Source organism: Ruegeria sp. Alg231-54, assembly GCF_900143525.1.
Classification (GTDB): domain Bacteria; phylum Pseudomonadota; class Alphaproteobacteria; order Rhodobacterales; family Rhodobacteraceae; genus Ruegeria.
The window spans coordinates 1-57,671 of record NZ_FREZ01000011.1 but is presented as its reverse complement, the minus strand read 5'-3'; the positions used below and the strand labels follow the sequence as shown (position 1 = coordinate 57,671).

The 57,671-nt window shown below is 53.0% G+C and carries 47 protein-coding genes and 6 pseudogenes (1 of these 53 running past the window's edge); 35 read left to right on the top strand and 18 right to left on the bottom strand.

Annotated elements, in window-relative coordinates:
- Window positions 1-293, bottom strand: partial view of an IS1182 family transposase gene (locus tag DHN12_RS17990; RefSeq protein WP_108861434.1) — the start only. The gene continues 1,078 nt to the left of window position 1, outside the view; only the first 293 of its 1,371 coding nucleotides appear in the window; the start codon lies at window positions 291-293; its stop codon lies off the left edge, out of view.
- 768 nt (window positions 294-1,061) lie between these two features.
- Here DHN12_RS17990 and DHN12_RS17985 point away from each other — a divergent pair.
- Complete coding sequence (locus tag DHN12_RS17985) at window positions 1,062-1,769, top strand: IS6 family transposase (protein ID WP_108861433.1); 708 nt, start codon at window positions 1,062-1,064, stop codon at window positions 1,767-1,769.
- A gap of 62 nt (window positions 1,770-1,831) precedes the next feature.
- Here DHN12_RS17985 and DHN12_RS17980 read toward each other — a convergent pair whose 3' ends face one another.
- Window positions 1,832-2,452 (bottom strand): hypothetical protein, encoded by a 621-nt coding sequence (locus DHN12_RS17980; protein ID WP_108861492.1) that lies wholly within the window; start codon window positions 2,450-2,452, stop codon window positions 1,832-1,834.
- Between the two features lie 125 nt (window positions 2,453-2,577).
- On the opposite strand from DHN12_RS17980, the gene DHN12_RS17975 reads away from it, so the two are divergent.
- The 4 genes and pseudogenes from DHN12_RS17975 to DHN12_RS17960 all read left to right on the top strand — a co-directional run.
- Entirely contained in the window at window positions 2,578-2,811 is a 234-nt protein-coding gene (locus DHN12_RS17975) for a hypothetical protein (protein WP_108861432.1), read from the top strand.
- A gap of 255 nt (window positions 2,812-3,066) precedes the next feature.
- Complete coding sequence (locus DHN12_RS17970; RefSeq protein ID WP_058271332.1) at window positions 3,067-3,774, top strand: IS6 family transposase; 708 nt, start codon at window positions 3,067-3,069, stop codon at window positions 3,772-3,774.
- A gap of 54 nt (window positions 3,775-3,828) precedes the next feature.
- Window positions 3,829-4,365, top strand: a pseudogene (locus DHN12_RS17965) (IS6 family transposase); the annotation flags it as partial.
- Between the two features lie 83 nt (window positions 4,366-4,448).
- Window positions 4,449-4,670 (top strand): annotated as a pseudogene (locus DHN12_RS17960) (DDE-type integrase/transposase/recombinase); the annotation flags it as partial.
- Between the two features lie 82 nt (window positions 4,671-4,752).
- On the opposite strand, the gene DHN12_RS17955 reads toward DHN12_RS17960, so the two are convergent.
- The 8 genes and pseudogenes from DHN12_RS17955 to DHN12_RS17925 all read right to left on the bottom strand — a co-directional run bounded on the left by DHN12_RS17955 (window position 4,753) and on the right by DHN12_RS17925 (window position 18,390).
- Entirely contained in the window at window positions 4,753-8,577 is a 3,825-nt protein-coding gene (locus DHN12_RS17955; RefSeq protein ID WP_159090062.1) for a non-ribosomal peptide synthetase, read from the bottom strand.
- Between the two features lies 1 nt (window position 8,578).
- The gene (locus DHN12_RS17950) at window positions 8,579-12,685 is read right to left on the bottom strand and encodes a non-ribosomal peptide synthetase (RefSeq protein ID WP_159090061.1); all 4,107 of its coding nucleotides are present in this window, start codon (window positions 12,683-12,685) and stop codon (window positions 8,579-8,581) included.
- 10 nt (window positions 12,686-12,695) lie between these two features.
- A complete protein-coding gene (locus DHN12_RS17945; RefSeq protein WP_058271309.1) occupies window positions 12,696-12,950 on the bottom strand; it encodes an acyl carrier protein in 255 nt (84 codons plus the stop codon).
- Complete coding sequence (locus DHN12_RS17940) at window positions 12,940-14,457, bottom strand: amino acid adenylation domain-containing protein (RefSeq protein WP_108861429.1); 1,518 nt, start codon at window positions 14,455-14,457, stop codon at window positions 12,940-12,942. Before DHN12_RS17940 ends, DHN12_RS17945 begins: the two co-directional genes overlap by 11 nt.
- On the bottom strand, window positions 14,454-15,749 hold the full coding sequence (locus DHN12_RS17935) for a HupE/UreJ family protein (RefSeq protein ID WP_159090059.1): 1,296 nt from the start codon (window positions 15,747-15,749) through the stop codon (window positions 14,454-14,456). The genes DHN12_RS17940 and DHN12_RS17935 overlap by 4 nt, the downstream gene beginning before the upstream one ends.
- On the bottom strand, window positions 15,712-16,539 hold the full coding sequence (locus DHN12_RS17930; RefSeq protein ID WP_234416683.1) for an acyl-CoA dehydrogenase family protein: 828 nt from the start codon (window positions 16,537-16,539) through the stop codon (window positions 15,712-15,714). Before DHN12_RS17930 ends, DHN12_RS17935 begins: the two co-directional genes overlap by 38 nt.
- Window positions 16,540-16,767, bottom strand: a pseudogene (locus DHN12_RS25240) (hypothetical protein); the annotation flags it as partial.
- Window positions 16,768-17,058: 291 nt separating this feature from the next.
- Window positions 17,059-18,390: a glycosyltransferase gene (locus tag DHN12_RS17925; RefSeq protein WP_108861426.1), complete on the bottom strand. Its 1,332-nt coding sequence runs from the start codon at window positions 18,388-18,390 to the stop codon at window positions 17,059-17,061.
- Between the two features lie 195 nt (window positions 18,391-18,585).
- Here DHN12_RS17925 and DHN12_RS17920 point away from each other — a divergent pair, with 195 nt between their 5' ends.
- Window positions 18,586-19,293: an IS6 family transposase gene (locus tag DHN12_RS17920; protein ID WP_108861425.1), complete on the top strand. Its 708-nt coding sequence runs from the start codon at window positions 18,586-18,588 to the stop codon at window positions 19,291-19,293.
- A gap of 63 nt (window positions 19,294-19,356) precedes the next feature.
- Here the strand turns inward: DHN12_RS17920 and DHN12_RS17915 are convergent, their stop codons facing one another.
- Entirely contained in the window at window positions 19,357-20,217 is an 861-nt protein-coding gene (locus DHN12_RS17915; protein WP_108861424.1) for a helix-turn-helix transcriptional regulator, read from the bottom strand.
- Window positions 20,218-20,745: 528 nt separating this feature from the next.
- On the opposite strand from DHN12_RS17915, the gene DHN12_RS17910 reads away from it, so the two are divergent.
- The 10 genes from DHN12_RS17910 (at window position 20,746) to DHN12_RS17865 (ending at window position 30,194) form a co-directional block, all read left to right on the top strand.
- A complete protein-coding gene (locus DHN12_RS17910; RefSeq protein WP_108861423.1) occupies window positions 20,746-20,922 on the top strand; it encodes a Flp family type IVb pilin in 177 nt (58 codons plus the stop codon).
- 145 nt (window positions 20,923-21,067) lie between these two features.
- Window positions 21,068-22,027 carry a Flp pilus assembly protein CpaB gene (gene cpaB / locus DHN12_RS17905; RefSeq protein ID WP_108861422.1) on the top strand — a complete coding sequence of 320 codons (960 nt, stop codon included), beginning with the start codon at window positions 21,068-21,070 and terminating at the stop codon, window positions 22,025-22,027.
- Between the two features lie 9 nt (window positions 22,028-22,036).
- On the top strand, window positions 22,037-23,575 hold the full coding sequence (locus DHN12_RS17900; protein ID WP_108861421.1) for a pilus assembly protein TadG-related protein: 1,539 nt from the start codon (window positions 22,037-22,039) through the stop codon (window positions 23,573-23,575).
- A 14-nt stretch (window positions 23,576-23,589) separates the two neighbouring features.
- On the top strand, window positions 23,590-24,087 hold the full coding sequence (locus DHN12_RS17895; RefSeq protein ID WP_108861420.1) for a TadE/TadG family type IV pilus assembly protein: 498 nt from the start codon (window positions 23,590-23,592) through the stop codon (window positions 24,085-24,087).
- The gene (locus DHN12_RS17890) at window positions 24,084-24,740 is read left to right on the top strand and encodes a TadE/TadG family type IV pilus assembly protein (protein WP_108861419.1); all 657 of its coding nucleotides are present in this window, start codon (window positions 24,084-24,086) and stop codon (window positions 24,738-24,740) included. Before DHN12_RS17895 ends, DHN12_RS17890 begins: the two co-directional genes overlap by 4 nt.
- 38 nt (window positions 24,741-24,778) lie before the next feature.
- Window positions 24,779-25,966, top strand: coding sequence for an AAA family ATPase (locus tag DHN12_RS17885; RefSeq protein WP_234416691.1), 1,188 nt, complete (start codon window positions 24,779-24,781; stop codon window positions 25,964-25,966).
- A 12-nt stretch (window positions 25,967-25,978) separates the two neighbouring features.
- Entirely contained in the window at window positions 25,979-27,370 is a 1,392-nt protein-coding gene (locus DHN12_RS17880; RefSeq protein ID WP_108861417.1) for a CpaF family protein, read from the top strand.
- Complete coding sequence (locus tag DHN12_RS17875) at window positions 27,367-28,335, top strand: type II secretion system F family protein (RefSeq protein WP_108861416.1); 969 nt, start codon at window positions 27,367-27,369, stop codon at window positions 28,333-28,335. The genes DHN12_RS17880 and DHN12_RS17875 overlap by 4 nt, the downstream gene beginning before the upstream one ends.
- A 14-nt stretch (window positions 28,336-28,349) precedes the next feature.
- Window positions 28,350-29,336, top strand: a complete 987-nt coding sequence (locus DHN12_RS17870) for a type II secretion system F family protein (RefSeq protein WP_108861415.1) — start codon at window positions 28,350-28,352, stop codon at window positions 29,334-29,336.
- Between the two features lie 150 nt (window positions 29,337-29,486).
- Window positions 29,487-30,194, top strand: coding sequence for an IS6 family transposase (locus DHN12_RS17865; protein WP_108861414.1), 708 nt, complete (start codon window positions 29,487-29,489; stop codon window positions 30,192-30,194).
- A 60-nt stretch (window positions 30,195-30,254) separates the two neighbouring features.
- Here DHN12_RS17865 and DHN12_RS17860 read toward each other — a convergent pair whose 3' ends face one another.
- Entirely contained in the window at window positions 30,255-32,117 is a 1,863-nt protein-coding gene (locus DHN12_RS17860) for an AMP-binding protein (protein WP_108861413.1), read from the bottom strand.
- A gap of 687 nt (window positions 32,118-32,804) precedes the next feature.
- Between DHN12_RS17860 and DHN12_RS17855 the strand changes: the two genes are divergently transcribed.
- The 7 genes from DHN12_RS17855 to DHN12_RS17825 are packed head-to-tail and all read left to right on the top strand — an operon-like array spanning window position 32,805 to window position 40,282.
- Window positions 32,805-33,926, top strand: a complete 1,122-nt coding sequence (locus DHN12_RS17855) for an SRPBCC family protein (protein ID WP_108861412.1) — start codon at window positions 32,805-32,807, stop codon at window positions 33,924-33,926.
- Complete coding sequence (betC, locus tag DHN12_RS17850) at window positions 33,923-35,449, top strand: choline-sulfatase (protein WP_199913541.1); 1,527 nt, start codon at window positions 33,923-33,925, stop codon at window positions 35,447-35,449. Before DHN12_RS17855 ends, betC begins: the two co-directional genes overlap by 4 nt.
- A 5-nt stretch (window positions 35,450-35,454) precedes the next feature.
- Window positions 35,455-36,249, top strand: coding sequence for an SDR family NAD(P)-dependent oxidoreductase (locus tag DHN12_RS17845; RefSeq protein ID WP_108861410.1), 795 nt, complete (start codon window positions 35,455-35,457; stop codon window positions 36,247-36,249).
- Window positions 36,249-37,181, top strand: coding sequence for a 3-keto-5-aminohexanoate cleavage protein (locus DHN12_RS17840; protein WP_108861409.1), 933 nt, complete (start codon window positions 36,249-36,251; stop codon window positions 37,179-37,181). Before DHN12_RS17845 ends, DHN12_RS17840 begins: the two co-directional genes overlap by 1 nt.
- A gap of 10 nt (window positions 37,182-37,191) precedes the next feature.
- Entirely contained in the window at window positions 37,192-38,610 is a 1,419-nt protein-coding gene (locus tag DHN12_RS17835) for an aminobutyraldehyde dehydrogenase (RefSeq protein ID WP_108861408.1), read from the top strand.
- Window positions 38,610-39,350, top strand: a complete 741-nt coding sequence (locus DHN12_RS17830; protein WP_108861407.1) for an SDR family NAD(P)-dependent oxidoreductase — start codon at window positions 38,610-38,612, stop codon at window positions 39,348-39,350. Before DHN12_RS17835 ends, DHN12_RS17830 begins: the two co-directional genes overlap by 1 nt.
- Window positions 39,350-40,282 (top strand): 3-hydroxyacyl-CoA dehydrogenase NAD-binding domain-containing protein, encoded by a 933-nt coding sequence (locus DHN12_RS17825; protein WP_108861491.1) that lies wholly within the window; start codon window positions 39,350-39,352, stop codon window positions 40,280-40,282. The genes DHN12_RS17830 and DHN12_RS17825 overlap by 1 nt, the downstream gene beginning before the upstream one ends.
- Here the strand turns inward: DHN12_RS17825 and DHN12_RS17820 are convergent.
- Window positions 40,260-41,291, bottom strand: coding sequence for a GlxA family transcriptional regulator (locus DHN12_RS17820; protein ID WP_108861406.1), 1,032 nt, complete (start codon window positions 41,289-41,291; stop codon window positions 40,260-40,262). The two genes, DHN12_RS17825 and DHN12_RS17820, sit on opposite strands and share 23 nt — an antisense overlap.
- Window positions 41,292-41,412: 121 nt before the next feature.
- On the opposite strand from DHN12_RS17820, the pseudogene DHN12_RS17815 reads away from it, so the two are divergent.
- The 4 genes and pseudogenes from DHN12_RS17815 (at window position 41,413) to DHN12_RS17800 (ending at window position 43,999) form a co-directional block, all read left to right on the top strand.
- Window positions 41,413-42,120: pseudogene (locus tag DHN12_RS17815) on the top strand (IS6 family transposase).
- A 104-nt stretch (window positions 42,121-42,224) separates the two neighbouring features.
- Window positions 42,225-42,552 (top strand): annotated as a pseudogene (locus tag DHN12_RS17810) (DDE-type integrase/transposase/recombinase); the annotation flags it as partial.
- Between the two features lie 135 nt (window positions 42,553-42,687).
- On the top strand, window positions 42,688-43,065 hold the full coding sequence (locus DHN12_RS17805; protein ID WP_159090056.1) for a nuclear transport factor 2 family protein: 378 nt from the start codon (window positions 42,688-42,690) through the stop codon (window positions 43,063-43,065).
- Between the two features lie 88 nt (window positions 43,066-43,153).
- On the top strand, window positions 43,154-43,999 hold the full coding sequence (locus DHN12_RS17800) for a universal stress protein (protein ID WP_108861404.1): 846 nt from the start codon (window positions 43,154-43,156) through the stop codon (window positions 43,997-43,999).
- A gap of 95 nt (window positions 44,000-44,094) precedes the next feature.
- Here DHN12_RS17800 and DHN12_RS17795 read toward each other — a convergent pair whose 3' ends face one another.
- A complete protein-coding gene (locus tag DHN12_RS17795; protein WP_108861403.1) occupies window positions 44,095-44,640 on the bottom strand; it encodes a flavodoxin domain-containing protein in 546 nt (181 codons plus the stop codon).
- A 338-nt stretch (window positions 44,641-44,978) separates the two neighbouring features.
- Complete coding sequence (locus DHN12_RS17790) at window positions 44,979-46,163, bottom strand: ferredoxin reductase family protein (protein WP_159090055.1); 1,185 nt, start codon at window positions 46,161-46,163, stop codon at window positions 44,979-44,981.
- A 401-nt stretch (window positions 46,164-46,564) separates the two neighbouring features.
- On the opposite strand from DHN12_RS17790, the gene DHN12_RS17785 reads away from it, so the two are divergent.
- Both DHN12_RS17785 and DHN12_RS17780 read left to right on the top strand, forming a co-directional pair.
- Entirely contained in the window at window positions 46,565-47,068 is a 504-nt protein-coding gene (locus DHN12_RS17785; RefSeq protein ID WP_108861401.1) for an Hsp20/alpha crystallin family protein, read from the top strand.
- Window positions 47,069-47,286: 218 nt separating this feature from the next.
- Window positions 47,287-48,879 (top strand): trypsin-like peptidase domain-containing protein, encoded by a 1,593-nt coding sequence (locus DHN12_RS17780; protein ID WP_108861400.1) that lies wholly within the window; start codon window positions 47,287-47,289, stop codon window positions 48,877-48,879.
- Here DHN12_RS17780 and DHN12_RS17775 read toward each other — a convergent pair whose 3' ends face one another.
- Together DHN12_RS17775 and DHN12_RS17770 are read right to left on the bottom strand one after the other, a co-directional pair.
- A complete protein-coding gene (locus DHN12_RS17775) occupies window positions 48,880-50,496 on the bottom strand; it encodes a hypothetical protein (protein WP_108861399.1) in 1,617 nt (538 codons plus the stop codon).
- A 43-nt stretch (window positions 50,497-50,539) separates the two neighbouring features.
- Window positions 50,540-51,760 (bottom strand): APC family permease, encoded by a 1,221-nt coding sequence (locus tag DHN12_RS17770; RefSeq protein ID WP_058274668.1) that lies wholly within the window; start codon window positions 51,758-51,760, stop codon window positions 50,540-50,542.
- Between the two features lie 437 nt (window positions 51,761-52,197).
- Here DHN12_RS17770 and DHN12_RS24870 point away from each other — a divergent pair.
- Both DHN12_RS24870 and DHN12_RS17760 read left to right on the top strand, forming a co-directional pair.
- Window positions 52,198-53,228, top strand: a pseudogene (locus DHN12_RS24870) (Na/Pi cotransporter family protein).
- Window positions 53,229-53,784: 556 nt separating this feature from the next.
- Window positions 53,785-54,369, top strand: coding sequence for a c-type cytochrome (locus DHN12_RS17760; RefSeq protein WP_234416682.1), 585 nt, complete (start codon window positions 53,785-53,787; stop codon window positions 54,367-54,369).
- A gap of 15 nt (window positions 54,370-54,384) precedes the next feature.
- Here DHN12_RS17760 and DHN12_RS17755 read toward each other — a convergent pair whose 3' ends face one another.
- Window positions 54,385-55,542 carry a cation:proton antiporter gene (locus tag DHN12_RS17755; protein ID WP_108861396.1) on the bottom strand — a complete coding sequence of 386 codons (1,158 nt, stop codon included), beginning with the start codon at window positions 55,540-55,542 and terminating at the stop codon, window positions 54,385-54,387.
- A 199-nt stretch (window positions 55,543-55,741) separates the two neighbouring features.
- Here DHN12_RS17755 and DHN12_RS17750 point away from each other — a divergent pair, with 199 nt between their 5' ends.
- The 4 genes from DHN12_RS17750 to DHN12_RS17735 all read left to right on the top strand — a co-directional run.
- The gene (locus tag DHN12_RS17750) at window positions 55,742-56,191 is read left to right on the top strand and encodes a phasin family protein (protein WP_108861395.1); all 450 of its coding nucleotides are present in this window, start codon (window positions 55,742-55,744) and stop codon (window positions 56,189-56,191) included.
- Window positions 56,192-56,248: 57 nt separating this feature from the next.
- Complete coding sequence (locus DHN12_RS17745) at window positions 56,249-56,656, top strand: universal stress protein (protein ID WP_108861394.1); 408 nt, start codon at window positions 56,249-56,251, stop codon at window positions 56,654-56,656.
- A gap of 62 nt (window positions 56,657-56,718) precedes the next feature.
- Complete coding sequence (locus DHN12_RS17740) at window positions 56,719-57,090, top strand: sodium/glutamate symporter (protein ID WP_306418412.1); 372 nt, start codon at window positions 56,719-56,721, stop codon at window positions 57,088-57,090.
- Window positions 57,091-57,367: 277 nt separating this feature from the next.
- Window positions 57,368-57,671, top strand: a 304-nt coding sequence (locus DHN12_RS17735; RefSeq protein ID WP_199913540.1) for a transposase, incomplete at its 3' end; no start/stop codon positions are given.

Genomic DNA, 57,671 nt, shown 5'->3' with positions numbered 1-57,671 from the left:
GCCAGGTCCAGCTTGCAAAACCAGCGGTAGGCCAGATTGACATGTATCTCTTCGCAAAGCCGCCGCTCGGAGCGGATGCCCATGCAGTATCCCAACAGCAGCATGCGGATCATCAGTTCGGGATCAATCGACGGACGACCATGTGAGCTGTAATACGGCGCAAGCATTGGGCGCACTTCGGTCAGATCAAGGAAGCGATCAATCCCACGCATCAGGTGATCCTGCGGCACAAACTCTTCGATTGAGAACTCATAAAACAACGCACCTTGCGCCACCTGCCTCGGTCCCATCATCGCCGTGCCCTCCCACTCTCAAAACAAGTGAATCAGGACACCAGCAACCAATCAACAGACTTTTTCAACAGTATCTCCGCACAGCAGACGGTCACGAGTAATTTGCAAATGACCGCATCGAGCCCAAAGCCGACGACGAAAAGATGGCCGATCCGTATTGGGTTTCTATTGCGTTTCCCAATCAGCACCTACTCAATTTCGAAGCTGGTACCGCGGATTAAGCTTGGTCGAGTGCAACTATACTTTCGGATACCAAACCTATTCCGATGAACGCCTAGTGCATACCGTCATTCTGTGGTGATTTCGCCCTGCACAGTCCCATAATTGTGCTGCCACCTCCGACTACCCATCCCCCTGTCGGAGGGATGTTTGCCAGCTTCGCAATGCAAGTTTGTGAGTGAGTCCGCATTGCGAAGCTGGCCTTTTTTAGCCTCAACAAAAAAGGCCCCGCACAATGGCGAGGCCGTAACTCGTTACCCCCTCACAAATCACTATTGGATTGGGTTAAGCTCAATACGGCAAGGACCGACGCTTGGATTAAAAGTTCCCCGCGTCACCCGAATCTGGGATGATTGGCAACGCGGGGATAGTCTGGTCATGAGACAGCCCAGGCTATATGTCTGCTCGGGCCTTTTAGCCCGCGCAGGAACAGAGCTGACGTAAAGACATTCTGCAAAACGTCTTGTGATTTTTCGCCAAAACTCACTACACGGTCTTGTCAGAAGAACTTTGCTTGAGCGGGGCAGGGGTGTTGCGTAGCTTTTGTCCATGACCAGACCTGCCTCTTTCAAGTACTTCAAAACCAGTTCCGAGATTATCCGCTTGGCGGTGATGCTGTACATCCGTTTCCCGCTCTCGCTTAGGAATGTCGAAGATCTGCTGCACGAACGCGGGATCGATGCCAGTCATGAAACTGTCCGATATTGGTGGAACAGGTTTGGCCCGATGTTCGCTGCTGAGATCAGACTGAAGCGTGTTCAGCAGCTCCGCCCATTCTCTAAATGGAAGTGGCACGTGGACGAGGTTTTCGTGAAGGTGAATGGCAAGCGACACTACCTCTGGCGGGCCGTCGATCATGAGGGCGAAGTGCTGGAAGCAATCGTTACCAAACGTCGAAACAAGCAAGCGGCATTGAAATTCCTCAGGAAATTGATGAAGCGAAACGGCAAAGCGGAAACTGTCGTCACGGATCGCTTTGCCTCATACAGAGCCGCGCTCAGAGAACTGGACGCGCTTGAAAAACAACAGACGGTCAGGTGGCTCAACAACCGCGCTGAGAATTCGCACCTGCCGTTTCGACGACGCGAACGCGCGATGCAGCGTTTTAGGCGCATGCGAAGTTTGCAGAAGTTCGCCGCCGTCCACTTCTCTGTCTACAACCACTTCAACCAGGAGCGATCTCTCACCAGCCGAGACACCTTCAAGCTGACACGCACCGCCGCTCTTGCCGAGTGGCGCGAACTTGGTGCGGCTTAAAGGGCAGTTCTATTGGCCTAGCTGAGACTGGTTCGAATTTGTCTGACAGCGCCCCTGACATGCTAACGCAATGCCCGTCGGCTCTTGAGCGGTTCCTTGGCCACTGCAGCGCGTTGCAGAAAGAGCAGCTCGCCCAACATCTCGCGGACCGCTGCTTTTGAAGGGGTAGGTTCCAGAAAGTCAAACAGACGCAACAAGTTTGCCGGGTGTTTTAAGACCAATGCTGCCAAACGCTCTTTCGCGGTATCGACTTCATAGGCTGCAATCATTTGCGCCGCGGCTTGCGTTGGGGTTAGCAGAGCATAATCTTGTGGCCGCATGGATGTTTCTCGCAGCGCGTCAAACGGCGATGCACCAAGCGCCCGGAATTTCGGCATATGAATGCGTATGTCAGCAGCGCAGTTCTCAATCACCGAACCGGATCGCTGAAAATATTCGAAAGGGGCGAGTTTTTTCAATGCGCGCCTTCGCATCGGGGCGGACAACATATCAAGATCTGCACGATCGTAGTGCAAATCGTCAAAGACGGAGATCAACCGCAGTCCCGCGTCGGCTACCATCAAGTAGGGATCGGCGTTCAGTACCGCGACCATGTCGGCAGAGTTTGCATGCTGCTTTGCGGCATCATAACGTACAGCCGCGTAAGTCTTCCGATCAAAAAGACGTTTAAGTTGATCTATCATAAAGTCGAATCCTTCATTCGCTTCGACGCGACGATCCTTCACTAGTCGTCGCAGGCAAACAGATAGGCTTTACGAGGTGCAAAAAAAACCTAACTGCTGAGTAGGAATGCTCAGGTAAAGCTATCATGCTTCAAGACAAGAAATCAGAAACCGATGCCGAGCGGCGAAAGGCGCTGCTGCGGCGCTTGTTATTTGACCTGAGCCGGTCCAATCCCGAACTCTACTATCAGTCGACGAGCCAGATTTCTCGGTTGCTGAAGGATCATATTTCTGATGGCAAATCGCTAAACGGAGAAGAACGCAAACTTATGGAACCGCTCACCTGCCGCGACCTCGAAGTCCTCCTTAGTCTACATTAGCGACAGAAGCCCCAGTCTTTCATTTTGACGCGCAAATAATCACAAACGCGGAAAAACAGTCGGTCGCTCATCTTACGGCATCAGTCAAGTTGAGCGCGAAACCGCCTTGCGGCGACGCAGCGAGGCGCACCCTATCTCAATTTTGAGAGGAGACATTGCGACTTCTGCGATGATCTTGTCCCTTTAGTTACTTGGCTTGGTCTTGTCAGAAGAACTTTGCTTGAGCGGGGCAGGGCAGTTGCGTAGCTTTTGCCCATGACCAGACCTGCCTCATTCAAATACTTTAAAACCAGTCCCGAGATCATCCGCCTTGCGGTGATGCTGTACATCCGTTTCCCGCTCTCGCTTCGGAATGTCGAAGATCTGCTGCACGAGAGAGGCATCGACGTGAGCCACGAAACTATCCGATATTGGTGGAACAGGTTTGGCCCGATGTTTGCTGCTGAGATCAGACGGAAGCGTGTTCAGCAGCTGCGCGCATTCTCCAAATGGAAGTGGCACGTGGACGAGGTTTTCGTGAAGGTGAATGGCAAGCGGCACTATCTTTGGCGGGCTGTTGATCATGAAGGCGAGGTGCTGGAAGCCGTTGTCACCAAACGCCGAAACAAGGCTGCAGCACTGAAATTCCTCAAGAAGTTAATGAAGCGACACGGCAAAGCGGAAACCGTCGTGACGGATCGCTTCGCCTCATACAGAGCCGCGCTCAAAGAACTGGATGCACTCGAAAAACAAAGGACGGGCAGGTGGCTCAACAACCGCGTCGAGAACTCGCACCTGCCTTTCCGACGAAGAGAACGGGCCATGCTGCGTTTCAGGCGTATGCGAAGTTTACAGAAATTCGCCTCCATCCATTCTTCCGTTTACAACCACTTCAACCAGGAAAGATCGTTAGCCAGTCGAGACACCTTCAAGCTGACCCGCGCCGCCGCTCTTAGCGAGTGGCGTCAACTTTGTTCCGGATAAGTTCGCGATTTCCGCGGCAAACTGAGCCTAGTTCGAATTAGTCTGACAGCACCTGGCCCGATATTCGCGGCAGAGATCCGCAGAAACAGGGTCAATCGGATGCGATCTTATTCGAACTGGCAGTGGCATCTGGACGAGGTCTTCGTGAAGATCAATGGCGAGACGCACTACCTATGGCGGGCTGTGGATCACGAAGGCGAGGTGCTGGAAAGTTATGTGACCAAGCGCCGAGATCGCAAAGCCGCGTTGAAATTCCTCAGGAAAGCAATGAAACGCTATGGGAGCCCACATGTCGTCGTGACGGACAAACTTCGATCCTACGGTGCTGCCATGAAAATCATAGGCAATGCACAGAAGCAGGAAACCGGCCGCTGGCGGAACAATCGAAGCGAGAATTCGCACCAGCCGTTTCGACGACGAGAACGGGTGATGCTGCGGTTTCGGCAGATGAAAAGCCTGCAGAAATTCTCCGATGTTCACTCTTCGGTTCACAACCACTTTAATCTGGAACGCCACCTCTACAACCGCGATAATTTCAAGCGCAACCGCGCCGTTGCTCTCACTGAGTGGCGTCAACTCGGCGCGGCATAAGGACAGTGTCATTGTCCTTGTAGAGACTGGTTCGAATTGGTCTGACACCACCACTGGGTGCACTCGAAAAACAAAGGACGGGCAGGTGGCTCAACAACCGCGTCGAGAACTCGCACCTGCCTTTCCGACGAAGAGAACGTGCGATGCAGCGTTTCAGGCGCATGCGAAGTTTACAGAAATTCGCCTCCATCCATTCTTCCGTCTACAACCACTTCAACCAGGAACGATCGCTCACCAGCCGGGACACCTTCAAGCTGACCCGCACCGCCGCTCTTGCCGAGTGGCGTCAACTTTGTTCCGGATAGGTTCGCAGTTTCCGCGGCAAACTGAGACTGGTTCGAATTAGTCTGACAGCACCAGTTTAAATGTGGGATCAGAGTTTAGAGGTTATCGAATCCTGCGGTCTACGCATTCCGAAATCACAGAAGCGATAGTTGCAAAAACGTCTGGTCGGCTCATTAGCTCCACATGCTTCATGTCTAGGCTGTAAAGGCTTTTGTCCCGCAAGTGCGTATCCAAAACGTCGCCGCCAGTCAGAGAGGGGTTGCCGCGTGACAAAAACACGTGTGCCGGGGGATCAAAGCGAGGCACGCGAAAATTACTGATCGCCAATTCGTGGGCAATTTCGACACCCCTGATCCTCGCTTCTTCAGCTTCAGGTTGCTCAGCTAGAATGCGCTTGATTTCAGGAACGACGCGCCGTGCTTTAAAGCGGCGTTTCCAGCCTTTGATGATGTAGCGCAGTCTTTTGTACGAGCGAAAGTACAAGGGCTGTAACTCCGGTTCTGCCCCGACCATTTTGAACGGAGGGTCCAAAAGGATCATACCAAGGGTTTTTTCCTGCCCCAATTGTCTTGCCATTTCCATGGCAATCGGACATCCGGCGGAATACCCGCACAGAACAAATGGACCGGTCTTATTGGTCTGTTTAAGATGAAAAATAGCTTCGGATGCAAGGTCGCTGACAGACCGGTCAAACGGGACGGGAGTACCTTCTGTCCGATGGCTTGGAATATGCACAACGGAATGGTCTGGACCCAAGCTTCGGGCCATATACCGGCTGAACTTGACAGAGCAATGCGCAATTAAGACTGTTGTTTTGCTCGTTCCTTGGCTGGAAATCTGAATAGCGCTTTCGCTCCCAGAGAACATCTCGCCCGCGCGCCTCTCGGATACCCTTTTGGCCAATTCAGCAACTGTTGGGCAACTAAAAAGATCGGTTGGTTCAAAGTGAATTCCTTGCTCGCAACCCCTAGCATAGGCCGAAAGTGTCGCCAAACTGTCGCCCCCCAAATCAAAGAAATTGCCGTTTCTCGTCTGACATCGCGTATTCAGCGTTTCGGAAAAAATTGCGGCTATTTGCTCCTCGAGCTCTGTCTTCGGGGGTGCGCCAACGTGGGATTGCAGGTGCTCGGTGACCATAGCCTTAAGTGCGTTTTGATCCAACTTTCCGTTCGGAAGAATAGGAAACACTTCAACACCAACAACCGAACTTGGATGGAAAGGTTCTGGAAGACTGGCCTCAATGTGACGCGCGGTGGCCTCACAAATCGGGTCGCTGGGTCCGCATTCTATCGCCAAGATAATACTATTGGAGCCCGAAAGCGCCAATGAAACGGCAGCTATACGGCGTTGTTCAGTAACAACTTGAGCAGCAGCCTCAATTTCCGAAAGCTCGACTCGATGTCCGCGTATTTTGATTTGTTTGTCCCGGCGGCCCAAGAACGTGATGCATCCCGAGGCGTCAGCAACCCCAAGATCGCCTGTTCTATACGCCCGGATGCCTTCACCCCCAAATTCAAAGAACCGATTTTTTGTGTATTCCGAATCGTGTAGATAGCTGTTTGCGACTGTGTGGCCAGCAACAATGATTTCACCGGTTATCCCCGGTTCAGCGGGGCAATCATCGTTATCGAAGACGCCCACCCAGGTTCCGGGAATTGCCTTCCCAATTGGAACAATCGGGCCTTCTTCAAAAGCCGTAGCATCAAACGAAGTGCACCAAACCGTACCCTCCGTCGGCCCATACTCATTCATCAATACGCAATTGGGCAGCAACTCTTTTAATTCGTGAGGCAGGCTGTCGTAGAGTGCTTCTCCAGCGGCGATTAGAACCCGTAGGCTTTGCAAATCACTTTGTGGTACGGACATCAGAAGCGCGCGAGCCAAGCTCGGTAGGCACAGAGTATGGGTCACATTGTGTCGGGAGATTAATTCTCCTAACTGGTTCGGACTTTGCTCGGCGCGTTTCTCGGCGACGACCAAATGCCCGCCAGTGCAAAGGGTCCAGTAAATTCCGGCAACAGAGCTGTCAAACGCCAAAGAGGACAGCAGTAGGTAGACTTCAGGCGCAGCACCGTAAACCTCATCTCGCGCGACCGTTGATACGGCCAGCGCTGAGTGAGAGATCTCAACACCTTTGGGTTTGTTTTCTGACCCGGACGTGAACATGACATAGGCACGCGCACCGAGCTTAACATCGTCCGGGTGGATCGCCTGATCGAGCACGTCAACTAGAACCGGATGAGCAGATTTGGTGGGCAGGTTATTTTGCGACGTTCGTGACGTCACAATGAAACGGGGCTTGACCGTTTCCATCATCTGCGAGAGACGAATTTCCGGATAATTCAGATCCAGCGGAACATATGCTGCACCTGACATCATCACGCCCAAAAAGGCTGCAAATGCATCCACGCCACGCGGCAAAGCTACAGGGACTATATCGTCTTCAGTCACACCAGCTTTGAGCAGTGAAAAGGCTAGTTGCCGCGCGCGTTTCGACAGTTCGGAATAAGTTACCGTTTTGTGGTTGTCAGATATTGCGACCGCATTTGGCGAAGCGTCAGCGTGTTGCAGGAAGCGATGAATGACAGTTTCAGCTTTTGGCGCGGGTAAGATGTAAACCGGGTTAGCACCGTCTTTCATCAGGTTTCTTATTGGCGTTGTAGGATCATTGGCAATTGCAAACAAGACGCGTTTGTAGCTTTCAAGGCACGACCGAATGGCTTCGGCGGAAATACGTTCTGGGTCGAAATAGATTTCAACATCCAAATCTTTCTGCGGCGTCACAAGAAGCGATAAGGGATAATTGCTGAACTGCGCTGTCTTAAGACCAGTGATCTCAATGTCGTCAAAGACGAAATCTTGTTTCTGAACGCCTTCATTCACAAACAGCGTATCGAAAACGGGGGTTCCACTTGCGAACGGGGCGCAGCTTTGTACGTCTGCGAGCGAGGCGTGCTCATGTTTTAGTCGTTTCAACTCTGTGCTAGTGTGGTCTTGTAGGAGCTCGCCCACTGATTGGGACGGATCGATTTTGAAACGTACTGGCAGTGTGCTTATGAATGCACCAACGGCTTGAGAAATATTGGGGATTTCAGGTGGACGTCCTGCAGTCGTGGTACCAAACACGATGTCGTTTTGCCCGAGATACCTGCGCAAGACCAATGCCCAAGCCACAGACAAAACCGTATTTGGTGTGACCTTCAATTCTGCCGAAGCCCGATTTACGCTCTCCATCAAGTCGCTGCCTAATCGCTCGGCGTACGAGACCTGGGTCGGAGACTGATTTCGGCTGTCCAGTTCAGGAAGCAAGCAGGGCGCTTCCAAGCCCACAAAGTAATCGGTCCAAAACGCAGTGTCCGTCAGTGGACCCTGTTTTTTGAGCCAGGTCAGATAGGTTTTGAAACTTGGCGCAATCGAACCGGCAGGGCTTTTTCCATGGTAAAGGTCGAAGAGATCTCTAATCGAAACGCCGGTCGACCACCCATCACTGATAAGGTGATGAATTGTCCACACAAACCGCCAGCAGTCTTGCGCTTCCTTGATCATTGTAACTGCCATCAAGGGGGGGCTCTTCAAATCAAACTGCCGTAGCTGCTCTAGTTTCAGAAGGTCGTCGAAACGCTGTTCCAAACCTGAATGCTCAGTCCAATCCAATTCGGTCCACGGCAAGCTAACCTGTTCCTGGATGACCTGAACGGGTTGCTTCACACCCTTCCAAACGAAACCGGTTCGGAATACGTCGCGCGCTTTTACAAGAGACTCCATCGCAACTTTCAGCTGCACTGGGTCCAGAGGGCCCCGCAACGTGCAACTGACTACAGCTACATATTGTCCGTGTAGCTGCGCCTCGTCATCGACATGAAACAATATCCCGCGCTGGGCGGAAGACAGCGGAAGAATGTCGGCTACACCTTGCGGATATCCCATGTCAGCCCAGCGCCTCCGAGATGCTTGAAAGATCATCATCGTCCAGATCGAGCAGAGCTTCTTCCGGGCCTTCCCCAATGCTGACTGACGACAAATTGTCTGCATGTGCAGCAAGTGCTCGAACGCTTCGGTATTCAAACAGCGAGGTCGCAGGCAGGGCAAACCCCTGTTCATTGGCCTTCATAGCAATCTCTATCGCGGCAAGGCTGTCGACGCCTAGATCGAAAAAGTCATCGGTCGCACCGATCTGGAGTTTACCCATCACCGCAGACAGTATGTCGGCCAACTTTTGTTCCGTTTCCGTCTCAGGTGGAACCAAGCCCGAGCGCTGCACGCCTCGCCTGCTTCCTTTGGGCAGACGGGATGCATCAACCTTTCCATTGGGGCTAAGCGGCATATCCTTCAGTAAAACCACTTCGTCAGGCAACAAGCCTCTTGGAAAATGGGCCTCTAGTGTCTGCCAAACATCTTGTTCTGCGATATCGCGACCGGCCACGTAAACGGATAGCTTTTGTTGGTTGACGGGCTCGTCAAATCCAATCTCTTCGAGGATCGCTTCGACGCGCTGCGTATCGATGTCGTCGTTAAGCTCTTCTAATGCCTGTTCGCGGGTTTTGTGGCCTAAGCGCACATCCCAGGAATAGGGCAGTGCGTAGTTGTGGTACCCCTCGCGTGACTTGTGCAAATAGATCCCGGTGTCATTGATCAGGCAATTGGTCGACCTACCAGTGTCCGATGGGCGTTGCCATGCAGTTTCCTTATCAAGAAACTCGTAAATCTCAGCTACGGGCACGTCGATGTAGCGGTAAATGTCGAGCACCTCGATCTGATCCAGAAAACGTCCATCTTTCAGGTCATCCGTTTCCAAAAGCTTGGAAAGCGCGTCATCTTTTGCGTGATAGGCTTTACGCGCCTTGGTAACCATATCGTCCAGCTGGGAGCACGTAGGGGCTGCGTTGCGGAACAGGTCGGGGGTCAAGCGTGTTTCAAAGAACTGCCCTCTGGACAATCCTGTCACCACCATAGTCGCGCCATCGGCCAAAGCCGTACGGAACGCCAAAGTGTATAGCGCCTTGAAACAACCCTGACACACGTTGGAGTGTGTTTTCAGGCTGTCGACGAATATCTGGTTCATCTTGTCAGTGCTGAGATAGCGATGATCCCAACCAAGATCTTCTGCTACCCTTTGAATATTCGTCTTCGACTTTTCAGAGATATAGCCATTGTCCAAAGTCACGGCGAGCACGCGCGACGTGTAATCAGCAAGCCGATAGGCGGCGTATGTGCTGTCTTTGCCGCCACTCAGCATCATGACCGCGTCGTATTTCCCGGTGCTCGCTTCGGCTGCACGCGCTATTTGGCGCTGTAGCGCAGGTTCATCCTTAAAGTAGGCCTGCGCTCGGGCTTTGTAGTTGTCGAATTCTGCGCAAAAATGGCACAGATCGTTTTCAACAAAATCTACCCCGGACACGGAATCCGTAAGGCCACATGTTTTGCATTGCTTGTCTCCGCCAATAGACGGTGCTGATCCGAACGAGACATGAACGGCATTCACATTCGGCAATTGTCGCAAAACGCGGTCAATCTCTGCGACTTCGAAACGCACACCGCCTATTTTTATTTGTTGATCCGCCCGGCCAAGGTAATCAAATCGCCCATTTCGATTGATACGACCCAAATCACCAGTTCGGTAAACCTTGCCTTGAATTGCTTTTGGATCCTCCAAGAATTTCCCTTCAGTTTTGGAGGGTGCGCCAAGATATCCCTCGGCCAAGCGGCCGCCGATAACGATTTCTCCGGTTACACCAATGGGGCAAAGGTTCATGCCTTTATCCCTGACACTGACCGAAACACCGGCTGCGGGAGACCCTATTTGGACCGAGGGCTCGGTATCAGCAACGGGGTCATATGTGTGGTGCATGGCGCCGACGACGGCTTCTGTTGGGCCGTATTCATTAATAAGAGTTAAAGACGGTGATAGATCTTGGGTCGCTTTGCGGCAGAGTTGCGATGTCAGGTTCTCACCACCCAGAACAAGCGTCTGAATACGCTCAACAACATGACCCTGTTTGCAAGCCAAGGCGAGGTGAGAGGGGGTCAATTTCACGACATCCACCGCGTCTTCGGTAAACACGTCTAGCACTGCAAGGTCAGGGTCGGAGTGCTCCGGGTATATACGGATCGACCCACCAGTAGCCAACGGCGCGAATAAGGACGTCAGTGTCAGATCGAATGATATTGAAGAAAAGAATGCGTAGTGCGCAGCGCGGTTGCCTGTGAAAGTCTTTGCGGCCCAGTGAATGTAGCGTGACAGGTTTGTGTGATTGACCTCAACGCCTTTTGGCAATCCTGTCGAACCTGAGGTAAACAGGACATAGGCAAGGTCACTGCCAGATGGTCTCTCGAAAGTGCGTGGCGTATCTGCATTGACCAGTGTGATGTTCAAGCTTCGACAAGCAAAAGCGCGGTTATCGTCAAAGGGCACGAAAACTGCCGCAGCGCCTGAAATTTTGACAATCTGTTCTGCACGCGCGCTTGGTGTATTTGAAGCGATGGGCACAAAGCTGCAACTGGCTTTCAACACACCCAACATGACCAAAATGAAATCCATGGATCGCGGCAGATTGATCGCTATGGGAGACCCACGTGGGATTCCGAGGCCAATGAGGTAAGCTGCGATCTGATCGCTGCGCCGGTCAAGTTGTCGGAAAGTTATCTGGTCGTCGGTACACGACAGTGCAATTGAATCCGGGGAATTGATAACTTGTGCCGAGAACGCGTCCAAAACTGTTTCGGGCGCACCCGCCAAGTTTTGTCTTCCAAATACAATCGCCCGATCTTTTTCATCTGCAGCGATGTCCAGTGCTGCTACACGCGTATCCGGAACTTCGACCGTAGCTTTCAAGACGCGCAGGAAATGGTACTGCAGGGCCCCAGCCGATACGTTATCTAAGATTTCCTCGTGTACATCCAGGAACATCTCTGGCTCGCCGTTCCCGTGAAAGTCCATTATATGGAGACGAATGGTATGGCCCGCGTCATGCGCACCGCTATGGAGCCATTTCGCCGTTGCCGGCTTCCCGGCGAAGCTTCCAAACTCGGCTTGAATGTAGTTGCAAACGGCGCTTATGCCCGATGTGTCGATGTTTGCAACCGCGCCGGGTTTCGCCCGCCTTAAAAAAGTGCCCAGCCCGGTTTTGACCTTTACATATACATCCAACAGCGTGTCTTCAGCGTCTAACTCCACAGTTAAAGGCAGAACTTCGACAAATGGGCCCAGCGTTCTTTTGTCTTGGCTCGACAAGCGGTTATGGGATGGCAATCCAACGGTGATCTGATCGTCGCCTGTGACCCGATGCAAATACCCGAAATAGGCCGTCAGGTAGACTGCCAGCTTCGACAAGTCTTGCGTGAACAGGCGGAATTCCGATTGGGTTACAGCGTGCTCAAGCGTGTCCTGTATATCCTGCGGAATCTCCAAAGCGATACGTTTGGAAAAACCTGCTCGCTTGGCGTTACTACCGTATGGTGATGACGATGGGTGGAAAGGCGAAGGCGCCGCAAGTACCTCGGCGGTGTTGAGCAGTGGCGGGCTTTGAAAAAAGCTTGGCAGCGGCTCGGCAGTAAAAACACCGTCATGTTCGATAGCCGAATACCGTTGCGACACTTGATCAAAAAATAGAGCACCGGACTGTGCATCACACACGATGTGATGTTGACATAAAGCCCAAACCCAATGGTCGTTCGCCAACTTGATCAGTTGGCTGCGCAGTGTTTCACGCCTTAGATCAAACGGAACTTGAACCCACGCATTGAGCTTGCGTTCCAAGTCAGTTGCCGCGTCAGGCGACTGGCTGGCGTCCTTACACTCCAGAAGTCCTTCAAATGCATGTTCGACAACTTGAATGGGCGCATCAGTCCCTTCTCGAAAAACCGTGCGCAGAATTTCGTTTTCTTGAGCCGTTTCGAAAAACGCCCGTCGAAACACATCGGGGTCCACCTCGAAGTTCAAGTCAAATCGCCAAGCCATATTGTAAACAGGCAGGTCCGGTTGCAGGAGATGGCCTTTCCAGAACCTCAGTTGGCTTTCAGACAATGGATGCGACATGTTGGCCACCTCAGGAAACTGCGATGTGCCGATTTTCGGCATAATCGGAAATTGCATCGATAGAGCTGAGGTTTTCCAGCGTGACGTCCTCCAAAGGGATTTCAATGCTGTAGGTCTGTTCGACGAACGAAACCAAAGACATGACGCCCAACGAGTCGATCTTTCCGCTTAGCAACAGTTCCTCGTCGTCTGTCACTTTTAGGCCGCCCAACAGCGTGACGCTAACGTAATCGCGCAATGCCTGTATTTGTTCTTCAGGCTGCATGCTGTGTATCTTTCTGTCCGGCGAGCTTGGCGCGGTCTATCTTGCCCGTCGAAGTGCGGGGCATTTCCTCAAGCCATTCGATGTGATGAGGCACGGCATATCGCGGCAAAACAGCTTCTACTTTGGACCGAACGCTTGACAGATCTTCTTTTGAACCGCCGGTAACATACGCATGGATTTCATCGCCGCATACTGTTGCGACCGCCTCAGTAACAAATGGAGTGTTGACCAATGCAAGTTCGATTTCATCCAGTTCGATGCGAAAACCCCTGAGTTTTACTTGGCGGTCTTTGCGTCCGATCAAGAAAAAATCATTGTTTTCCGCTCTTCGAACAATGTCCCCAGTACGGTAGAATCTACGCACATTGCCGTCGGTGTCCGGAAGATCGCAAATCGCAGCTTCAGTTAGCCCGGAATCGTGCCAGTATTCCAACATGACCTGTTCGGAAGCGATCAGGAGTTCTCCGGTTTCCTCATCTTCAGATCCGATCCCGATACGAGCGGTCACTCCAATATCCGGACGTCCAATAGGCATCGGGCTGGTTCCGTCCAACTCTGCATGCGTCATCACGGCTGTCGTGCAATGGTTCGTTTCTGTTGGACCGTATGCATTCAGGAATTTCGCGTTTGGGGTATGTTTGGACAGCGCCTTCAAAGCAGCCGGAGGCATTTTTTCTCCGGCAAACATGACGATCCGCAGCGCGTCCAGGCTTCGGCCCTCCAACACGCCGCGTTCTACCATTTGGATCAGGGTATATGGGACAGAGTACCAAACAGTGATCCTCTCCTTCTCCGTCAACTCCGAAAGGCTTGCAGGCAGTTTTGCATGCATTTCGGGAATAACTACGGTGCAAGCTCCGGCCTGGGCGGTGCTGAAGATATCAAAAATCGACATGTCGAAATGAATAGGGGTGTGGTGGCTCACTCGGTCTGACGCTCGCAACGCGCACAATTTCGCGGCCATCTTGGCGTAGGCCAACCCGCTTTTATGGGTGTGTACTATGCCCTTTGGTGCGCCGGTGGTCCCAGATGTCATGAGGATGTACGCAGGATCCTCGGCATCCCTATCCGGTCTACAAGCGGTATCTAGATTGCCCGAAAATTCTTCTAGGGGCTGTGAAATGTCAAACAGCTGGCTTTCGGAAAAAGTACTCGAAAACTTAGTTTTGCGCGCCGTGTCGGTGATGACCAATCTGGCCGAAACGATCGATACTTGCGCCTCAATGCGCTCGGTCGGTGCTGCGGGATCAATCGGAACAAAAACGCCTCCGATGCGGAGGATGGCGTAAATCGCCGCGATGGTTTCCGCGCCTTTGACCGAGCAGACAGCCACTCTTTCACCGCGTTCTACGCCCATAGTGACTAGTGCATTCGCAATCTTGTCGACTTTGGAATTTAGCGCAGCGTAAGTGGTGATTTCCCCCAGCGTGCTGACCGCCGCAGCTTCGGGCGTTACTTGCGCGTACCGCCTGAGTGCGTCGTCCAGAAACAAGCCCGTTTCGATCATTGGGTCACCATTACAACGGCGTCACCGAACTGCGGGAACCAGCCGATCGTTCGTTCGTAGAACCAGAACATTGCAATTGCGATCAGGGCGACGGAACCAAATTGCAGAAACACAACGCGGTAGGCCGTCAGGCGCCGCAAAGCAAAGAAGATTGGGAACAAAACGACTACGATGGCGAGTTGCCCGACCTCAACTCCAATATTAAATGTAGCCAGCCCAAGCGCCTTGCGTGTGGGGTCGAGGCCAAGTGGCTCGAGCACATTTGCGAAGCCGAAGCCATGGAATATCCCGAACAGGAAGACGACCTTCCAAGAACTTGCGTGAAAACGAGGTACAAGGTTGCCGACGGCGACGGCAGCAATCGAGAAAGCGATAACCGCCTCCACCAGCGTCACAGGCAGGGTTATGACTTCGAAGGTTGCGAGACAAAGTGTGATAGTGTGGGCGATCGTGAACACCGTTACGATCTTGACGGTTTCCAACAGGCTTTCGCGGATGTTCTCGGAAGGAACCCAATGCCGGTTCTCGATCCGCATGACCGCTCCCAAAAGCAGCGTCACCAAAAACAGAACGTGATCAAACCCAAGCCAGATGTGCCAAACGCCGTGCACAAAGAACGTCCGCGCAATATCGCCTACCGGTTCATCGTTCAGGTAAAGGGCCTTTGAGCCATCGCCCGGCGCGAAAATCAGTGAGATGTAGGCCTCGTTCTCGTCCATCCCGTTTCGGGTATTGCTACCAATCAGTGCATAACCTCGATGGGTTGGATCGACGTCAGAGAACAGGCCGTCATAGGCCATCTCGATAGTTGTCGGGGTTTGCTCGATGTCTAAAACAGTAAAATGCAGTTGAGCGAACGTATCGACCGACGAATCAAAAAATGAGATGTCGTCAAATTCAACCTGAAGGGCTTGCCCATCCGACAAAAGTTTCATGCGATTTTCGAAATATTCGAAGAAGAACTCTTGTGATTGCCGGACTTCGTCCTCAGTCAGCGACGTCGAAACCTCCGGCGCCCCTAGCTGAATTCGGGTTAGATCCGTCAACGTTGCTTCAATCCTGCCACTCAGGGTGTCATCGGTGACGTCAAAATAAACGTAGCTCTCGTTGAACTTGTGGGCATGAACCGGCGTTGCGAAGGCTACCAGAATTAAGCCGCCTACCCACAGAAAGAGCGCAGTCAACGATCCACTAAACGAATTTGTCCAATTCGCGGCGCGGGTAGTGGATTCGCGATTAGCGTTTTGCATTGGTTTAGTCTCCCCCGTTTTTCGGTTGGGAACTTTTTCCAAGTTCCATCCTTGCAATTATTTCGCGTTGAATGTCAGAGGTACCCGAGTAGATGACACCGCCGAGGGCGTCATTCACATCGGTTCCTGAATTTGAACTTTGCAGATACCCACGACCGCCAAACGTTCGCATTGCATCCATGCTGGAACTTAGAAACGCCTCAGAAATGTGAAGGTTTGCCATCGCCGCAAACTGCGTCAGGGGTTGTCCGGTATCGTACAGTTGTGCCGCGCGCGCCAGCATAAGTTCGCAGGTTTCCAGACGTACGCGCATGTCTGCCAAGCGGTTGGAAACGGATTGGAATTCCGAGATCGACCTGCCAAATTGCTTACGAGAAACGGCATGCTCAGTGCACTCGTTCAATTGGCGGCGCATCGCGCCTACTTGCGCTGTTAGGATAAAGCACCTCTCCCAGTCGAGCGTGGCTTGTAAAATCGTAGCTCCGGCGCCTTCTCGTCCAATTCTGCGGGCCTCCGGAACCCAGCAGTCACGGAACTCAAGCTGTCCCATGGGGACGGAGTTCAATCCGACTTTTTCCTGCCTATCAGCCCGCAAAAACCCTTCATCATCGGCGCGCACAACGAAGGCCGACAAACCCCAACGACCTTTCTCGGGCGCGGTTTGCGCGAAAACGATCGCGAAATCGCAAACAGGCCCCATGCCGACAAACGCCTTTTGACCATTTAGGATGTATCCCGCCCGATTGTGTTCAGCAGTCGTTTGCAGCGACAACGCGTCGGATCCCGCCGTAGGTTCGGTAAGTGCAAATGCGCCAATCAATTCGCCGGACAAGAGCCTCGATAAGTAGCTGTCTTGTAGCTCTTGGGAAGCAAATCGAATAAGGGGGCTTTGAATAGTCCAAATCTGTGAGATTATGGCCATCGCCAAGCCGCTATCCGCGCATAACTCACCAAACAGCAACATTTCCTCAACGAATTCACTGGCACTATTAATTGAACTGCCAAGGCCTGGCGGTAAAACGAACTCAAAAGCGCCACATCCACCGGCGGCTTTCCACACTGCGCGTAAGTTCTCATCAGAAACGTCAGGGCTTGCTTTTGCAAAGTCCTGTCTAGCGCATCTGGTATCGCGGTTTGTATGGTGCGTCGCTTGGTTCACTGTCGTATTCGATTAGGTGTACTACACCCAATACGCACGTCGAAGCTGGCCGGATCATCCTATTCAGAAATTGACATTTAGATGTTTGGACGGAAATACAGTGCAGAAAGCGCATTATTGTTTTTCATCAAACGGTGGACGGCGGTCTTGGCCACCCTTTGAGTCGATTGATAAATACCTTAATGTTCTATTTTATTTGAATTTTTGGTTACTTTGGGTGGTGACGTTTTGCAAAAAAGCAGCCAGCCCTCCATCAACCTTCTCCTGCTGGCAAGAAGCCTGCAATGCCTTGCAGTTCTTTTTGTATTTTGGGTCGGTCAGCAGTTCTTGAATATCATTTTCGATCTTTTCGACAGTATCCGCGTGGCGCCCCGCACGACCAATTCCATGAAAGACAGCTCTGGCTGCGCTTCCCTGCTGATCGTTGACATGTGGATACAAGAGAACAGGTGTTGCAGCCTCAACGGCTTCGATAAAACCGCCTGTGCCTCCGTGCATTATTGCAAGATGAGCATGCTTTAGAACCTGGTGTTGGGGGACCCACGCCACAACATCAACGTTGCGTGGGTAGTCACAACTGCCACCATCCTCCCAATTCTGACCTGCAGCAAACAGGAACTGCCACTCTGGATGCTTACTTGCGACTTCCCAAAGGTTAACAAGCAGATCGCTCTTAGGCTTCATCATTGTTCCGAAACCGACGAAAATGTGTTTCTTTGTGCCCTGCCCCGAACAGAACCTGCGCACTTTTTCGCGGTCATGAGGCTTTTCGGGGCGATCTTGTATTACCATCGCTCCGAGATACGAAAAATCTGAGTAAGGACGTGTTGGCAAGTCAACGGACTGCGGGAGAAACAAAACAGTGGGAATCTTGTAAGTCCATGGCATTTGCCAGCAAATCAGCCGTCTTATTCTTGCGATCGGAACGTTGTAACGCCGTGCCAGTTCAAGCAGCGCCGAAGTGAAATCTGCGCCTTGATGTTTGAACTTGTTTCGTAGAATTTTTTTGAGTTTCCAAATCAGGAAGCTCATCCAAATAATTGAGATTCCAATTCGACTTCCCCGCATACCAACACCCGGACACGCGCGTTTGTTCAAAGGAGGCGCCTGGGATCCGGGGGGCGACAGGAACATACTGCTACACTGAATGACCGGCGGCCCCAGAGACAAACCGACTATTATGTGCGCGTGAAGTTCACAGTCGACAAAAATAACATCTGGTTGAAAACGGGACATTGAGGCAGAAAAATCATTAACGCCAAGGGCATTCACTGCACAATCCAGACGATCATTTGATGATAATGTCCTAAACTGGTCTGCAGTCAGTAGGTCTGCGAAAGCATCAACTTTAGGAATTGGAATCTCGCCGTACTCCAGACCGAAATGTGAAATTAGATCGAAAGACGATTTTGGCGCAAAAACACAAACCTCGTAACCGACTAGTTTTGCTTGCTTAGCAAACTCTACCGCACTGTTAAGCGGGCCGCTTATCCCACTTGATACTATCGCCAATCTTTTAGACATCGCCTTGGGAAACTGGGCCGGATGAATTTGTTGTCAAGACCGGACATGTTTTCCCAAGTGGACTTTCGAGGGTCTTGTCAGAAGAACTTTGCTTGAGTGGGGCAGGGTGGTTGCGTAGCTTTTGCCCATGACTAGACCTGGCACTGTCAGAAGAAACTTATTGAGGCGGGCAGGGTGAGCACTTAGCGTCGCAGGATGACAAGACGCAGCCCTTTTCGCTACTTCAAGACGAGCCCCGAGATCATCCGTCTGGCCGTCATGATGTATGTTCGGTTTCCGCTTTCGCTTCGCAATGTTGAAGATCTTTTGCACGAGCGCGGCATCGAGATCAGCCACGAAACTGTGCGTTATTGGTGGAACAGATTTGGCCCGATATTCGCGGCAGAGATCCGCAGAAACAGGGTCAATCGGATGCGATCTTGTTCGAACTGGCAGTGGCATCTGGACGAGGTCTTCGTGAAGATCAATGGCGAGACGCACTACCTATGGCGGGCTGTGGATCACGAAGGCGAGGTGCTGGAAAGTTATGTGACCAAGCGCCGTGACCGCAAAGCTGCGTTGAAATTCCTCAGAAAATCAATGAAACGCTACGGTCAACCTGAATCCATCGTGACAGACAAACTGCGGTCTTATGGCGCGGCGATGAGAGTTGTCGGGAACGGTAGTCGGCAAGAGACCGGCCGCTGGCTGAACAATCGGGCCGAGAATTCCCATCTGCCATTTCGACGACGAGAACGTGCGATGCTCCGCTTCAGGCAAATGCGATGTTTGCAGAAGTTCGCCGCAGTTCATTCTTCCGTCCACAACCATTTCAATCAGGAACGCGCCCTCTACAGCAGAGACAATTTCAAGCTCAACCGCGCTGCTGCTCTCTCCGAGTGGCGCCAACTTTGTTCAGCATAAGTTCCGGCATTTAGGGGTAAACAGAGACTGCTTCGAATTGGTCTGACAGTACCCCTCACTGGCTTAACAGAGGCGATTTCGACTTTGTCTGACAGCACCCTCAGAGGTCCGGTCACTGTTGGTGCTATCCGCCTTTCGGTTCAACAAGTGCAGCAGCTCGACTTGATTGGATGCGCATGTCTTTGAAAAAATCGAGCTCAGGTGCGAGCGAATTGTGGTTGGACAGACAGACAGGGTGTTTGAAATCACTTTGACAGTCATTCCTTCTTTCAACATTGCGCAAACCCGAAACTCGCTCCGACTGAGCGACGCTGGATTTTCAGGATCCAGAATTGGTGTGAGTTCAGCGTCTCGGATTGCACTGACGCCGTGGCCTCGGAATTGATTGACTTTGGCAGAGATCAAGCCCGGGAGGCGATGACCCCAACCAGATGCGAGTATTGACGCCAAAACTGTCACCATATCCAAGTTATGATGTGCAGGACGGTGTTGGAAGTGTAATTCCAGATGATCAAAGTGGCCCTTCGTTGTCTCAAGTGGAACCACAATGACCTCACACAACCCAATTGGAATGGGATTCCGACACAGGGGTAACGTCGCGCCTTTAGCGTCCTTCAGATCTGACAGTTTCCATATTGACCCAGCTTTTGCAGTTTTTAAACACGCGCCCAAAACCAACTCTGCTTGAGACTGCGGTTGAGAAGGCCATATTTTTCCTTCGTGAATGCAGTGGCGCGCAATGTACTTTATTTTTCCGCTTGGTATTGATAATCGTGCAATTAGTGCAGCCTCTGCATTTGCCAATTGCATTAATTGACGCAGAGCGTTTGAAATGGAGTTTCTGCCATTAATGGCCTGCGTCCACTCCATTACAAAATTTAAACCGTCTTGCGCGCGAACGCTCTTAGAAAAAGTGTTACTCATTACTTTTACAATCTACCTAACAAGATCCAGCTCAGTCAGGCTTCTCGGTACGGCCCCCACCGCCATCACAAACTTGTTCTGCTTTGGTTCGATGGACAACTGATTTTGAGGCCGTCGTCGAAGGCGCACGTTTACATTACTTGCGGGAAGAGTCCTTTAACTATTTGTATTTAAATTGTTAAAATTGTGAGATTGCGGGGAGATTCCGAATTTCTTCCCTCCAGCTTGCAATTGTCTTGCGTTGGAATTCCCTCATGTTTCCTCCACATTATCTTCAAATCTTTACTCATTGTTTCCAGAATCGTTGATTCGTCTGTTTGTGAATGATCCGTTAATCTACGGTTAAAAAAAATCTCTCAAAGGGAGAAAGTATGTTACAAAAAACACTATAAAGTAGTAATACTCCCATTTTTAATGGAAGCCACAGGGTCTTAACGCAATTACTGTATATGAAGCCACTGCATGAATGCTTGGCTTGCGTTGCACTACTGCGCAGCGTCGATCTCAATTTAACCTTTCGGGGGAAACATGACTAAATTCATGAACAAGTTTTTGAAAGAAGAAAGCGGTGCGGCAATTGTTGAATATGGCCTCGCCCTCTTGGTTGTTGCTTCGATTGCGGTTGGTGCTTTCACGTATCTTGGTACGGAAACCAACAATAACGTGACTGCCGCCTGTACCGCTCTGGGCAGCGCTACCTGCTGACAACAGGCGAGCTTGCGTTCGCACAAAACGTCATAATTCTGCGCCTACGCATATTTGCAGCGGCGCAGAATTTACCGCCGGGATTTTCGAAAGCCAACAACTACCGATGTTTCGAATTCTTTGAGCGTAACTTTTGGAGACAGAGATGCGTATCAGACCATTTATCACCACGCTTTTCGGAATCGCGATTGCATCCGGTTCCGTGTACCTGGCGAAAGATCACATTCAGTTTAACACAAACGCTGCCGGACCGTCATCAGATGCGGATCTGGTAGAAATTTACGTCGCCCGGTCGGAAATCGCATTTGGTCAGACGATCGAAAAACACCACGTTGCTGTTCATTCGTGGCCCCGCGAGGCGCTGCCTGCCGGTGTGTTCACTGACATAGATGTGCTTGTTCCCGAAAGCAGACGCCAGCTGCGTCGCGCTAAGGGTCGGTTTTACCCAGGCGAAGTGATGCTACTATCGAAGGTTTCTAATTTTGGTGAAAAGGTCACCTTGGTTCAGAAACTGGGTGAGAACACGCGCGCGATGGCCATCGAGGTCGATGCGGTTACTGCGGTCGGTGGGTTTGTTACGCCAGGTGACTGGGTAGATATTGTTTTAACACAGGGCGCGAAAATGGAATTGCGCGCTGTAACGATACTTCAGAACATCCGCGTGATTGGTGTAGATCAACAGTCTGAAGAACTAAGCGATCAACCCGAAGTCGCTCGCACGATTACCGTTGAAGTGACGCCACAGCAAGGCCAGCGTCTTGCGTTGGCACAAAAGGCCGGAACGCTGAGCCTGACCCTCAGAACGTTGGACGGGGTTGAAGACGCACCAATGGAAATGGTTCGGCTGCGTGATCTGTTACAAGAAGAAGGTCCTGCGGAAAAAGCAGAAATTCAACCCACCGTCAGGGTTAACCGGGGCACCGATTCCGAGGTGGTGACGATCCAGAGAACCCGCCGGGAGGCCGAAGGTGCAACCGCAGTCGACCCGGTTTCTGAGACGGAGCCCAACAATCAGACAAATGCTCAGGATTCTCCTGCTGACGCAGTGCCTGAAGTAAGACCCAAAATCCGCAAAATCGAAGTCAGCCAAAACTCTGGGCAGTGAGGCTGAACCATGCCGCTGAAAGCGATCATATCAAACATTGCCAAGGACGAGCACGGAACAGTTGCGATTCTTTGGGGCACAGCACTGGTTGCGTTTCTGGGCTTCTTTGCGATCACCCTGGATGTCGGCCGGTTAAACGCCACCCATGCAGAACTGCAGTCCTTTGCAGATAACGTGGCTTTGGCGGCTGCAGGTGAACTGGATGGACAACCCGACGCAATAACCCGCGCTACAAATGCTGCCGCTAATCTGATCAGCGATAGCCAAACTTTTGCCAACGGACCAACAACCCTATCCGGCGCGTCTGACTATACGCTTACCTTCCATTCTGCTCTGCCGGTTTCGGATGTCGCTCCGCTTGGTGCGGACATTACTACGGACGCTCGGATTGCCAAATTTGCACAGGTAGCTTTGACACCGAAATCGCTGAGTATGAACTTTGCTTCCGCTCTGGACAAGTTGCTTGGTGGAAACGGCATTTCTGCGGCCAGCGTGTCAGCAGAGGCTGTGGCCGGATACTCGCAAGCGGCCTGCGACATCTCTCCCCTGATGTTTTGCCTGCCTCCGAACTGGGAATCCACGCTGACCGTGGGTGATCAAATTTTGTTGCGTAGTGGTGGGAACAATACGGCTTGGGGGCCTGGAAACTTCGGCTTCATTGATCTGGATTCATTCGAAGACACATCGGGTGTCTGTGCGGATGAAGGCGGCAATAAGCTGGCCTGCCTGATCGCGGCGCAAAATCAAATCACACAATGCGTCCTAACCAACGGCCTGACGACAGAACCCGGGCAGAAGGTCGGTATCACCAACGCGGCGTTTAACGTTCGATTTGATATATATCGCAGCGTGCTCAACGGCGAGAAAAACAACGTCGATTTTGCGCCTGCTCCGAATGTCATCAAGGGAATTCAGAAAAACGGTGGCGGCTCGTGCATTCAGGGCAATGAAGAGATCACTCCAAACACAACCGCCCTTGGTCGCGACACTTGCATGGCCGCGGGTACCTGTGGCGGGAACAACCGGTTCGGAGACGGCGTTTGGGACCGCGCGGGATATCTCAATCAAAATCATGATCTTGCTGACGGGGTCGCAGACGGAGTTGGTGGCGACTCTCACCTGCCCGCACTGAGCGGATCGGAAAGTGTCTTTGCTGGTACGCGGTACGGGATGTACCTGAGAGAAATCGCTTACGGAGACTCCGATCCGCATTCGGCGCCAAATGCGAACGCAATCCTGAATCCTTTGCTCGCCGAAACCGGTCGTCCGATGTGCTCAAGCGAAATGTCGGATGATCCGGCACGTCGCGTTGTGACCGCGGCTGGCATCGATTGTGCGCTGAACCCGGTTTCAGGCTCGACCACTGGCGTGCCAGTTACAAAATTTGTTGCCGTTTTCCTGACCGAACCAGTGGGTGACGATGGTGGATCGCCACCCAGCTTTGACATCCATGGTGAGGTCGTAGGCTTTCCGGATGTCACTGGGACCGGCAATGGTGGCAACGGGTTTGGCGGTATCTTTCGCGATCTCGTGCAACTGTATCGGTAAGGGGGAAAAGGATCATGACATTGCGCCTGACGGACCCGTTCAAACGCTTCGCGCAGAAGGATGACGGTGCGATCCTCGTGGAATTTGGCCTCGTTCTGCCTGTTATGCTGTTGCTTTTGGCGGTCACGTTGGAATCGGCGCGGTTGATGTGGTCCTACCAGTCTGTCATCGCCGGTGTCCGGGATGCCAGCCGCTATCTTTCACGTGTCACGCCGACGGATATCTGTTCTTCTGGTGGTTCCGTCGCAGGACTTACCACAACCCTGAAGGGGATCGTTGAGGACGACAAAGATGACAACGGTTTGTTTCCGCAGAGCATTACAGTCAATTCGGTGACCCCCAGCCTGGTCTGCGTTTCCGGTACCTACCGAGTGAGCCCGGCCCCGGTTGGGACAGTTAGTGCAAATATCACGATCCAATTTCCCATGGGGGGCCTGTTGTCGCTTTTTGGCAGCGGCTTGTCATCGGTGACGACTGACGTCTCTGACACGACGCGGATCTTCGGACAATGATCCGCCCGGTACATATCCACGCGTATTTGCGCGGTGAGGGTCAGAGTTTCCTTGATGATCAGAGCGGTGGTGTTCTTGTCGAATTCGCAGTGGTTGTTTCTCTGTTTTTCTTCCTGTTCCTGTCATTATTGGATTTCGGGCGCCTGTCTTACAGCAGTGTAAACGCCCAGAAAGCTGCGCAAATGGCGGCGCGTATTGCCATTGTTCGACCACCCGCTTGCAATTACAGCCCACCGCTCCCAACGGAACATCAACGCGGAACGTCCCCTTTGTCACCTCGTTTTGGCACAGCCTGCAGTGACTCGGTTGGAGTATGCGAGAATCCGAATTACTCCTCCTGCGCTGGTGACGCCACCAATGCAACCGCATTGGAAATCTGGGGCCGTATTAGCCCCCTTCTGCCGCCGAGCGCCTCAATTGATCACTTGGAGTTCCATTATGACTTCAACTCCAATCTGGGTTTCCTGGGCGGCCCGTACACACCCATGGTTACAGTCAATCTGAACCTGGATGATTTTCAGTTCGTGTCGCCGTTGGCCGCATTGGCAAACGCTGCGGGGGCCACGAACAGCACACTTTCATCAACAGCCGGTTACTCCAATTTCAGCGTTTCGCTGCCTGCTGAAGACCTTGCACAAGGAGAGTCAGGATAATGGAAAATAGCGTTTCAAATCTAAAGTCACATTCTGTGATGCTTGTTTCAGAAAGCGACGCCATCGCCCGGGTTGTGGCAGATGTCTTTCCGGTAGGCGAGGATAACAAAGTCACCGCCAATGCGACGTCATTTCAGGCCTTGAACGGTGCGGCTATTCAGCTTGCGTCAGACCATGACGTGGTGATCTTTGAGATCGACCCGGTCGATGCGGATGAGGTGCAGGCCATCGAAGACGTGTTAGCGCGCCGTGATGACGATACCTTGTTTATTGCACTGACGCAGAATGACCTGTCGATCACCAAGGCGCGCGAGTTGCGGCGGATCGGCGTCGACGACGTATTGCCACTGTCGATTGATGGTGAGGAGCTGAAGGCCGCTCTTAGCGAGAAAATCAACGCGCGCAAGGTGGCGCACCCATTGGTCTTGGGCGGCGCATCCGTTTTGGGCAAAGTGATACCGGTTTCGAAATCCCGCGGCGGGGTTGGTGCATCGACTGTAGCGGCGAACCTTGCGTGCGCACTTGTAGGAGGAAGGGGGTCTTTCTTCCGTAAATCTGCGAAAAGCCGGGTCGCGCTTTTGGATTTCGATCTGCAGTTTGGAAACTCTAACGTCTTTCTGGACCTCGAAGACAACGGTGGGTTTCTCCAGCTCATCGAAAGCGACGAAAAACCTGATGATCATTTTTTGTCCTCGATCCTCCAGCAGCATACACTTGGTGTAGATGTATTGTGCGCACCGGCGCCGATGGTGCCGCTGCAGTCGATGCGACCCGATCTGGTTGAGGGCATTCTTGACCTGCTGCAACGACGTTACGATTACATCGTGGTCGATCTTCCCTGTGCCATCCTTGAGTGGGTTGAGCCCATATTCAAACGGGCGACCCAGCTTGCCCTTGTTTCAGACACGACTGTGCCCTGCGTGCGCCAGGCGCGCCGTTTGATCGACATTTACCGCGAATCAAATATGGCCCTACCGGTAGAGATTGTCGTGAACCGCGAGCGAAACAAGTTGATCCGGCCATCGCATGTCCGCGAGGCCGAGAAGGTTTTGGAGACAAAGCTGAAGCACTGGCTGCCGGACAATCCGAAAGTCGCCCGCAATTCCGTGGATTTGGGACGACCGGTTGTCGAGATGAAGCCGCAATCGGATCTTGGTAAGGCACTGACAAAATTGGCTGCAGCGATGACGGCTGACGTACAGCCCGTGGCAATAAAGAATACATAAGAGGAGATCACCGTGTTCAACGAATTCAGATCACGCAAGGCGGCTTCAACGTCGAATGTCCTGACATTGGAACGACCCATCGAAACGCCTGTCAAAACCAAAGTGACTCCTGACCCGGTAGACACCGACTTGCAAGCGCATCTGGAACTCAAAAGCCGTTTGCACAGCGAACTTCTTGACCGGCTCAACCTGTCCGTCATCGACAAGGTCGAACGATCGGAACTGAAGCGCCAGATCGCGTCTCTGGTAACCGGTTTGGTCGAGGTCGAAAACCTACATATGCGGTCGGAGGATTTTGCTTCACTGGTTGATGAACTTATTCATGAAGTCATGGGGTTGGGGCCATTGGAGCCGCTTTTGGAAGATCCGACTATCAACGATATTCTCGTGAACTCATATGACAAGGTCTACGTTGAACGTTTTGGCCTTCTGGAAGAATCCACCGTGCGTTTTCGCGATGAGCGACATTTGTTGAGGATAATTGACAAGATTGTCAGCAATGTCGGGCGGCGCATCGATGAGTCCCAACCTTGGGTCGACGCACGCCTAGAAGATGGCAGCCGCGTCAACGCAATTATTCGCCCGTGCTCAGTCGATGGACCGGCCTTGTCGATCCGCAAGTTTTCGCGCAACCCGCTGACGATCGATAAGCTGGTTCACCAAGACAGCTTAAATAACCAGGCGGCGAAGCTTCTCGCGGCACTGGTTGAGGCAAGATTGAACATCCTTATTTCAGGCGGTACCGGCACAGGCAAAACGACTATGCTGAACGCCGTTTCATCGTTTATCGACGGCAAGCAGCGCATCGTGACAATCGAGGACGCCGCCGAACTTCAGCTTCAGCAAAGCCACGTCGTTCGACTGGAAACCCGTCCCGCTAATGCGGAAGGGCAGGGAGTGATCACGCAGCGTGAGTTGGTCCGCAACGCTTTGAGGATGCGTCCTGATCGTATTATCGTTGGCGAGGTTCGCGGGTCGGAGTGCTTTGATATGCTTCAGGCCATGAATACCGGGCATGACGGGTCTATGACGACCGTTCACGCAAACTCGGCGCGTGATGCGCTAAGCCGGGTCGAACAAATGGTCACAATGTTGGGTGCCGATTTACCGGTCAGAACCATCCGGTCACAAATCTCTTCGGCTATTCAGATTGTACTTCAACTTACACGTCTCAGTGACGGCACCCGCCGTGTTGTCAGTATTTCAGAAGTTACAGGTATGGAGGATGACACAATCACCATGCAGGACATTTTCGTATTCAAACGCCGCGGGAAGTCAGAGAGTGGGGAAATCCTGGGAGAGTTCCTGCCCACGGGCATACGTCCCAAATGCTTCGACCAATTGGTTGCTGCCGGCGTTGACGTAGACACCAACATGTTTATCCGTGGGGCTGTTTCATCATGATCGACTTACAGCCAAATACACTCAATATCTTTATTTACATCTCTATTTTTATCGGAATTATGCTGGCTTATGAGGGTCTACAGCAACTTTTGTTGCGTAGGGAAACCCAAGGCGAAGCGCGCAACCGCCGTATGAAAATGATCCAGGATGGCGCCTCGACAGACACGGTGCTGCAACTATTGCGTGATCCGGCAATGCTGGCTGCCGGTGATAGCCCGGGGCTGGCTGCTCGTTTTCGCCGCCTGCTTGTTCAAGCCGGGTTTGCGATCAACCCGATCTGGGTCGGTTTTGCCACTGCTTTACTGGCCGCCGTGATCTTTGTTGCCCTATCCCGTGTCCTCGCCCCAGAATTTGCGCTGCTACTTGGTGCCGTTCTGGCCATAGTTCTGCCGCTGATGGTTCTAATTGCAATGAAGGCAGCCAGATCCAATAAACTGACCAAACAGTTGCCGGATGCTTTGGATCTGATGGCACGCGGCCTAAAAGTTGGTCACCCGGTGGCCGTAACGGTCGGGAACGTGGCAACGGATCTTCCTGATCCAATTGGCTCGGAATTTGGAATTATCCAGGATCAGATAAACTATGGCGATGATGTCGCTACGGCTTTTCAGGATTTTGCGAAACGTGTCGGGACCGAGGATGCCAATTACCTTTCGGTCAGCATAGGCATTCAGCACGGAACCGGCGGCAACCTTGCCCGTGTTCTGGGAATTCTGTCTCAGGTCATTAGAGACCGTCAAATCATGCAGAAGAAAATCAAAGCCATATCTGCCGAGGGTCGTTTGAGCGGTAGCATTCTGACGATACTGCCGATAATAATCGGCGTCTCAATCGAGATATCCACGCCATCGTTCTATGGCGATGTTCGAAATGATCCTCTGTTTCCCTTCTTTGCATATGTGATCATCGGCCTGACAATTGCCCAGGGTCTTATCCTGAGACAGCTCGTTAAGTTTAAGTTCTAACCGGGAGCAGTTAAATGGACATTATTCAAGACATTCTTGCAGACCAGCAACTCCCCATGAAGTATCTTTTGCTGGCTAGTATTGCAATAAGCGTTTTCTTTGTGGTGCTGGGCGTCTCCGGCATGGCTGCAAGCGACAACGCGGCCGTGCGCCGTATGCGTGTCGGCTCAATTTCCCACGGACACGGTGCAGATTTTGACCTGCTTCAGGGTGATAACAGCGATCCGCACGGGCTGTTGAAAGCTTTTGTGCCCTCGTCCAAGCGTGAGCGGTCCAAAATCGGCAAGCTTATGAAACAGGCTGGTATTCAGCGTAAGCACGCCATCCGCAACTTTTATTTGTTTCGCGTGGTCATGGCGTTCGTATTGCCAGCTGTATTCGTTGTTGCCATGGCGCTGCCGATTGAAACACAGGTTCAGCTCCGCATTGCCAGCCTCTTGCAGGGCATAACATGGGTAAACGCATTGCAGATCGTGACCGCGTTGATGGTGGCTGGGTTCTATGGCCCGGCTCTCTGGTTACGGTATCGCATCAAGAAACGCCGTCAAGCGATTGAACACAGCCTACCGAATGCGCTTGACCTACTGCAAGTGGCGATCGAAGCGGGGTTGGGCTTTGATGCAGCCATGGTCCGAGTCTCGCATGAGATGGCCTACGCAGCGCCGGAAATTGCGCAGGAGTTCACGATTCTTCAACTGGAACTGCAAGCCGGCAAAGAGCGGCAGGCGGCCTTTTTGGACATGGCGGATCGTGTCGGCATAGATGAGTTGAACTCCTTCGCAAACGCGTTCCTGCAGTCCAATCAATACGGCACTAGCATTTCGACATCTCTGCGCAGGTTTGCAACCGACATGCGCTTGGACCGCGAACTTCGAGCGCAAGAAAAAGCCAACCGCCTTCCGGTGCAAATGTCTGCGGTGATGGCCATGTGCATGATGCCTGTATTGCTATTGATTTGCCTAGCACCGATGCTGATCCGATGGATGAATATGTTTGGGTGAACCTTGTCGTAAATCTAAAACAAAGAAGAGTTGCTGTTCTTGACGGCTGGTGGCGATGGATTATGAAGTCAAAGGAGGGCTAACTGAATGCTCGGTCTTGTCAGAGGAACTTGGCTTGAGCGGGGCAGGGGGGTTGCGTAGTCATTGAGAATGACCAAACCTACCTCTTTCAAGTACTTCAAAACCAGTCCCGAGATCATCCGCCTTGCGGTGATGCTGTACATCAGATTTCCGCTCTCGCTTCGGAATGTCGAAGATCTGCTTGATGAACGCGGGATCGATGTCAGCCATGAAACTGTCCGATATTGGTGGAACAGGTTTGGTCCAGTGTTCGCTGCAGAGATCCGCAGAAAACGCGTCCAGCAACTCCGCGCATTCTCAAAATGGAAGTGGCACGTGGATGAGGTATTTGTGAAGGTCAATGGCAAGAGACACTACCTCTGGCGGGCCGTTGATCACGAAGGGGAGGTCCTTGAAGCCGTCGTCACCAAGCGCCGGAACAAACGGGCAACATTGAAATTCCTCAAGAAACTGATGAAGCGACACGGCCAGGCGGAGGAAATAGTCACAGACCGCTTGGCGTCTTACCGTGCCGCGTTGAGAGAGCTCGGCGTACTGGAAAAGCAACTGACAGGTAGGTGGTTGAACAACCGCGTCGAGAATTCGCATCTTCCGTTTCGACGAAGGGAACGTGCGATGCAACGTTTTAGGCGCATGCGAAGTTTACAGAAATTCGCCTCCGTCCATTCCTCCGTCTACAACCATTTCAACCAGGAAAGATCGCTCACCAGCCGAGACACCTTCAAGCTGACACGTAGCGCCGCTCTTGCCGAGTGGCGCGAACTTGGCATGGACTAATGGACAGCTTCACTGGCCTAACAGAGACTGGTTCGAATTCGTCTGACAGCACCAATGAACCTATTGCACCGAAATACGGCTTTCAAAGAGATAAGCCTCTAGCGCGCTTTCGACCGATGCTGCAACCGACCGGCTATTCTCCGGTATTTTGACATCAACACGCAATCCCCGCGTCCCTCCCGCAAAGACGCTTACATCGGCGTCAGGCAAATCAAACTCTTCGCGCAAGAGTTTGGACACCACCATCTTAGCCGCATTACAACGCAGGCTGGGTTTGAAAATCTTGCCGACCGAGGTCAGGGGAATTTCATTGATGATCTCGATGACCCTAGGCCACGCGGGGCGTTCATCGATCGTGGCTTCCGCATGTGCTTTGAGGTCATCGAGGTCGGCATCCGCTCCTTGCTGAAGTTGCACATAACAGATCGGCAATTCGCCAGCATAGGCATCTGGCATCCCAACTGCCGCTGCGAGCGCGACGGCAGGATGCGTGGTAATTGCGTTTTCTATCATCACCGGATCAATGTTATGGCCACTGCGAATGATCAGGTCCTTGGAGCGCCCCGCGACGTATAGGCAGCCCTTAGCATCTTTGTACCCCAAGTCGCCCGAGTTCAGGACCCCGTTCGAATATACGCCATCATTATTTGCCGGATTGCGATAGCCCGGTGAAACGTGCTCGCCTTCGATGGCAATGACGCCGATCTCCCCAACGTCGCAGACGGCCCCAAGGCTGCCATCGCTGCCCAGTTTTCGAACTTCCGTTGTCGTATAGGGCAAGGACCAGCCCACGGATCCGGCGTTGCCCGGCCCATTGATCGGATCGATGCTGATCAGCCCGGAGGCTTCGGTCATGCCTAGCACTTCGTGGAGTGTGGCCCCTGTGACTTCCTTGAATCTCCGGCTGACAGAGGGGGGCAGCAAGGACGCTCCGGTGATGCCCGCACGGACGGCACTGATATCGTGATCTCCCACCGGGTTTTGCAGGACCGCGCCAATCGCTGTCGGCACCCCGCCGACGAGGGTGACCTTTTGATCGGCAACCAGTCGCCAGAAGCCCTCAATCACGACAGGGTTGCGCATCCCAGAGGGCGTGACTATCACCTGTTCGGCACCCGCCATGAACACGCAAATTCCGCTAGCGATTGTGCCGGCAACGTGGAAGAGCGGAAAAGTGGCGGTCATCACGTCATCTGGCTGGTAGCCAAGCATAATTGCTCCGCCAAGGCCTGCGACCAGTTGACTGCGATGGGTATGGGCTACCAGCTTGGGTGTACCGGTTGTGCCACCAGTGTGAAAATAGGCGGCCACATCGTCACCCTGCCGGGGGGGGCCAAAAGTTAGGCGATCATCCGGTTGGACCGACAGTGCCTCTACCAAGTCAATCACGTATTCTTCCGCAGGCGTACCTGGTGCCGCGACGCGCACCAGTTTCAGCTCGGGGATCTCGGCGCGCGCGGCAAGCGCCTTCTCCCAGATGTCCAACTGAGGATGGGGCCCAAGCGCCACGAGAATCTTCACATCCGCTGCCTTGAGCAGTTCGGTAACGCTATCAGGCTGCAACAGAAAGTTGATGGGCACCGCATATCCCGCCGTTTCCGCGCCCCACAACGTGGCGTGTGTTTCCACCAAGTTGGGCAACATATAGGCAACGCCCGGTGCCGGACCACCAATCTCGGCAAAAAGATTGGCCGCTTGTCGGATCAACCGAAGCAATTGCTCATAGCTTACGCGCCGGGGTTGCTCATCCGGAGCGCCTGTCATCAGCATGGTGATGGCAGTGGCAACAGGCGTGAGGGCGGCGGAGTTGACGAATACGTCAAGGATGCTCGTCTCCGGCAACCTTTCGTTAAGAGACATCTCAGCTTCACAGTTTCTGACGTCACTCTCGGATCTGATTTGAAACGCTCCCAGTTCGGCCATTGCATTACCTCAAATTCCTAATTGAAACTTCGTTATGATCTATGGCGAACCCTGTTCATGCAATAGAAACTTCGGACTAGGTTACGTTCAGCAGGGTCTCGTACTAAAAACGTCAAGGCAGGCATCATTCTGAAGGGCTGATTTGCGGCAGCGACTAGCAAACCGACTAGGTGTTTATCTTGCAACGTCTCTTTTAGCACCCACCGACGACGACCGAGCGGCTGATCTGGGTTTTTCTCCCGTAGCTATGTCCCGCAACTGAGACTTAGGACAACAAAGCAGCGAACGGCCGGATTGGCTTTTGGCGATTTGGGAGTCTGCGAGCGTCCGGTTTGGGGAAATTGCGTTGCAGTGCCGCGCAACTATCGTGCTCTTGGTCGGTCGAGTCCGATGAAATGTGCCGCACGTGCATCAGGCCGGTTCATCCGCAATGCAGTCACTCACGAAATTTCGACGAACGACCGCACCGAGCCCATTTTGCCGATTGCTGCAATGTGCACGAATGACCGCTGAACAGGTGCCGGCAAGGGTCCAGCATTCGCTTGTCAGCTAAATCCAATGCTTGGCGGATTAATACGGTGTCCCCCAAAGCCAAATGCTTGGCGAAAATAATCAAACTAGCGGCTGATTAAACATAGCTCCGATTCCTACTTGAAATAGATTTAACCTAACATCGGAGGCGCAATCATGACTGATTCAGATACAATTTTCTTTGGCTATCATGCTGATCCATCGCGCTCCAGCTCATTGCAGGCTGCTGCCTACACCGAGCGCAAGTGGTTTGACGCAGACCTTCGCGCCATCCTCTCCAAAACTTGGCAATGGGTATGTCATGTCGAGAAAACACGTGAGCCGGGATCTTATGTAACAGTGGATATTGCCGGCCAACCCATTGCCGTTGTGCGTGATAAAGAGGGTAAGCTTCGTGCCTTTTATAATGTCTGCAAACACCGTGCGCATGAATTGCTGTCGGGCGAAGGCAATACAACGCGGATCATGTGCCCCTATCATGCTTGGGTCTATAAACTTGACGGGCAATTGGCCCGTGCGCCACATACCGAAAACCTCGAAAATTTCAGGGAAGACGAGATTTGTCTCGATGCAGTGCAGGTCGAGGAATTTTGCGGCTTTGTTTTCGTTAATTTGGATCCGATGGCAGCTTCTTTGTCAGAACAATCCGGCAACTTGGAAACCGAAGTGCGCCATTGGGCGCCGGATGTGGATCAACTCACTTTTGGCCATCGCCTGACCTATGACATCAAATCCAACTGGAAGAACGTCGTGGACAACTTCCTAGAGTGCTATCACTGTCCTACAGCGCATAAGGATTTTTGTGACCTCGTGGATATGGATACCTACAAGGTTACGACCTACGGCATTTACTCCAGCCATATGGCTGACGCGGGCACAAGTCCGAATTCCGCTTATGACGTGTCGAATGCCACCGTGAAAACCCATGCGGTTTGGTGGCTCTACCCGACGACCTGCCTGATGCGGTATCCGGGACGGTCAAGCATGATCGTGTTGAACATCATCCCTGTTGGGCCAGATCGGACGCTTGAAACTTACGACTTCTTCCTTGAGACGCAGGAACCCGACGCGATGGAGTTGGACGCAATTCGTTATCTGGATGAAGTTCTTCAGGTCGAAGATATCAGCCTTGTCGAAAGTGTGCAGCGCGGGATGAACACACCAGCGTTCACCCAAGGTCGGATCGTCAATGACCCGGATGGTTCCGGCAAGTCCGAGCACGCCGTACATCACTTCCATGGCCTCGTCCTGGATGCTTACGCAAAAGGTGCTGCGTGACGCGGCCAAACATCCTCGTGATAATGGCGGATCAGTTGGCTCCGCATTTCACGGGGGCTTATGGTCATAAGGTTGCCAAGACGCCACACCTGGATGCGCTGGCTGCACGTGGCATGCGCTTTGATGCGGCTTACTGCAATTCTCCACTCTGTGCACCCTCACGGTTTGCCTTTATGTCGGGCCAGCACATCAGCCGCATTGCAGCTTACGACAATGCATCCGAGTTCAGAGCATCGGTGCCAACATTTGCGCACTACCTTAAATCGCTAGGCTACCGGACCTGCCTTTCAGGCAAGATGCATTTCGTTGGCCCAGATCAATTGCATGGGTTCGAAGACAGGGTAACAACCGATATCTACCCCGCAGATTTCGCATGGACCCCGGATTGGGAAGCGCCTGATGAGCGGATCGATAAGTGGTATCATAACATGCAAACCGTCAAAGAAAGCGGTTTGGCCCATGCGACCTTCCAGATCGACTATGACGATGAAGTTGGCTTTGCCGCCAATCGCTGGCTCTTCGATGTTGCCCGAGACAAAGCACGTGGGAACGATGCGCCCTTTGCGATGGTGGTAAGCTTCATTCACCCGCATGATCCTTACGTTGCGCGACCCGAATGGTGGAATCTCTATTCGGACGATGAGATCGACATGCCATCCTTTACACCGGCGACAGAGGATCAGGACCCGTTCTCGCGTCGGTTGATGGATGGGATCGAAGCATCATATGCGCCGCTCAGCGACGAAGAAATCCGTCGCGCGCGTCATGCTTATCTGGCCAATGTCAGCTACTTCGACAGCAAGATCGGGGAGCTGATTCAGACCCTCGCAGAGACGGGCGAGTTGGACAACACCATAGTGTTTGTAACTGCGGATCACGGCGACATGCTGGGAGAACGTGGGCTGTGGTATAAAATGAATTTCTTTGAACACTCTGCGCGCGTTCCACTGGTCATGGCCGGGCCGGGCGTTGTAGTGGGGACAACGCAGAATGCAGTGTCACTGGTTGATTTGCTGCCGACCTTTATCGATATTGGCGGCGGTAATGAGACGATGATCGGAGAACCGATCGACGGGCGCAGTCTAATGCCTTTGGCCCGTGGCGAATACGACCCAGTTGATGAAGCCATCGGTGAGTATTGTGCCGAGATGACGGGCTATCCCGTAATCATGATCCGGCGCGGGCCCTTGAAATACATTCATTGCGATAGCGACCCGCCGCAGCTCTACGACCTAAGCGCAGATCCGATGGAAACAAAGAATGTCGCTGAGGACCCTGACTATGCTGACCCGGCAGCCCGTTTTGCAGCCGAAGTCGCCGAACGGTGGGACGGTAGTGAATTGCGAAAGAAGATTATCGCCACGCAGAAATCACGCCGCGCGTTACATGCCGCGATGGAGGCGGGTGCCAGCGAGCCATGGGATTACAACCCACCATCTGATGCAAGTCAGCAGTATGTCCGCAACAACTTGGATTGGACGGTGGCCGCTAGTCGCTACCGCTATCCGCCTTCGAAGGATTGAAGCCAATGATGCTGAACGGAAAAATTGCCCTTGTGACCGGCGCGCGCGGTGGTATCGGGCGTGCAATTGTCGCGCGGTTCCTAAAAGAAGGGGCAACAGTATTTGCCGCGGACCTCACACCGGAAGGGTCGTTAGAACAGCACGACGAAGATGGCAGTCATTTTGTTAAGCTGGATGTGACTCAAGAGGCAGACTCGGTTGCGGCGATGGATCATGTGCGCGCCACACACGGAAAGTTGGACATCCTAGTAAACGCGGCCGGGATCGAGATCGAAAAAACCGTTGAAGAGACTTCGCTGGAGGAATGGAACCAAAGCTTTGCGGTTAATTCCACGGGCACGTTCCTGACCTCGAAATACGCCATCCCATTGATGCGCGAAGCGGCGAAGACAGGGAATAGCGCAAGCCTCATCAATTTTGGCTCCTACGATGGGTTCATCGCTGATCCGGGCCTTGCGGCCTATTGCGCAACCAAAGGTGCAGTACACGCTTTGACCCGCGCAATGGCTTGCGATCATGGCCCCGAAGGTATCCGCGTAAACGCCATCTGCCCCGGCTATATCGATACCCCAATGCTGCAGAGCTTCTTCAACGGAGATGGATCTGGGGGCGGCGGCGGCAATATTGAAACGCTGCAACAGGCCGTGCGCGATGTTCATCCGACGCGCACCTACGGGACGCCACAGGACATTGCAAACCTGGTTAACTGGCTTGCTTCCGACGAAGCACGGTATGCCTCTGGCCAGTTGTGGGTTCTGGACGGGGGGCTGTCTGCACAAGTGCAGCAGATGAAGCTCTGATGCCCAAATCCGTCATCATCACCTGCGCACCCACAGGGGGCATCCATACGCCGTCGATGTCGCCACATCTGCCGATTACGCCTGCCGAGATCGCGACAGCAAGTATTGAAGCGGCACAAGCCGGCGCGTCGATCATTCACTTGCACGCACGGCATCCAGAGACCGGCAAACCCGACCCCCGACCCGAGCTATTTCAGCAGTTCCTGCCTGTGATCAAACAGTCCACTGATGTGGTGATGAATGTCTCTACCGGCGGCGGTTTGGGTATGTCGATGGATGAGCGCCTGCTGGCGGCGACCTCGACAAGCCCAGAGATGGCATCTCTCAACATGGGTTCCATGAACTTTGGCATCTTTCCGATGCTGCAGAAATACACTGAGTTTCAGCACGATTGGGAACAACCATTCCTGGAGATGACAGAGGACTTCATCTTTCCCAACACCTTCAAAACAATTCGTTACGCCATTGAAAAACTTGGTGGTGATCATGGCACCAAGTTCGAGTTCGAATGCTATGATCTTGGCCATCTCTACAACGTCAAATGGTTCGTGGATCAAGGCCTGATCAAACCGCCTTTTTTCATTCAGATGGTGTTCGGCATCTTGGGTGGCGTTGGCGCGGATGCAGACCATCTAACCCACATGCACAACACAGCGGACAAGCTGTTCGGGGCAGAGAATTACGAATGGTCTGTCCTTGCCGCTGGCCGTCACCAAATGCCTTTTGCAACCCAAAGTGCATTGCGCGGCGGAAACCTTCGGGTTGGTCTCGAAGACAGCCTGTTCATTGGCAAAGGTGAGTTGGCCCAATCCAACGCGGAGCAGGTTACGCGCATCCGATCAATCGTAGAGAACCTTGGCCTTACGGTCGCGACGCCAGCAGAAGCGCGCATGCGGCTCGCACTAAAAGGCGGCGATCAGGTTGGGTTTTGAGGAGACGCTTATGCAGACGAAAATGTTGATCAATGGCGAATTGGTCGAAGGTACCGAAGAGGCGTTGGAAATCCTGAACCCTGCAACAGGCGAAATCATCTGCACAGTAAAAGAGGCCGGCGATGCACAGACCGAGGCGGCAGTGCGCGGTTCGGCAGAGGCATTTGAGACCTTTTCGGGTACGACCCCCGCGGAACGCGCTGCGATATTGCTTCACATAGCTGAAGTTATCGAGGCGAACAGTCTGGAGTTGGCAGAACTTGAGAGCTTGGATGTGGGAAAACCCTGGCCATCGGCTCATGATGACGAAATGCCGCTGACGATCGATGTCTTTCGCTTTTTCGCCGGGGCTGCGCGCACCATGATGGGGTCTGCCTCTGGAGAGTATGTCGCGGGTCATACCTCGATGATCCGGCGCGACCCCATTGGCCCTGTCGCGGCCATCGCCCCCTGGAACTACCCGCTGATGATGGCATCCTGGAAAATTGCTGCACCAATTGCGGCTGGATGTTCGGTGGTGTTGAAACCTTCCGAGATCACGCCGCTGTCTACTCTGCGACTTGCAGAGTTGTTACAAGATGTTCTGCCAAAAGGCGTGCTAAACGTGATTCATGGTCGCGGGCTCGGCGTGGGAAATACCCTGATGAACAGCCCGCAGATGGAAGGGATCAGTGTTACGGGCTCTCCGGCGACAGGCATGGCTGCAATGCGGGCTGCTTCCCAGAAAATTAAACACGTTCATCTGGAATTGGGCGGCAAGGCGCCGGTCATTGTCTTTGATGATGCTGATCTCGATGCTGTGGCCGAGACGATCCGATATGGCAGCTACTTCAATGCCGGTCAGGACTGCGCACAGCCTTGCCGCGTGATGGTTGCAGACAGTGTTTACGACAAACTTGTGGCTGCGATTGCCGATCAAGTTGGCCAGATCCAGACTGGTGCACCGAAAGCTGAAGGAACGGAAATGGGCCCGCTTGTCTCTGCGGCACAGCGGGATCGAGTGGCTGATTTTGTCGATCGCGCACGCTACAGCTCTGAAATCGTTTCCGGTGGGGCGTCTGGCGAAGAAGACGGCTTTTTCTACCAGCCGACAGTCATTGCCAATGTCGACAACACTGCAGAGATTGCCTGCAACGAGGTATTTGGACCTGTTGTAACTGTCTCTCGTTTTTCCGAGGCAGAAGATGCGTTGAAGATCGCCAACAACGTACCTTACGGGTTGGCCTCATCGGTTTGGACACGAGATGTTGGGAGAGCAATGCAAATGACGTCCAAGTTGCGCTATGGATTCACCTGGGTAAACACGCATGGGGTTGCGACCCCCGAGATGCCATGGGCCGCGATGAAAGGCTCGGGCACAGGCAGTGATATGTCGGTCTATGCATTGGACGCTTATACTGCGATCCGTCATGTCATGGTGGCACACTGATGCGGTTGGCTGGAAAACGCGCCTTTGTTACAGGCGGCAAGCAGGGCATTGGGCGGGGCATTATTGAGGCGTTCATGGCTGAAGGGTCCGCTGTCACTACCTGCGGGCGCGGCCCTCAACCCGATGACCTTCCAGAAAACGTAATTTGGTACACACTGGATGTGTCTGACGCCGAAGCGGTTGCAGAGATCGTCAGTATAGTCGGTGGAACAGATATCCTTGTAAACAACGCCGGCGTTCAGGTCGAAAAAACTGTTACCGAAAGCTCGGACGCGGATTGGGACTTGGTGATGGGCGTAAATGCGCGAGGCGTTTTTAACTGTTGTCGCGCCTTCATTCCAGAAATGTCGCAAGGTGGCTCGGTCATCAACATCGGTTCGATCTCGGGCAATGCCGCGGACCCATCGATGGCGCTCTACAATGCGTCAAAAGCGTTTGTGCATGGGCTCACACGCTCTATCGCAGTGGACCATGGACCAGCGGTTCGCTGTAATGCGATCTGCCCGGGATGGATTGAGACGGGCATGCTGGACGCAGCGTTCGACCTCGCGCATGACCCGGAACAGGCCAAATCCGACGCGCTGGCTCGCCACGCGGTCAAACGCTTTGGCAAACCTGCCGATATTGCAGCGATGGCTGTGTGGCTGGCCTCTGACGACTCGTCTTTTGCAACCGGCCAGTTGTTCACGGTGGACGGTGGCCTGACGGCAGCCTCCCCCCTTAATCCGGGACTGTTATGATGTCAGAAATTGAAAGAACCGCCATTCTTGGAGCCGGTGTGATAGGGGCAAGCTGGGCCGCGTTGTTTCTCGCCTCGGGCCGTAGCGTGACGGTCTTTGACCCCGATCCGAATACCGAAGCATCCGTTCGCTCTTATGTCGAAAAAGCCTGGCCGGCACTGGACGAGTTGAACCTCACAGATAGGGCCACACCCGACGCTATCACTTTCGTTTCAACCGCCGAGGCGGCTGTCCAGGGCGCGCAATTTGTTCAGGAGAACGTGCCAGAAAGACTGCCAATCAAGCATTCGACCTATGCCGGGATTGAGCCAGAGTTGAACCCTAACGCAATAGTTTCAAGCTCAACTTCCGGCCTGACGCTTGAAGCTTTGCAAGAGGGATGGCGCGATCCTAGCAAATTGATCCTAGGTCATCCATTTAACCCACCGCATCTCATCCCATTGGTCGAATTGACCGTCAACGAATCCACCGGTTCAGATGTTTTGGACCGCTCAGAAGCTTTCTACAAAGACATTGGTAAAATAACGATCCGGATCAAGAAAGGCATGCCAGGACATGTCGCGAACCGTTTGCAAGCCGCAGTTTGGCGCGAGGCCGTTCATATGGCGGTCGAAGGTGTCGCCAGTATCGAAGACATCGATAAAGCGATGTGGGCTGGCCCGGGACTGCGGTGGGCCGCGATGGGTCCGACAACCCTTTTTCACTTGGGTGCAGGCGATGGTGGCCTGCAGGCCTTCTGTGACCATTTCAAAGACACATTCAATGGTTGGTGGGACGACCTGGGCGACCCTCGACTTGATGAGGATGTTATAAATAAATTGGTCGATGGCATTAAGGATCAGACACAGGGGCAAAGTACCGAAGAGTTATCAGCGCAACGCGACAAGATGCTTACAGCGATGCAAAAAGCTACCCAACACCTTCGGACTTGATGTCGGGATTGAACATTGGCCAAGCGCGAAACTCGAACGGGGTGCGGCCTTCTATGCGATCCGCACTGGGTGTCAATCCAAATCGTTTGCGGTATGCCCGGCTGAAATGAACCTGTCCATTAAACCCTGATGCTTCCGCAACCTCGCTGAACTTAAGCTCAGTTTGCGTCACTAATCCGCGCGCGCGATCAAGGCGAATGTCGCGGTAATACTCGACCGGCGACTTATGGACATATTGCTGAAACAATCGGCTAAGTTGTCGTTGCGAAATCTTCAACCTCGCTGATATTTCAGGGATCGACAAAGTGGCTTCCAAATGCGCCTCCATCAAGTCGATCGCGTCCCTTACCACCCCAGAGGTGACGTACCCCAGCGGCTCCATGTCTTTGGGGTTCTGTGATTGGCCTTCACCGCGCACGTTGTGATGAAAAAGGTATCGAGCAGATGCATTGGCGATACTTTCACCAGCGACAGAATGTACAAACCGCAGTCCCAGATCGGTTGCTGCAGAACCCCCGCAACAAGTGAAAATCTTTCCATCCATAATAATCATGTTCTCTGACACGGTGGTGTCATGGGCCGTTTCGGCAAAGGCGTCGATGTGTTCATAGTGAACCGTTGCGGTCTTTCCTTTGAGTAGTCCAGCCGTCGCAAGAACAATCGCGCCAGTATCCAAACCTCCAACGATTGCTCCATCCGATTCCCATTTCTGTAGGGCTACCTTGAACTGAGGTGTCCCGTGACGCTCAGGTGTCCAACTTGTACTCACCAGAACCATCCAAGGCTTGCGCCTCACCACCTCCGCCAATGGGGCGGTGTCAACGACCAAGCCGCTGCTGGATTCAATGGGACCACCGGGGTCTGAGATATAGGTCCAAGAAAATCGAGCCGAACCTGTCAGGTAATTTGCTACTCTGAATGGATCCACGAAAGATGTTGTCGCCGAAACATTAAAATGCGAACTCACCAAAACAACTATGTCTAGCTTGCGATCTATTGGCTGCGTCATGGCCGATTTTGTAAAACAGCGTCCAAAATTGTCAATTATGTTTCGGGAATACGCAAAAAAACCAAAGGGGCACTGTCAGAAGAAACTCGCTTGAGCCGAGGGAGGGTCGCAGCTTCGCGGGATGACAAGACGCTCGCGCTTCCGCTACTTCAAAACCAGCCCTGAGATCATCCGCCTGACGGTGATGATGTACGTTCGGTTTCCACTGTCACTTCGTAACGTCGAAGATCTGCTGCATGAGCGTGGCATTGAGATTAGCCATGAAACCGTTCGGTTAAGGTGGAACCGGTTTGGCCCGATGTTTGCCGCCGAGATCCGTAGAAATCGTGCAAGTCGAATGCGTGCATATTCAGATTGGCAGTGGCATCTGGATGAGGTCTTTGTGAAGATTAATGGCGAGACACACTACCTTTGGCGGGCCGTTGATCACGAGGGTGAAGTGATGGAAAGCTACGTCACTAAGCGCCGTGACTGCAAAACGGCATTGAAATTCCTCAGAAAATCAATGAAGCGCTATGGCCAACCTGAAGTGATCGTGACGGACAAGTTGCGATCTTATGGCGCTGTGATGAAGGTCATCGGCAACGCGCCAAAGTAGGAAACCGGTCGCTGGCTCAACAACCGCGTTGAGAATTCCCACCTGCCATTACGACGAAGAGAACGCGCCATGCAACGTTTCAGGCGTATGCGAAGTTTGCAGAAATTCGCCTCCGTCCACTCCTCTATCTACAACCACTTCAACCAGGAAAGATCGCTAGCCAGCAGAGATACCTTCAAGCTGACGCGCAGCGCTGCTCTTGCCGAGTGGCGCGAACTTGGTGCGGCATAAAGGGAAGCTTTACTGGCCTCGTTGAGACCGGTTCGAATTCGTCTGACAGCACCGTCAGACGAACTTGTCTTGCGACGGGGCAGGGGGCTGAGTAGCGTCCGCGGATGACGAAACGCAGCCCGTTCAGATATTTCAAAAACGAGCGAAGAGAGAACCCGCCTTGCGGTGATGATGTATGTTCGCTTCCTGCATTCGCTCCGGAACGTCGAGGATCTGCTTCATGAGCAGGGCATCGATATCTGCCACGAAACTGTCCGCTACTGGTGGCATCGGTTCGGGCCAATGTTTGCGGCCGAGACCCGAAAACGTCGCGTCGAGGGGATGCGGTCGAGCCACTGGCGTTGGCATCTCGATGAGATTTTCGTAAAGATTAACGGCGAGCGCCACTATCTCTGGCGCGCAGTCGATCACGAGGGAGAGGTTCTGGAAAACTAAAGGGCAGCTATACTGGCTTAATTGAGGCTGGTTCGAACCGGCCGCACAGTATCCATCAATATGCTCATTGATCCTTGTCAAGATTTGAGCGGGCAAGAAGTGGTACACTCAATGGTAGCTCAGGGGGGATTCATGGAAGAGTTAATTGAAATCGGTAGATCCTTCGTCCAGGCCATGCGTGAGCGCAGGGGCCTTGGAAGTGTTGATGAAATGTATGCCGAAAACGCACAGTCGATAGAGGCAGTCGTGCCTCCGGTTAGACAATTCCGCGTTTCGAAGGGGCGAGAAGCCATCAAGGGAAAAAGAGAGGATTGGTTGGCATCGCACGAAATCCAGGAACTCGACGTGGATGGCCCCTACGTCCACCCACCCAACCGCTTTGGAGTGTGCTTCAGGGCTGAAGTGATTCAGAAGGCTACGGGTGAGCGTATAACCCTGCGCGAGATCGCAGTGTATTCGGTGGCGGAAGGCAAGATCGTTTTGGAAGAGTTCTTCATGCTGCCGAAGTAAGACGAGCGACAAACAATATCGTCTATTTGCTGGTTCAATCAGTGCGCACGGCTCTTGGGCGAATTGAAATTCCGGACGGAGGTCGGGAATGCAACATAGAACAGTGGCGTATTACGTAGGAATTGATACTGACGACGCGTCGATTCTGGAATGCGCTGAAATTTCCCGTAACCAGAACAGTCACTTGATTTGCGTATTGATCGCGGATTTACCCAACCTGCCTTACCTAAAGTATGGATCAAACAGGTTCGTTAAGGCGGGTCTTCCTTCAAACTGGTTGGATGTTCTTAACGGAAAGAATGCCGCCTTGAAGTCCCGCGCCTCCGAAGTTGAAGCGCTTCTGGAGGGGCAGGGCGTATCTGCAGATGTAATTGCCTGTATGGGATCTGGAACAGAGTTACAGCAGCTTGTGGCTGGCCAAGCCAATAGCTCTGATATCGTCTTTCTAGACGCTGAGTTGCGAAAAGACCCCGATTTGTTTCATAAGATCGCGTACGGAGTATTGTTCCATTCGCCGGTCGCCCTGATGATAAATGGAGATCCGTTTGCCCAACGTGACTGCATTTTTTTAGCATGGAATGATAGCCTGCCTGCGTCTAGGGCTGCGCATTTAGCTTTACCCATTCTTCTGGCTGCCAACGAAGTTGTGATTGGGTGTTTTGATTTGCCGTCGCCTGATGACGTAGAAGGTCAAGTGCCCGGATCTGACCTAGCTGGATGGCTCAGCCATCACGGTTGCACCGTGACCGTGTCGCAGTTCCCGTGCGGCGGGAATTCAATTGAACACTGCATTCAGGAACGCGCACGAGAACTGGGGGCCGACCTCGTTGTTATGGGCGCTTACGGGCATTCCCATTTGCGTCAGTCGGTATTTGGGGGAACGACGCAAGCAATGTTGAAGCAGACAAGGTTGCCAGTGCTATTTGGACACTGATGAAGAGAATTGGCGACTGTGATTTGCTGGGATTGGTAGCTTTACACGTTCATCGGGTGATACGGGAACAGCCTTTTTTATTTTCTCGCTTGAGGTTAAAGCTGATTTGCCCGACCGGTTCCGCCAAGAAAATCTATCACAATTGACATCAGTTCATCCCAGTTAGTGAACTCCTGCGCCCCATCTCGTGGATCGATTTTTTGACCGAGCAAGACAACGTGCTTAAGGATCTCCCTCTCAAAGTACCCGTAGTTTTCCGGCTTCACTGCGCCTGAGACCAACGCCGTTGCATCTGGTTCAAAACCTGTTCGCATTAGCATTTCGTTGAGATAGTCGCGCGCTTCTTCTCGACCTGACGCGAAAGCAGCTTTTAGACCGACGGAAAGCACGAGAGACTTTCGTTTCATTAGGGCATCTCTATTTGAAGCGACAAAAGCCTCGAATGACTTGGGGTGTCTACGCTCGTGGACAGGGGCCAGAAGAACAACCTTGACCACATCGTCAAGCGATACGTGGCTGGACATTTCATCGGTATTGATCAGCTTTGCGTTGAAACCGGCATTCTTCGCGACCCTGCTGATGAAGCGCGCAATCTTTTCTGTCTGGCCTTCGATTGTAGCGAAGGCGATGAGTACGGTCATTCCGATCCTCCCATAAATCGGTCTGAATAGATTGCTGATTATGAATAAGTGGCCTGCGCTGCCCTTGATCTCCATCAAGGGCGTTACTTGGGAGCGTATCGGGAGAGTTGTGGTACGCTTTTGTTGTCCACGCAGAGCATGTTTTTAAGGAAGTTCGCGACGACCTACATCTCGAAGCAAATCGGCCTTTTTTAGCTGACAATTTTTGAAACTGGCCATGGCCCAATGGCTTGTTTTGCTACCTTAAAGAAAAGGCCAAGACAGCGACGAGGATTATAAAACTGATGCACCACACCGTGATCTTTACTCGTTGGCGTGCGGGCAGGTTTCTGAGCAGTCTAATCATAGTCAAACCTTTCAGACAAAATCCGGTGTGACGCGGTGCCCCGAGTGATCAGATGATCTTCGACGGCGTCCATCATGGCAGGGGGGCCGCAGAGAACAAAAAGCCAGCTCTCAAATTGCTTAGAAGATAAATTGCGGTCCAACAGGGGACCGTCGACCAAACCTGTTTCGCCGCGCCAATCCTTTGGCGGTTCGGATAGAACAAATACCGTTTCTTCTTCGGACAACTCCCGGGGATAAACAATCTGCTCCTCCACCCGGTTGCCATAGATAAGCTTGAGATCGCGCTGTGTTCCACTCAACCGAACCTGACGCATAATGCTCAACATGGGCGCGATCCCGACACCACCTGCGATCAGAACAAGGCCTTTCTCAGGGCGGTGGCTAATCGACAGATTCCCGTAAGGTGCATCCAGAGAGACCGGGGTTTGCGGAGCGATCTGTCCGAGACCGCATGTGAAATCCCCAAGCTCTTTGATCACGAATGAAACTTCGGGGCCTTCGGCTGGTGCTGAACTAATCGAGAATGGGTTCTCGTGCAGCGAGAAAGAACTGTGGCCGACGTTTAGCCAGGCAAACTGCCCTGCTTCGAAGGTTAGTCCGTTGTGACCATGGGGCTTGAGGCGCAACTCCCATTGCTTCGGTGTTAGTCGAGACACAGAAGCAACGCGCCACGGCTTTTTCCTCTGACGCAAAGGGCGAACGAGATAGACATACAGCAAAGTTCCAACTGCAATACTGGTCAGGGTAACCCAGAAATACGTCAGTAGCGGATGCCCACCGTAGCGCCCAGCATAGACAGTGTGGTGCAACAGGAGGCAGGCAATCACCAAGGCTCCCAGCCCGTGCAAGAGGCGCCATTTCTCGTATTTGTAATCAAGGGATTTACGGGCAATTGCCGAGACGACCAGAATGAACAGTAAAAAATATGCGCCGATGCCCGATAACAGCGCAGAAAAGTCTGTCGAAATCGTAAGTTGGTTTGTTTCATCCCACGGGCGGCGTCCGCCAGAAGGCGTACCCTGATACAGAAGCGGGTGTATCAGCGTTAAGCCGAGTGCTGTACGCGCCATCAACTGATGCACCCGCATGGTCACATCCATACCTAAGCCGGAAGAGATGAACCTGAACCGCCCAGACAGCAGGAACTCGACTAAGATTATTGAAAACGCAAGCATCCCAAGCCCAGACGCGAGCTCTTGATGAAATGATCGCGGTGGCCATCCCAAAGACCAAGAAAAACCCAAGGGAGCCAAGATCAGCAAAACGTAAATCAACGCCAGATAAGGCCATTTCATACGGTTTTGCTCCACTGTGCTAAAGGTAGGCAATTCGGGCTCATTTAGAATAAACGCTAAGCTGACCTGGGGTTCCGATCAAGACTACTAAGGTTGGTGGTAACTCCAGCACGACGTGGCAAGTTTGTTGGACAACGGTTCCCGTTTTTCTGTTCGTTCAGCCGGTGCGTGTGATCTGGCGAAGGATGAGGTTGCATGTTTGCGCAAGATCAAAGTCCATAACCACGCTGTTTGTCATAATAATGCGCGCGCGAAACCAGACCAAAGGAGGAGGCTAAAAAATGCTAGAAGACAAGAAGTCCCCGCAACTTTTCACTGGAACGCATCCGCTCTCCGAAAACTTTCGGCGTGAAATGGAAACCTTGATGTCGCGTTTTTTTGGGGGAGGATCACCCTTCCTGCCAATGGAAACTGCTGCGAAACGTACGGGTTTTCCGTCTCTTGACATGACGGGTGCGATTTCACCGGCAATCGATGTCCAAGAAACGGATTCTGCGATTGCCCTGACGGCTGAATTGCCTGGGCTCGTAGAGGATGATGTGGAAATTGAAATCAAGGATCGCAGGCTAATCCTGCGCGGTCAGAAGAATATTGCGCATGATGATACGGGTGATCTGTGTGTCAGCGAAAGAAGCTATGGGAGCTTTTCCAGAGCCATGCCGCTGCCAGACACTGTGGAAATCGATAAGATTTCAGCAACATTCGACAAAGGCGTTCTGCATATCGAAATGCCGAAGACTGAGCGACACGATCCAAGCCGAAAGATAAAGGTATCGTCGAAATAGACGGTCTGTTGGCGCGGTACGGTGCTTGAAAATGCCAAAGCAGAGGGTCGATCATGGATCGGCCTTCTTCGAGTTGCGGACTGATAGTTTTCTTTAGTTACATCCGGGAGCAATTCTTAAGCTATTGTATATATACGTTTTTTAACGCTCACGCCAGGCCATGGGTTTGGTGGTGCAGCGTGGTAGAATGCCCTCACGCGTTTGGATAAGGGAGCACAATGCGAAAACCAGAAGAGAGCGGCATGACACCCTCAGGGAATGGTGGTGAAGGTGAGGTACGGGCCTTTCTGGAGAGCCTGACAGGTCCATCGCGCGGAAACGTGAACTGGCTTGTCGATAAAACCCTAACTGTTTCAGTTGACGATGGAAGGGTGCTAAGCCTTCGACCTAGGGATGACCTGCCTCCCCATGTGAACGATATTGCCACACTACAGTGGGCTGACGAAGGTTACACGATAACCGCGTCAGCAGGGCGCAATGTATGGGTAAACGGGCAAAATGCTTCATCGGTGTCTCTGAGGCATGGCGACATGGTCGAGTTTGGCGAAAAGGGCCCGATGTCTCGATACAGGTTGTGCGATCACTCATTTCCCGCACACCACACAGTCGAAGATATCCTCAGTGACGCATATGCTTACACCCGAACGAGCCGTCGACCCTTCGCCAAAAAGATGTCTGGTGCCCTGCGCGATAGTGGGCGGCGGCTTGCGTCTCAGACCACGATATTGTTCAGGATCACAGTACTTGCAACGCTTCTTGTGATCGCGGGGTTTGGTTACCTACTTTACCAAAACGACCGGCGATTGGCGGATAGTATCGAACAGGAATCCCGCAAGATTGAAGCGGTCGCGGTTATGCTCGCTCAGACGCGAGAAGATGCACTTGCGCCTGATGATTTGGCTTCGTTGCGTGACGCTTTTGAGAACCAGGTTTTGTCGACCGAGCAGCGTCTTGGAACCTTGGAGCAACGGGCGGGGGCACCCACACGGGTGATAGCTGCCTCCACTCAATCTGTAGCTTTCCTTCAGGGGGCTTATGGATTGCGCCACGTGGAAAGTGGGAAGATTTTGCGGCACGTTTTGGGACCGAACGGAGAAAACCAGAGTACCCCGTTTGGCCAGCCTTGGATCGAACCGGACGGGACCGGCGAACCCGCAGAATTTCAGTTCACCGGAACCGGGTTTTTGATTGCTGGGGTACCGTTGATGGCCACCAACCGCCATGTCGCTTTGCCCTGGACCTCGGGGAGTCGAGAAAAAGCGCTGAACGACGCTGGTCTCAAGCCTGAAATGTTGAGGCTGCTGGCCTATTTGCCTGATCAGACGGAACCAATAGAGGCGCGTTTGGTCCGGTTCAGCGAAGCGGCAGACTTGGCGATTTTGGCAGTAGAGCCTAGCCGCGTTCACGACCTCGGCATTCCGTTGGCGGATGCCACGTCGCGCGTAGGTGAAGAGCTTTATCTGTTGGGGTATCCAACGGGTTTGAAAGCATTGATCGCGCAGGCTGGTCCGGGCTTTTTAGAGGAACTGGAAGCAGAAGGGACGTTGAATTTTTGGTCGATAGCGTCCCGACTTTCAGCACAAAGCAAGATACACCCGCTAGCAAGCCGGGGGATAGTTGCGCGGACAAGCGGGAGCGCTATAGTTTATGACGCCGAGACCACGACCGGTGGGAGTGGAGGGCCAGCATTGAATCGGCGAGGCGAGGTCGTTGCCGTAAATGCTGCGATCCTGCCCGAGTTTGGCGGTTCAAACATCGGCGTCCCGGTCTCACATCTCAGAGCTCTGCTAGGAGAGGTCGAAAGCCAGTGATCATTCGCTCGTTCGGAAGCGCGAGTTTTGAACAAAGAACACTGTGGCCAGTGGAACAATCATCGAGATCACGGCCACGGAGATCAGCAAGTACCCAAGTTGGCTGTAGTCTGCGGTAGACGTGACTTCACCGGTCTCTGGATTTGTGACGGCGCGAGTGACGACGTATGTTTGGTTGAGGTATTTGGTGCTAAGGCTGCTGGCCGACAAAGCCATGTTTGTGAACGATGCCATCACCGCGAAGAAGGTCGCTTTCAACTGAACAGGGGCATTGCGTGCGATCCAAGCCAACATCGGGACCATGGCGATCTGTCCAAGCGGCGATTCAACAGCTGTATCAAGAATGGCAATGAACCTTGCGTCGACAACTCCGCCGGTATGCGCCGCCGTCCATTCGTGCACACCGTAGTAGAGGGCAAGGTTAGGCAGGGCGAGAACGCCCGCCGCAATCGTTAGCAACACCACCACATGCGCAATCGAGCGGGTGGCCATAAATGGTCGAAGGACGATTAACCCGAGCAGGGCCAGCATCGAAGTTAACAAAGCCAGAATTGCCAGGAATTGCTCATCGAACCCCAGTTCATCGATTTCAAACCAAGTCAGGCCTGGTCCCGGCAGAGGAACGGCACGAAATACAAAAATGACTGTCGCTGTCCCGATCAAGGCTTTGGCTTGGGCTGGTTCCAACTCCTTCAGCAGACGCGACATGAGGTAAAGGATCACCGTCAGGGAAACCGCAAAAACGGTCTCTTGCGCGAATTCGAAATCTGCGGTTCCCAGCACGATGCTGAGCACAACAAATGCAAGGCCGCCGAGCAATATGGACCATTTGACTTCGGTGGCTTCATCCGGCGTATGTGGCGGGTGGCCGCACTTAATAAGCTGACGCTGGATAAAGCTGTGAAGAACGACTCCACTAACGGACAACACCGGGATGGTCAGAGCTATCAGATATACTTGGCCATAAAGCGCAAGGCGTTCGGATTCTTGCAGTTCTTCGGTTCCAGAGAATATCCAGATGTTTACAGCCGCAACCGCCGCAAACCCGGAAATGATCGAAACTCTGCCCAAGGTCTGCATCGTTGTGTGCTGTGCACGAGTTTCTTCCGGCAAAAATGGTGCGCCGCTCTGGTCAACCTTTGGCACCGCCTCAACCGTCATGGCGTCGGCAACAACGTCCTGAATTGCATAGCCCGAAGGCGCCAAGAGCAAGGCAACAACATACCAGTCTTCCAGCGGCATGAAACTGGACATCAGCGCAGGTGCGGTCACGAGCCCGTACATGGCGAGCAAAGACAACGTGATCAAGGACGCGCCGAACAATATCAGCAGGGACTTCCAGCGCCAAAACAGGTCCACGACATGACCAAGCGGCATTTTGAGTATCCACGGGATACCAGCCCAAAATGCTAGCCCTGCAACGAAAGAGGCGGATAAATCGAGGTAGTCTTTTAGGAAAAAAGCACCGACGACCGAGGTCAGGCCGGACACGCCGGCCGCAAAATAGACCATCAATGGCGGCAGATAGGACCATTGCAGCTGCTGAACCAGATCCACAAACGTTCTATGCCACCAGGCTGAAAGTTTTGATCCTATGGAAGTTTGGTCAGTCGTCATATGCCGTGGCAGTTCGTTGAGGCCTTTGGGTCGTTTTGTCTAGTTAGAGAAATCCAGATCCGAAAAGCAATGCACTGGTGATCACCCCAAGGATCGGTACCACAATAGGAACTCGGAAATGCTTGGCGGCCTCGTCCGGCTGCATCTTCAGCTGGATCAGCGAAATGTTGACGAGCACAAAGACGCCCAGAACGATCTGAGACGTGCGCTCTGCCAGGGTACCAATCGGTATAGTTTGGGTCAGCAGAACGATGATTGCGACGACCAGCAAAGTAGCAACTACTGGTGTCTGCGTTGATTTAGGGACTATCGCCAGAACCTTCGGCAAATGGTCACGGTCAGCTAGTCCGTAGATCACCCGCGAGGCCATAATCATCTGAATCAGTACTCCATTGACTGTCGCCACAATCGCGACTGCGGAAAAGCCCTGTTTGATGACCTCGGGCGCGTTTGAAAACACGAGCGCGAGGGGTGCTGCGGAAGTCGAAAGAACATCGATCGGCACAACAAGTAGAACCGTCATTGAGGTTCCTAGATACAACACGGTCGCCAGAACGAGCGTTAGCAAAATCGCTTTTGGGATGGTGCGCACGGGGTCTTTAACCTCTTCCGCGACATTAGCCATGTCCTCGAAGCCAACAAATGCAAAGAAAGCGAGAAGTGATGCTGCGAAAATGCCTCTCCACGCGTCGAGTTCCAGCGGCGGAAGCATCGAACTGATCCCGTATCCCTGCGGATCCTGGATCGACATGCCCCAGCCAATCACAAAGAGAAGACCTGCGATCTCAATGATCGTGATGACAGCCGCAATAAAGACAGACTCAGTGATCCCCCAAAGCGCGATTAAACCCATGATCAAAACAACACTGATAGTCAAAATAGGGATCGCAAAACCGGTCAAAGCGTGAAGGTATGATGCTGCGCCAATTGCAACGGCAGAAGCGGAGATAACGCCCGAGGCTGCCACCGCAAGCCCAACGAAAACCGCCATCCAGTTTTTCCGAAATCCCGCCTCAACATAGGCTGCTTCACCTGCGCTGACAGGAAATCGAGTTGCGAGTTCTGCATACGAAAGCGCGGTGAGTGATACGACGAGCGCGGCTACAACGAACGACAACGCCGCAAACGGTCCGGCAATGTCTGCTGTTGCGCCGACTAAAACGTAAATGCCCGCTCCGACCGTTACCCCAAGGCCATAAAGCGTGAGCAACGGGGTAGTAAGGGCCCGTCTGAGTTTTTGTTCGTTTGGATCAACAGAGTTCATAAGCGATTTCCGCAAACTGCCCATTCAGAACGTCGTCAGTGGCGTCCTTCTCGTTTTTTCCCAATTGGCACAGCGGCTTAATCCGATGATCAAAGCTGCACCGAGTGCCTTGTGTCTCAACGTCTGGGCGCATTGGGCGCAAATAAACTAACTGGGGGCTCGCCACCACTCCTGCCGAGCCCCCTTGGGTGGAGCTTCCACTCCTCCAAAATTCCGTTCACCTTTGTGTTTGCTTGGGGACAGGACGGTGAACGTAGAGCACGTTGAAACATTCGTATTTCACTATGTTATTCATGTTGGTGCTTTGATCTATGTCAATCAATTCGCGGCGTCGGGTCTGCGAGGCTGAACGCAAACCAGCTGTCGTTTGTTGTCGGACTTAAAGGCAAAGCAAACATGTTAGGCGGGGTTGGATTTAGGATGGAAAGCTATTCGTGATGCTCTGGAACCTGTTACCAGCCTTGGGCGGCATCGGCCTGTTCCTTGTCGGAATGCTGTTGATGACGGACGGATTGAAGGCTTTGGCAGGGGCGCGACTGCGAGATATTTTGGGCCGGTTCACGTCGACACCGTTTACCGGGGCGATAACAGGCGCGGTCACGACAGTTGCAATCCAGTCTCCAGTGCGACCACCGTCGCGGCCGTCGGATTTGTCGCGTCTGGTCTGCTCACGTTTCCCCAAGCGCTTGGGATCATCTTTGGGGCCAATATCGGAACGACCATGACAGGTTGGCTCGTGGCGCTCTTGGGATTCAAGCTAGACCTGGGGCAAGTGATGTTGCCCGTTGTTTTCGTCGGGGCTTTGCTGACGCTTTCGGGAAGAAAAGCGGTTTCCGGCCTTGGGTTGGCGTTGGCCGGGTTCAGCTTGATTTTCATTGGGATCGAGCAGCTTAAGTCCGGGCTGGACGCATTTCAGGGCGTAGTTACACCTGCCGATTTTCCACCAGACACACTGCTGGGCAGGTTGAAGCTTGTATTGATCGGCGTCCTTATCACGATGGTGACGCAGTCTTCGAGTGCCGGCGTCGCAACGGCATTGGCTGCGTTGAGCGCTGGTGCTGTGAACTTCCCTCAAGCGGCGGCTCTCGTCATTGGAATGGACGTGGGGACAACTTTCACCGCTGCTCTGGCCACCTTTGGCGAGGGCACGATGGCGCGTCGCACAGGTTTTGCTCATGTGATCTACAACGTGATCACAGGGGCAATGGCATTTTTCCTGCTGGGGCCGTATACTGCGGTCTTTGTCAGCGGGGCGGGGGCCGGAAACTCTCTGACTGCGCTTGTCGCATTCCATAGTTTCTTCAACGCCATAGGCGTGGCGCTGATCTTGCCGTTCGCCAAACCCTTCGCCAGATTTTTCGAGGCGCTCGTACCCGACAGAGGTGCTGAGTTAACGAGATCTTTGGATCCTCTAGTCCTTTGGATGCCGGAAATCGCCGTGGATGCGGCAAAAGCCGCAGTAGATTAAATTGTTAGGGCTGAAGTGGCGCATCTCCGGTCATGTATGGGGGCATCTCAGCCAAGCGGAACCGACTATGGGTGGGACAACATTGAAACTGCCGTGTCCGAAGCGCGCTCGTACCTAGACAAGATAGAACTGCCCAGCAGGTCCGACGTAGAAATATCCAGCATCAAGGGTATGTACCATGTCCTCGATCATCTTGACCGACTGCTTTACCGGTGTAGCCAAGGTGATCGGATAAGCGAGTTACCAAAAGACCGGCGTTTGAACCGGCTTGCTTCTGTGATGATTGCAGCAACTGATGGTTATTTGGAAATCGACGATCCACTGAAGTGTGAAATTTTGCTGAACAGAGTTCGCCGATTTCTGCGGCGACAGAGCAAACTTCGCAGAGACTTGCTCATCTCCGACGCTGCGACTGACAGTCTGCCGGACGACGTGGTCTGGGCTCGCTTGGATGCCCTCAGATGGTTGCATCGAGTGTCTTATCACCTCTGGCGAATTCGTTGGCATTTGAACGCATTGGAAGGAGTGCCGTCTGGGCGCAAGGGTGGCGAGGTCAATGACGAAGTGGCTTAGTTGGAGGCCGGCCTGGATTGGATTTGGTGCGTGCTCAAACGTTATTCGACTGAAACGCCAATGCTCGTACTGGTGCGGACAACATGAGCAAGGTCAAAGACATTCCTTAGCTATACTGTTTAATGGGATCTTCACTTGTGGCAGAGATTTGGAGGAGAATATGCAGGTTTATCGAGGGATTTTACTGGCACTGTTAGTCACGGGGCCTGCACTAGCGCAGGAGGTCAGCGTCAGTGAGGGAAGTGATTTGTACCGGACGTATTGCTGGCAATGTCACGGTTTCGAAGCGACCGGAGACGGGCCAATGGCGGAAATGCTGGCTATTCGAACACCCGACATCACCAAGTTGGCGGGCCAAAACGACGGTGTGTATCCAATAGATCGCATAGCTGAACAGATTGATGGTCGTTCACAATTGCTCGCCCATGGTGGCGAAATGCCAATCTTTGGCGCGGTGTTTGAGACAGACCAACAAATCGCGGTGGCTTTGCCCAATGGGCAACGAATAATGGTAGGCCTGCCGTTGGCGAATTTGCTCGCCTTTTTGGAAACGATCCAGACTGACTAGTCACTGGCCGATTTACTAATCCGTATCAGCCGTGCGTCTGATTGACATGAGAGTAAGTGGCGGCCCCAACACCTCGAAGGCCACAGTGCTGGCTAGAGTAAAGGCCATGATGGACGCGGCCCAATTCGGAAATTGCTCTCCGGCAACGAGTGCCATTCCTACCGCGACACCAGCTTGTGGCAACAAAGCGGGACCGTACCAGTGGGTCTGACGGCGAGGCAGGCCGCCCAGTCTCGCTCCGCAATACCCCCCGACAAGGCGGGCAACGGCGCGCAAGATCAGGAAAAGAGCACCAGCCCAGCCCATCAAGCCGAAGGCTTCGATATCCAATGTGGCGCCAGCCAACAGGAAGAACAGAATCATGAATGGCCACTGAATGTGCTCGATCTCATGAAAAGCACGGTCGTGATGGCGGGCAAGATTCCCGATCACTGCGCCCGCAACCATGCCTGCGACAAGGAACGAAACTTCTAGCCACAACGAAAGGCCTGCTGTCAGAAAGACGATTCCCACCGCTTCGGCTTGCATCGGCTCTCCTGGGTTTAAGCGGCCGGTTAGGTAAGCGGATGGCACGCCTAGTGCGGCACCCAACAAAATAGCCCCCCCGAAATCCCATATCGCCGTGGTCGTGACAGCGGCCCAACCGTTAGAATGACCAGCCAGAACCAAGGCGATGCTGAAAACGATCAGCCCCCAGGCGTCATCAATTGCGACTACGCCCTTTAATGTCTCGGTGAAGCTGTTGGACACCCCAGATTGCTTGATCACGTCTGCCATGGCGGCCGGAGCTGTAGCCGTAGCAACCGCCGCCAACACTAACGCCAACCCGAAGGGTACGCCAATTGCGGACAGTCCAACCGACACAATAGCAAGGGTCGCAACCACGATTGAAATCGAAATCGTCAGAATAGCTCTGCCATGCTGAACCAAGTTCTCGCGGGTCAAAGATCCTCCAAGAAGAAACGCGACCATCGTCAAGGCAACAATGGAGATCTCATCGAACCACTTGGCAACGTCGACCGGGATCACCCCCAATCCTGCGTTCCCGGCAATTAGGCCGAGGAAAAGCAAGGTTGTAACACGAGGAAGATGTGTGGCCCGGCCAAGTTGGTCGGCCGCCAATCCCGCAAGGAAGAGAACACCAAGGGTAATCAGTAAGCCGGCAATGTGCATAGAAAACCAAGCGTTAAGTTCTTGTCTAGACTACTCTAACTCCAACCCTGCCTGCTAGGAACCGATGTCGGAGAAAATTCGAGTGTCCTGTCGCAACCTAAGCCTAAGGTCCTAAAATAAGGGGTATTGATCTGTATTAAGGCGAAAGCGCGCCGCAGGTGGCACAATAGCTCATTCAGGAAATGAGGAGGAGTTTTCGATGTCGACAAAGAAATCCAACACAAATAGCCCGACCTCACTTTTAGATGCTTTCAAGCAAATTCAGCCGCCCATGTCTGGCAATTCGGCCTTCGGTGCCCAGATCGAACAATTTTGGGACGCACAAGAAAAATTGCTCGAAGAAACAGAGGCCTTTGCGCAACATTGGTTCGAACGGCGTCATGAGGCGGTCCGGACGGCTCTGCAAGCTGCACGTAAAGTGTCTTCTGCGAACCCTTCGGATCCGTCGAAAGCCCTTCAAAGCATGACGGAATGGCAGCGCCATTCGGCTGAAAGGTTGGTTGCTGACGCGCAGGAATGGTTCGAAACCGTGGCCCGTTGTGCATCTTATGTCGCTGAAACCGAAGCTGAAGCTGTTGAGAAAACAGTTGATGATGTTGCAGCCGCCACAAAGAGCGCGGGGAAATCTTCAAAGTCTGAGCCTGTGTAGGTTTCCTGCTGCCGAAAAACCAAATTGAAATCTTCGGAGCAGTAGATAGGAGGTCAAATGTACAAGAATATCCTGATCCCGGTTGCTCTGGACCAAGAACACAATACACAAGCGTCCTTCGAGGCCGCACGCCAATTGGCTGATGCGGGCGCTGTATTCACCGTGATACACGTACAAGAGCCGATTCCGGCTTACGTAGGGTCTCAGATTCCCAGCGAAGTACTTGCTAATACGCGGCATGAAATCTTGGAAGATCTACATCAGACTGCCTCTGAAGTTCCAGGCGCGAAGGCTCGACTCATCTCTGGGCACGCGGGCAGGGCTATTGTCGACTTCGCAAATGAGAGCGATGCGGATTGCATCGTCTTGGCTTCGCACAAGCCTGGTTTCGAGGACATATTTCTAGGTTCCACTGCGAACAGAGTCGTGCATCACGCCAAGTGTTCGGTTCACGTAATTCGATGATCCAAAGTTAGCGGTGTAAGTTCTTTATGGAGTGGTCCAAATGGCCCGCGGGCACTCCTGCGATGAACGTGATTTCCGAATTCAGCCTGTCGGTGTTTCTGGCAATGTCGCTGATGAGCATTGAGTTGTGGACCCCGGCCAGCAGCGCGGGAGTTTTAATCATCACCATGCTTTTGCAATCCGTCGCGGCCGTCGCGTTTATAATTTTCATCGTGTTCCGCCTGATGGGAAAAAACTACTTCGCAGCCGTCATATCAGAGGGGTTCGCCGGTTTCTCTTTGGGTGCAACGCCAACCGCCATTGCTAATATGACTGCAGTCACGCAACGGTATGGCCCTTCGCCAGTAGCGTTCATTGTTCTGCCTTTGGTGTCAGCTTTCTTTGTCGATCTTGCGAACGCGTTCATAATTCAGTGGTTACTTGGATTTAGTTGAAACACTGTGTTTTGGGTCAAATTTACAGAATTGCCTCTGCAGATCTAGTTCGGTTTAGCCCGCGTCGTGGAACCTGCAAAGTCCAGTTGTGAATGTCCGCTTAGGGCTGGGACCGGTCCTCAGCAACCATTGAGCCAACGGCAAATTTGCCCCGCAATGCAGTCATTCAGGCAGAGCGCGGCGAACGTCAGCTTTGGGCCGATACCGTTGAAAAACTCTTCCTTGATTGGTTCGCCAACGACTGATTCAATTCTGTCACCGAGCGGGAGGGTTTGCGATGATGGGACCAAGGCAAGAGGCGCAAGCGGCCTTGTTCTACGAGTTCTCGCTGGAGGAGCATGTTCCCCAGGATCACCTGCAGCGGTCGATTGATCTGTTCGTCGACCTAAGTAGCATCCGCGCGCACCTTGCGGATTTCTACAGCCACACGGGTCGCCCGTCAGTCGATCCTGAACTGCTGATCCGGATGTTGCTGGTGGGATATTGCTTCGGCATCAGGTCGGAACGGCGACTTTGCGAGGAGGTGCATCTCAACCTGGCTTACAGGTGGTTCTGCCGCCTCGATCTGACCGACCGCATCC

Coding starts and splice junctions, on each gene's coding strand:
- DHN12_RS17890 (WP_108861419.1), top strand. CDS start 24,084: ATGATCCGCCCGGTACATATCCACGCGTATTTGCGCGGTGAGGGTCAG.
- DHN12_RS17745 (WP_108861394.1), top strand. CDS start 56,249: ATGTACAAGAATATCCTGATCCCGGTTGCTCTGGACCAAGAACACAAT.
- DHN12_RS17840 (WP_108861409.1), top strand. CDS start 36,249: ATGCCCAAATCCGTCATCATCACCTGCGCACCCACAGGGGGCATCCAT.
- DHN12_RS17845 (WP_108861410.1), top strand. CDS start 35,455: ATGATGCTGAACGGAAAAATTGCCCTTGTGACCGGCGCGCGCGGTGGT.
- DHN12_RS17795 (WP_108861403.1), bottom strand. CDS start 44,640: ATGACCGTACTCATCGCCTTCGCTACAATCGAAGGCCAGACAGAAAAG.
- cpaB (WP_108861422.1), top strand. CDS start 21,068: ATGCGTATCAGACCATTTATCACCACGCTTTTCGGAATCGCGATTGCA.
- DHN12_RS17825 (WP_108861491.1), top strand. CDS start 39,350: ATGTCAGAAATTGAAAGAACCGCCATTCTTGGAGCCGGTGTGATAGGG.
- DHN12_RS17950 (WP_159090061.1), bottom strand. CDS start 12,685: ATGTCGCATCCATTGTCTGAAAGCCAACTGAGGTTCTGGAAAGGCCAT.
- DHN12_RS17830 (WP_108861407.1), top strand. CDS start 38,610: ATGCGGTTGGCTGGAAAACGCGCCTTTGTTACAGGCGGCAAGCAGGGC.
- DHN12_RS17940 (WP_108861429.1), bottom strand. CDS start 14,457: ATGATCGAAACGGGCTTGTTTCTGGACGACGCACTCAGGCGGTACGCG.
- DHN12_RS17895 (WP_108861420.1), top strand. CDS start 23,590: ATGACATTGCGCCTGACGGACCCGTTCAAACGCTTCGCGCAGAAGGAT.
- DHN12_RS17805 (WP_159090056.1), top strand. CDS start 42,688: ATGGAAGAGTTAATTGAAATCGGTAGATCCTTCGTCCAGGCCATGCGT.
- DHN12_RS17865 (WP_108861414.1), top strand. CDS start 29,487: ATGACCAAACCTACCTCTTTCAAGTACTTCAAAACCAGTCCCGAGATC.
- DHN12_RS17860 (WP_108861413.1), bottom strand. CDS start 32,117: ATGGCCGAACTGGGAGCGTTTCAAATCAGATCCGAGAGTGACGTCAGA.
- DHN12_RS17885 (WP_234416691.1), top strand. CDS start 24,779: ATGCTTGTTTCAGAAAGCGACGCCATCGCCCGGGTTGTGGCAGATGTC.
- DHN12_RS17875 (WP_108861416.1), top strand. CDS start 27,367: ATGATCGACTTACAGCCAAATACACTCAATATCTTTATTTACATCTCT.
- DHN12_RS17980 (WP_108861492.1), bottom strand. CDS start 2,452: ATGATAGATCAACTTAAACGTCTTTTTGATCGGAAGACTTACGCGGCT.
- DHN12_RS17760 (WP_234416682.1), top strand. CDS start 53,785: ATGACGAAGTGGCTTAGTTGGAGGCCGGCCTGGATTGGATTTGGTGCG.
- DHN12_RS17970 (WP_058271332.1), top strand. CDS start 3,067: ATGACCAGACCTGCCTCATTCAAATACTTTAAAACCAGTCCCGAGATC.
- DHN12_RS17920 (WP_108861425.1), top strand. CDS start 18,586: ATGACAAGACGCAGCCCTTTTCGCTACTTCAAGACGAGCCCCGAGATC.
- DHN12_RS17740 (WP_306418412.1), top strand. CDS start 56,719: ATGAACGTGATTTCCGAATTCAGCCTGTCGGTGTTTCTGGCAATGTCG.
- DHN12_RS17800 (WP_108861404.1), top strand. CDS start 43,154: ATGCAACATAGAACAGTGGCGTATTACGTAGGAATTGATACTGACGAC.
- DHN12_RS17775 (WP_108861399.1), bottom strand. CDS start 50,496: ATGACGACTGACCAAACTTCCATAGGATCAAAACTTTCAGCCTGGTGG.
- DHN12_RS17955 (WP_159090062.1), bottom strand. CDS start 8,577: ATGGGATATCCGCAAGGTGTAGCCGACATTCTTCCGCTGTCTTCCGCC.
- DHN12_RS17790 (WP_159090055.1), bottom strand. CDS start 46,163: ATGCTTGCGTTTTCAATAATCTTAGTCGAGTTCCTGCTGTCTGGGCGG.
- DHN12_RS17820 (WP_108861406.1), bottom strand. CDS start 41,291: ATGACGCAGCCAATAGATCGCAAGCTAGACATAGTTGTTTTGGTGAGT.
- DHN12_RS17985 (WP_108861433.1), top strand. CDS start 1,062: ATGACCAGACCTGCCTCTTTCAAGTACTTCAAAACCAGTTCCGAGATT.
- DHN12_RS17900 (WP_108861421.1), top strand. CDS start 22,037: ATGCCGCTGAAAGCGATCATATCAAACATTGCCAAGGACGAGCACGGA.
- DHN12_RS17870 (WP_108861415.1), top strand. CDS start 28,350: ATGGACATTATTCAAGACATTCTTGCAGACCAGCAACTCCCCATGAAG.
- DHN12_RS17925 (WP_108861426.1), bottom strand. CDS start 18,390: ATGTCTAAAAGATTGGCGATAGTATCAAGTGGGATAAGCGGCCCGCTT.
- DHN12_RS17910 (WP_108861423.1), top strand. CDS start 20,746: ATGACTAAATTCATGAACAAGTTTTTGAAAGAAGAAAGCGGTGCGGCA.
- DHN12_RS17915 (WP_108861424.1), bottom strand. CDS start 20,217: ATGAGTAACACTTTTTCTAAGAGCGTTCGCGCGCAAGACGGTTTAAAT.
- DHN12_RS17785 (WP_108861401.1), top strand. CDS start 46,565: ATGCTAGAAGACAAGAAGTCCCCGCAACTTTTCACTGGAACGCATCCG.
- DHN12_RS17755 (WP_108861396.1), bottom strand. CDS start 55,542: ATGCACATTGCCGGCTTACTGATTACCCTTGGTGTTCTCTTCCTTGCG.
- DHN12_RS17945 (WP_058271309.1), bottom strand. CDS start 12,950: ATGCAGCCTGAAGAACAAATACAGGCATTGCGCGATTACGTTAGCGTC.
- DHN12_RS17750 (WP_108861395.1), top strand. CDS start 55,742: ATGTCGACAAAGAAATCCAACACAAATAGCCCGACCTCACTTTTAGAT.
- DHN12_RS17770 (WP_058274668.1), bottom strand. CDS start 51,760: ATGAACTCTGTTGATCCAAACGAACAAAAACTCAGACGGGCCCTTACT.
- DHN12_RS17780 (WP_108861400.1), top strand. CDS start 47,287: ATGCGAAAACCAGAAGAGAGCGGCATGACACCCTCAGGGAATGGTGGT.
- DHN12_RS17975 (WP_108861432.1), top strand. CDS start 2,578: ATGCTTCAAGACAAGAAATCAGAAACCGATGCCGAGCGGCGAAAGGCG.
- DHN12_RS17855 (WP_108861412.1), top strand. CDS start 32,805: ATGACTGATTCAGATACAATTTTCTTTGGCTATCATGCTGATCCATCG.
- DHN12_RS17835 (WP_108861408.1), top strand. CDS start 37,192: ATGCAGACGAAAATGTTGATCAATGGCGAATTGGTCGAAGGTACCGAA.